The 54,921-nt window shown below is 67.7% G+C and carries 55 protein-coding genes (1 of these 55 only partly in view); 24 read left to right on the plus strand and 31 right to left on the minus strand.

Annotated elements, in window-relative coordinates; translation table 11 throughout:
• The 9 genes from ACUTR7_RS27540 to ACUTR7_RS27580 all read right to left on the minus strand — a co-directional run.
• Window positions 1-84, minus strand: an 84-nt coding sequence (locus tag ACUTR7_RS27540; protein ID WP_445610305.1) for a GTP-binding protein, incomplete at its 3' end; no start/stop codon positions are given.
• Between the two features lie 174 nt (window positions 85-258).
• Entirely contained in the window at window positions 259-2,367 is a 2,109-nt protein-coding gene (fusA, locus tag ACUTR7_RS27545) for an elongation factor G (RefSeq protein ID WP_013800248.1), read from the minus strand.
• 148 nt (window positions 2,368-2,515) lie between these two features.
• Window positions 2,516-2,989 carry a 30S ribosomal protein S7 gene (gene rpsG, locus ACUTR7_RS27550; protein WP_012202326.1) on the minus strand — a complete coding sequence of 158 codons (474 nt, stop codon included), beginning with the start codon at window positions 2,987-2,989 and terminating at the stop codon, window positions 2,516-2,518.
• A 160-nt stretch (window positions 2,990-3,149) separates the two neighbouring features.
• The gene (gene rpsL / locus ACUTR7_RS27555) at window positions 3,150-3,527 is read right to left on the minus strand and encodes a 30S ribosomal protein S12 (protein ID WP_012202325.1); all 378 of its coding nucleotides are present in this window, start codon (window positions 3,525-3,527) and stop codon (window positions 3,150-3,152) included.
• 157 nt (window positions 3,528-3,684) lie between these two features.
• Window positions 3,685-4,854, minus strand: coding sequence for a D-alanyl-D-alanine carboxypeptidase family protein (locus ACUTR7_RS27560; protein ID WP_013800247.1), 1,170 nt, complete (start codon window positions 4,852-4,854; stop codon window positions 3,685-3,687).
• 92 nt (window positions 4,855-4,946) lie between these two features.
• Window positions 4,947-5,582 (minus strand): alpha/beta hydrolase, encoded by a 636-nt coding sequence (locus tag ACUTR7_RS27565; protein WP_012202323.1) that lies wholly within the window; start codon window positions 5,580-5,582, stop codon window positions 4,947-4,949.
• A gap of 80 nt (window positions 5,583-5,662) precedes the next feature.
• On the minus strand, window positions 5,663-6,037 hold the full coding sequence (locus ACUTR7_RS27570) for a (2Fe-2S) ferredoxin domain-containing protein (protein WP_319076803.1): 375 nt from the start codon (window positions 6,035-6,037) through the stop codon (window positions 5,663-5,665).
• Window positions 6,038-6,047: 10 nt separating this feature from the next.
• Window positions 6,048-7,181, minus strand: coding sequence for a VanZ family protein (locus ACUTR7_RS27575; protein WP_065346893.1), 1,134 nt, complete (start codon window positions 7,179-7,181; stop codon window positions 6,048-6,050).
• Window positions 7,182-7,212: 31 nt separating this feature from the next.
• A complete protein-coding gene (locus ACUTR7_RS27580) occupies window positions 7,213-7,641 on the minus strand; it encodes a CopD family protein (protein WP_013800243.1) in 429 nt (142 codons plus the stop codon).
• Between the two features lie 123 nt (window positions 7,642-7,764).
• On the opposite strand from ACUTR7_RS27580, the gene hemB reads away from it, so the two are divergent.
• On the plus strand, window positions 7,765-8,772 hold the full coding sequence (gene hemB, locus ACUTR7_RS27585; RefSeq protein ID WP_013800242.1) for a porphobilinogen synthase: 1,008 nt from the start codon (window positions 7,765-7,767) through the stop codon (window positions 8,770-8,772).
• 4 nt (window positions 8,773-8,776) lie between these two features.
• On the plus strand, window positions 8,777-9,979 hold the full coding sequence (locus tag ACUTR7_RS27590) for a magnesium transporter CorA family protein (RefSeq protein WP_445610282.1): 1,203 nt from the start codon (window positions 8,777-8,779) through the stop codon (window positions 9,977-9,979).
• On the opposite strand, the gene ACUTR7_RS27595 is transcribed toward ACUTR7_RS27590, so the two are convergent.
• A complete protein-coding gene (locus ACUTR7_RS27595) occupies window positions 9,976-11,934 on the minus strand; it encodes an ATP-binding protein (RefSeq protein WP_445610283.1) in 1,959 nt (652 codons plus the stop codon). The two genes, ACUTR7_RS27590 and ACUTR7_RS27595, sit on opposite strands and share 4 nt — an antisense overlap.
• Before the next feature lie 19 nt (window positions 11,935-11,953).
• A complete protein-coding gene (locus ACUTR7_RS27600; RefSeq protein WP_445610284.1) occupies window positions 11,954-12,691 on the minus strand; it encodes a response regulator transcription factor in 738 nt (245 codons plus the stop codon).
• A gap of 228 nt (window positions 12,692-12,919) precedes the next feature.
• On the opposite strand from ACUTR7_RS27600, the gene ACUTR7_RS27605 reads away from it, so the two are divergent.
• From ACUTR7_RS27605 to ACUTR7_RS27615, 3 genes are all read left to right on the plus strand, one after another.
• Window positions 12,920-15,541 carry a choice-of-anchor Q domain-containing protein gene (locus ACUTR7_RS27605; protein WP_445610285.1) on the plus strand — a complete coding sequence of 874 codons (2,622 nt, stop codon included), beginning with the start codon at window positions 12,920-12,922 and terminating at the stop codon, window positions 15,539-15,541.
• Window positions 15,538-16,182 carry a molybdopterin-dependent oxidoreductase gene (locus ACUTR7_RS27610; protein WP_016453577.1) on the plus strand — a complete coding sequence of 215 codons (645 nt, stop codon included), beginning with the start codon at window positions 15,538-15,540 and terminating at the stop codon, window positions 16,180-16,182. The genes ACUTR7_RS27605 and ACUTR7_RS27610 overlap by 4 nt, the downstream gene beginning before the upstream one ends.
• A gap of 362 nt (window positions 16,183-16,544) precedes the next feature.
• Window positions 16,545-16,862 carry a hypothetical protein gene (locus ACUTR7_RS27615; protein WP_428148130.1) on the plus strand — a complete coding sequence of 106 codons (318 nt, stop codon included), beginning with the start codon at window positions 16,545-16,547 and terminating at the stop codon, window positions 16,860-16,862.
• A 33-nt stretch (window positions 16,863-16,895) separates the two neighbouring features.
• Here ACUTR7_RS27615 and ACUTR7_RS27620 read toward each other — a convergent pair whose 3' ends face one another.
• The 3 genes from ACUTR7_RS27620 to ACUTR7_RS27630 form a co-directional block, all read right to left on the minus strand.
• Window positions 16,896-17,264 carry a HepT-like ribonuclease domain-containing protein gene (locus ACUTR7_RS27620; RefSeq protein ID WP_445610286.1) on the minus strand — a complete coding sequence of 123 codons (369 nt, stop codon included), beginning with the start codon at window positions 17,262-17,264 and terminating at the stop codon, window positions 16,896-16,898.
• Entirely contained in the window at window positions 17,261-17,551 is a 291-nt protein-coding gene (locus ACUTR7_RS27625; protein ID WP_013800234.1) for a nucleotidyltransferase family protein, read from the minus strand. Before ACUTR7_RS27625 ends, ACUTR7_RS27620 begins: the two co-directional genes overlap by 4 nt.
• A 122-nt stretch (window positions 17,552-17,673) precedes the next feature.
• Window positions 17,674-18,366 carry a dienelactone hydrolase family protein gene (locus ACUTR7_RS27630; protein WP_199137079.1) on the minus strand — a complete coding sequence of 231 codons (693 nt, stop codon included), beginning with the start codon at window positions 18,364-18,366 and terminating at the stop codon, window positions 17,674-17,676.
• Between the two features lie 118 nt (window positions 18,367-18,484).
• On the opposite strand from ACUTR7_RS27630, the gene ACUTR7_RS27635 reads away from it, so the two are divergent.
• Window positions 18,485-19,237 carry an SDR family oxidoreductase gene (locus ACUTR7_RS27635; RefSeq protein ID WP_043825536.1) on the plus strand — a complete coding sequence of 251 codons (753 nt, stop codon included), beginning with the start codon at window positions 18,485-18,487 and terminating at the stop codon, window positions 19,235-19,237.
• Window positions 19,238-19,245: 8 nt separating this feature from the next.
• Window positions 19,246-19,893 (plus strand): MarC family protein, encoded by a 648-nt coding sequence (locus ACUTR7_RS27640; protein ID WP_012202311.1) that lies wholly within the window; start codon window positions 19,246-19,248, stop codon window positions 19,891-19,893.
• Window positions 19,894-19,946: 53 nt separating this feature from the next.
• Here ACUTR7_RS27640 and ACUTR7_RS27645 read toward each other — a convergent pair whose 3' ends face one another.
• The 7 genes from ACUTR7_RS27645 to ACUTR7_RS27675 all read right to left on the minus strand — a co-directional run bounded on the left by ACUTR7_RS27645 (window position 19,947) and on the right by ACUTR7_RS27675 (window position 26,094).
• Entirely contained in the window at window positions 19,947-20,447 is a 501-nt protein-coding gene (locus ACUTR7_RS27645) for a hemerythrin domain-containing protein (RefSeq protein ID WP_034365659.1), read from the minus strand.
• Between the two features lie 260 nt (window positions 20,448-20,707).
• A complete protein-coding gene (locus tag ACUTR7_RS27650) occupies window positions 20,708-21,295 on the minus strand; it encodes a hypothetical protein (RefSeq protein ID WP_013800231.1) in 588 nt (195 codons plus the stop codon).
• Window positions 21,296-21,439: 144 nt separating this feature from the next.
• A complete protein-coding gene (locus ACUTR7_RS27655; RefSeq protein WP_012202308.1) occupies window positions 21,440-21,658 on the minus strand; it encodes a CsbD family protein in 219 nt (72 codons plus the stop codon).
• 658 nt (window positions 21,659-22,316) lie between these two features.
• On the minus strand, window positions 22,317-22,985 hold the full coding sequence (locus tag ACUTR7_RS27660) for an ABC-type transport auxiliary lipoprotein family protein (protein WP_216294439.1): 669 nt from the start codon (window positions 22,983-22,985) through the stop codon (window positions 22,317-22,319).
• Between the two features lie 13 nt (window positions 22,986-22,998).
• Entirely contained in the window at window positions 22,999-23,961 is a 963-nt protein-coding gene (locus ACUTR7_RS27665) for an MlaD family protein (RefSeq protein WP_013800229.1), read from the minus strand.
• Window positions 23,962-24,160: 199 nt separating this feature from the next.
• Window positions 24,161-24,964 (minus strand): ABC transporter ATP-binding protein, encoded by an 804-nt coding sequence (locus ACUTR7_RS27670; protein WP_016448536.1) that lies wholly within the window; start codon window positions 24,962-24,964, stop codon window positions 24,161-24,163.
• Window positions 24,964-26,094: an MlaE family ABC transporter permease gene (locus ACUTR7_RS27675; RefSeq protein ID WP_192368705.1), complete on the minus strand. Its 1,131-nt coding sequence runs from the start codon at window positions 26,092-26,094 to the stop codon at window positions 24,964-24,966. The genes ACUTR7_RS27670 and ACUTR7_RS27675 overlap by 1 nt, the downstream gene beginning before the upstream one ends.
• Before the next feature lie 321 nt (window positions 26,095-26,415).
• Here ACUTR7_RS27675 and ACUTR7_RS27680 point away from each other — a divergent pair, with 321 nt between their 5' ends.
• From ACUTR7_RS27680 to ACUTR7_RS27700, 5 genes are all read left to right on the plus strand, one after another.
• On the plus strand, window positions 26,416-28,161 hold the full coding sequence (locus ACUTR7_RS27680; protein WP_216294565.1) for a GMC family oxidoreductase: 1,746 nt from the start codon (window positions 26,416-26,418) through the stop codon (window positions 28,159-28,161).
• 371 nt (window positions 28,162-28,532) lie between these two features.
• On the plus strand, window positions 28,533-29,291 hold the full coding sequence (locus tag ACUTR7_RS27685) for a sulfite exporter TauE/SafE family protein (RefSeq protein WP_013800226.1): 759 nt from the start codon (window positions 28,533-28,535) through the stop codon (window positions 29,289-29,291).
• 251 nt (window positions 29,292-29,542) lie between these two features.
• Window positions 29,543-30,313: an ABC transporter substrate-binding protein gene (locus ACUTR7_RS27690; protein ID WP_013800225.1), complete on the plus strand. Its 771-nt coding sequence runs from the start codon at window positions 29,543-29,545 to the stop codon at window positions 30,311-30,313.
• Between the two features lie 65 nt (window positions 30,314-30,378).
• The gene (locus tag ACUTR7_RS27695; protein ID WP_012202298.1) at window positions 30,379-31,161 is read left to right on the plus strand and encodes an amino acid ABC transporter permease; all 783 of its coding nucleotides are present in this window, start codon (window positions 30,379-30,381) and stop codon (window positions 31,159-31,161) included.
• Window positions 31,158-31,916, plus strand: coding sequence for an amino acid ABC transporter ATP-binding protein (locus tag ACUTR7_RS27700; protein ID WP_012202297.1), 759 nt, complete (start codon window positions 31,158-31,160; stop codon window positions 31,914-31,916). The genes ACUTR7_RS27695 and ACUTR7_RS27700 overlap by 4 nt, the downstream gene beginning before the upstream one ends.
• Before the next feature lie 68 nt (window positions 31,917-31,984).
• Here ACUTR7_RS27700 and mrdA read toward each other — a convergent pair whose 3' ends face one another.
• From mrdA to ACUTR7_RS27720, 4 genes are all read right to left on the minus strand, one after another.
• Window positions 31,985-34,030, minus strand: coding sequence for a penicillin-binding protein 2 (gene mrdA / locus ACUTR7_RS27705; RefSeq protein ID WP_197944500.1), 2,046 nt, complete (start codon window positions 34,028-34,030; stop codon window positions 31,985-31,987).
• Between the two features lie 13 nt (window positions 34,031-34,043).
• Window positions 34,044-34,562: a rod shape-determining protein MreD gene (gene mreD / locus ACUTR7_RS27710; protein ID WP_013800223.1), complete on the minus strand. Its 519-nt coding sequence runs from the start codon at window positions 34,560-34,562 to the stop codon at window positions 34,044-34,046.
• The gene (mreC, locus tag ACUTR7_RS27715) at window positions 34,559-35,632 is read right to left on the minus strand and encodes a rod shape-determining protein MreC (protein ID WP_043821860.1); all 1,074 of its coding nucleotides are present in this window, start codon (window positions 35,630-35,632) and stop codon (window positions 34,559-34,561) included. Before mreC ends, mreD begins: the two co-directional genes overlap by 4 nt.
• A gap of 184 nt (window positions 35,633-35,816) precedes the next feature.
• Window positions 35,817-36,860: a rod shape-determining protein gene (locus tag ACUTR7_RS27720; protein ID WP_012202293.1), complete on the minus strand. Its 1,044-nt coding sequence runs from the start codon at window positions 36,858-36,860 to the stop codon at window positions 35,817-35,819.
• Window positions 36,861-37,072: 212 nt separating this feature from the next.
• Here ACUTR7_RS27720 and gatC point away from each other — a divergent pair, with 212 nt between their 5' ends.
• From gatC to gatB, 3 genes are read left to right on the plus strand one after another with little or no spacing between them, the layout of a single operon-like run.
• Window positions 37,073-37,372: an Asp-tRNA(Asn)/Glu-tRNA(Gln) amidotransferase subunit GatC gene (gatC, locus tag ACUTR7_RS27725; protein ID WP_012202292.1), complete on the plus strand. Its 300-nt coding sequence runs from the start codon at window positions 37,073-37,075 to the stop codon at window positions 37,370-37,372.
• A 52-nt stretch (window positions 37,373-37,424) separates the two neighbouring features.
• A complete protein-coding gene (gene gatA, locus ACUTR7_RS27730; RefSeq protein ID WP_013800221.1) occupies window positions 37,425-38,921 on the plus strand; it encodes an Asp-tRNA(Asn)/Glu-tRNA(Gln) amidotransferase subunit GatA in 1,497 nt (498 codons plus the stop codon).
• 6 nt (window positions 38,922-38,927) lie between these two features.
• Entirely contained in the window at window positions 38,928-40,373 is a 1,446-nt protein-coding gene (gene gatB, locus ACUTR7_RS27735; RefSeq protein ID WP_445610287.1) for an Asp-tRNA(Asn)/Glu-tRNA(Gln) amidotransferase subunit GatB, read from the plus strand.
• A 44-nt stretch (window positions 40,374-40,417) separates the two neighbouring features.
• On the opposite strand, the gene ACUTR7_RS27740 is transcribed toward gatB, so the two are convergent.
• On the minus strand, window positions 40,418-41,389 hold the full coding sequence (locus ACUTR7_RS27740; protein WP_445610288.1) for a tripartite tricarboxylate transporter substrate binding protein: 972 nt from the start codon (window positions 41,387-41,389) through the stop codon (window positions 40,418-40,420).
• Between the two features lie 127 nt (window positions 41,390-41,516).
• Here ACUTR7_RS27740 and ACUTR7_RS27745 point away from each other — a divergent pair, with 127 nt between their 5' ends.
• Window positions 41,517-42,740 (plus strand): serine hydrolase domain-containing protein, encoded by a 1,224-nt coding sequence (locus ACUTR7_RS27745; RefSeq protein ID WP_445610289.1) that lies wholly within the window; start codon window positions 41,517-41,519, stop codon window positions 42,738-42,740.
• Between the two features lie 162 nt (window positions 42,741-42,902).
• Window positions 42,903-44,039 carry an HPP family protein gene (locus ACUTR7_RS27750; RefSeq protein WP_445610290.1) on the plus strand — a complete coding sequence of 379 codons (1,137 nt, stop codon included), beginning with the start codon at window positions 42,903-42,905 and terminating at the stop codon, window positions 44,037-44,039.
• A 64-nt stretch (window positions 44,040-44,103) separates the two neighbouring features.
• Here the strand turns inward: ACUTR7_RS27750 and serA are convergent, their stop codons facing one another.
• Window positions 44,104-45,333 carry a phosphoglycerate dehydrogenase gene (gene serA, locus ACUTR7_RS27755; protein ID WP_012202286.1) on the minus strand — a complete coding sequence of 410 codons (1,230 nt, stop codon included), beginning with the start codon at window positions 45,331-45,333 and terminating at the stop codon, window positions 44,104-44,106.
• Window positions 45,334-45,691: 358 nt separating this feature from the next.
• Between serA and ACUTR7_RS27760 the strand changes: the two genes are divergently transcribed.
• From ACUTR7_RS27760 to ACUTR7_RS27775, 4 genes are all read left to right on the plus strand, one after another.
• On the plus strand, window positions 45,692-46,669 hold the full coding sequence (locus ACUTR7_RS27760) for a hypothetical protein (RefSeq protein WP_445610291.1): 978 nt from the start codon (window positions 45,692-45,694) through the stop codon (window positions 46,667-46,669).
• 49 nt (window positions 46,670-46,718) lie between these two features.
• Window positions 46,719-47,282 carry a nitroreductase family protein gene (locus tag ACUTR7_RS27765; protein ID WP_047218857.1) on the plus strand — a complete coding sequence of 188 codons (564 nt, stop codon included), beginning with the start codon at window positions 46,719-46,721 and terminating at the stop codon, window positions 47,280-47,282.
• 122 nt (window positions 47,283-47,404) lie between these two features.
• Window positions 47,405-47,641, plus strand: coding sequence for a hypothetical protein (locus ACUTR7_RS27770; RefSeq protein WP_016448557.1), 237 nt, complete (start codon window positions 47,405-47,407; stop codon window positions 47,639-47,641).
• Between the two features lie 76 nt (window positions 47,642-47,717).
• A complete protein-coding gene (locus ACUTR7_RS27775) occupies window positions 47,718-48,071 on the plus strand; it encodes a hypothetical protein (protein WP_016448558.1) in 354 nt (117 codons plus the stop codon).
• 30 nt (window positions 48,072-48,101) lie between these two features.
• Here ACUTR7_RS27775 and ACUTR7_RS27780 read toward each other — a convergent pair whose 3' ends face one another.
• From ACUTR7_RS27780 to pyrE, 3 genes are all read right to left on the minus strand, one after another.
• On the minus strand, window positions 48,102-50,711 hold the full coding sequence (locus ACUTR7_RS27780) for a membrane-bound PQQ-dependent dehydrogenase, glucose/quinate/shikimate family (protein ID WP_445610292.1): 2,610 nt from the start codon (window positions 50,709-50,711) through the stop codon (window positions 48,102-48,104).
• A 211-nt stretch (window positions 50,712-50,922) separates the two neighbouring features.
• Complete coding sequence (locus ACUTR7_RS27785) at window positions 50,923-51,591, minus strand: DUF4124 domain-containing protein (RefSeq protein WP_097204544.1); 669 nt, start codon at window positions 51,589-51,591, stop codon at window positions 50,923-50,925.
• 7 nt (window positions 51,592-51,598) lie between these two features.
• Entirely contained in the window at window positions 51,599-52,300 is a 702-nt protein-coding gene (pyrE, locus tag ACUTR7_RS27790; RefSeq protein WP_013800211.1) for an orotate phosphoribosyltransferase, read from the minus strand.
• Window positions 52,301-52,310: 10 nt separating this feature from the next.
• Between pyrE and ACUTR7_RS27795 the strand changes: the two genes are divergently transcribed.
• The 3 genes from ACUTR7_RS27795 to ACUTR7_RS27805 all read left to right on the plus strand — a co-directional run bounded on the left by ACUTR7_RS27795 (window position 52,311) and on the right by ACUTR7_RS27805 (window position 53,784).
• Window positions 52,311-53,114, plus strand: coding sequence for an exodeoxyribonuclease III (locus ACUTR7_RS27795; protein ID WP_445610293.1), 804 nt, complete (start codon window positions 52,311-52,313; stop codon window positions 53,112-53,114).
• A 92-nt stretch (window positions 53,115-53,206) separates the two neighbouring features.
• Complete coding sequence (locus tag ACUTR7_RS27800) at window positions 53,207-53,455, plus strand: type II toxin-antitoxin system CcdA family antitoxin (protein WP_043791083.1); 249 nt, start codon at window positions 53,207-53,209, stop codon at window positions 53,453-53,455.
• Window positions 53,455-53,784: a CcdB family protein gene (locus ACUTR7_RS27805; protein ID WP_043791081.1), complete on the plus strand. Its 330-nt coding sequence runs from the start codon at window positions 53,455-53,457 to the stop codon at window positions 53,782-53,784. Before ACUTR7_RS27800 ends, ACUTR7_RS27805 begins: the two co-directional genes overlap by 1 nt.
• 70 nt (window positions 53,785-53,854) lie before the next feature.
• Here the strand turns inward: ACUTR7_RS27805 and ACUTR7_RS27810 are convergent, their stop codons facing one another.
• Window positions 53,855-54,921: the 3' portion of an NAD(P)(+) transhydrogenase (Re/Si-specific) subunit beta gene (locus tag ACUTR7_RS27810; RefSeq protein WP_012202277.1), read on the minus strand. Its footprint extends 358 nt past the window's final position; 1,067 of the gene's 1,425 nt are visible here — the last part of the coding sequence; its start codon lies off the right edge, out of view — the gene reads right to left on this strand; its stop codon occupies window positions 53,855-53,857.

A 54,921-nucleotide genomic window follows, 5' to 3' on the forward strand; every position in this document is an offset into this window, starting at 1 on the left:
CAGGGTCGTCTTGCCGTGGTCCACGTGACCGATGGTGCCAACGTTGACGTGCGGCTTGTTCCGCTGGAATTTTTCTTTTGCCATGATTTCTCCGAAAGAGCAAAACCTGTGTGATGTTTAAGGTCTGCACCCCATTGCTTGGTCGCCCCGCACAGGTGACAGGGCGGCATGGGATCGCAGACCGGCAAAAACCGCAGCACCCCGGCGCCAAAACGCCTGGGTGCTGCGATTCAAAAGCCTTCAATTATACAAAAAAGCTTACTTCGAGCGAGCAGCAACGATGGCTTCAGCCACGTTACGGGGAGCTTCAGAGTAGTGCTTGAACTCCATCGTGTACGTAGCGCGGCCTTGCGTCTGCGAGCGCAGCGACGTGGCGTAGCCGAACATTTCCGACAGAGGCACTTCAGCCTTGATGGACTTGCCGCCGCCGGCCATGTCGTCCATGCCCTGCACCATGCCGCGACGCGAGGACAGATCGCCCATCACGGTACCGGCGTAGTCTTCGGGCGTCTCGACTTCCACAGCCATCATGGGCTCCAGGATGACGGGGCTGGCCTTGCGGGCAGCTTCCTTGAAACCGAAGATGGCGGCCATCTTGAACGCCATTTCGTTCGAGTCCACATCGTGGTACGAACCGAAGGTCAGCGTGACCTTCACGTCCACGACGGGGTAGCCAGCCAGCACGCCGGAAGTCAGCGCTTCGATCACGCCCTTCTCGACTGCGGGGATGTATTCGCGAGGAACCACACCGCCCTTGATGGCGTCGACGAACTCGAAGCCCTTGCCGGGTTCCTGGGGTTCGACCGTGAACACCACGTGGCCGTACTGACCCTTACCACCGGACTGGCGAACGAACTTGCCGTCCACGTCCACGACCTTCTGGCGAATGGTTTCGCGGTAGGCAACCTGGGGCTTGCCCACGTTGGCTTCCACGTTGAATTCGCGCTTCATGCGGTCAACGATGATTTCCAGGTGCAGCTCGCCCATGCCGGCGATGATGGTTTGGCCCGATTCTTCGTCGGTACGCACGCGGAACGACGGATCTTCGGCAGCCAGGCGGGACAGGGCGATGCCCATCTTTTCCTGGTCGGCCTTGGACTTGGGCTCCACGGCCTGTGCAATCACGGGCTCGGGGAAGACCATGCGTTCCAGCACGATGGGGGCGTCCACGGAGCACAGCGTTTCGCCGGTCGTCACGTCCTTCAGGCCCACGCAGGCAGCGATGTCGCCGGCGCGGATTTCTTCGACTTCCACGCGCTCGTTGGCCATCATCTGCACGATACGGCCGATGCGTTCCTTCTTGCCCTTGACCGAGTTGAACACGGTATCGCCCTTGGTCAGGACGCCCGAGTACACGCGCACGAAGGTCAGCTGACCGACGAACGGGTCGGTCATCAGCTTGAAGGCCAGTGCCGCAAACTTTTCACCGTCGTCGGCCTTGCGGCTGAGCTTGGTTTCTTCGTTTTCGGGATCGGTACCGGTGACGTCAGGGATGTCCACAGGCGCCGGCAGGTAGTCGATCACGGCGTCCAGCATGCGCTGCACACCCTTGTTCTTGAAAGCGGTACCGCACAGCATGGGCTGGATTTCGGTAGCCAGCGTACGAGCGCGCAGGCCGGCCTTCACGTCTTCTTCGGACAGAGTACCTTCTTCCAGGTACTTGTTCATCAGCTCTTCGCTGGCTTCAGCGGCAGCTTCCACGAGGTTCTCACGCCACTTGTTGGCGGTCTCCACCAGCTCGGCGGGGATCTCGTGGTATTCGAACTTCATGCCTTGCGAGGCTTCGTCCCAGATGATGGCCTTCATCTTGACGAGGTCGACCACGCCCTTGAAGTTGTCTTCGGCGCCGATCGGGATCACGACGGGCACGGGGTTGGCCTTCAGGCGCAGCTTCATCTGGTCAACGACCTTGAAGAAGTTGGCACCGGTACGGTCCATCTTGTTCACGAAGGCCAGACGGGGCACCTTGTACTTGTTGGCTTGGCGCCACACGGTTTCCGACTGGGGCTGCACGCCGCCCACGGCGCAGTACACCATGCAGGCGCCGTCCAGCACGCGCATGGAACGCTCCACCTCAATGGTGAAGTCCACGTGGCCGGGGGTGTCGATGATGTTGAAACGGTGCTCGGGGTAGGACAGGTCCATGCCCTTCCAGAAGCAGGTCACTGCAGCGGAAGTGATGGTGATGCCGCGCTCTTGCTCTTGCTCCATCCAGTCGGTCGTAGCAGCGCCGTCGTGCACTTCGCCCAGCTTGTGGGTCACACCGGTATAGAACAGGATACGTTCCGTGGTGGTGGTTTTGCCTGCGTCAATGTGGGCGGAGATACCGATGTTGCGGTAGCGCTCGATGGGGGTCTTGCGAGCCATGATGGATCCTTGATCGTATGGAGGGAGTCTCTGCCCGTTCCAGCCTCATGGTGCAGACGGACAGCAGTCTTATCTGGGGATGCTCCTAATCGAGACAAGGCCGCAGGCAAAAATGCATGCGGCCTGTCTGATCGGGAGCGAAGTGCTCTTAGAAGCGGAAGTGGCTGAATGCCTTGTTGGCTTCGGCCATGCGGTGAACTTCGTCACGGCGCTTCATGGCGCCGCCACGGCCTTCGGTGGCCTCGAGCAGTTCGTTGGCCAGGCGCTGGGCCATGGACTTCTCGCCGCGCTTGCGGGCGGCTTCCTTCAGCCAACGCATGGACAGGGCCAGGCGACGCACGGGGCGCACTTCGACGGGCACTTGGTAGTTGGCACCGCCAACACGGCGGGACTTCACTTCGACCATGGGCTTGACGTTGTTGATGGCAACAACGAAGGCTTCCAGCGGGTCTTTGTCAGGGTGCTTCTTTTGAATCAGGTCCAGGGCACCGTAGATGATGCGTTCTGCGACCGCCTTCTTGCCGCCTTCCATGATCACGTTCATGAACTTGGACAGCTCGACATTGCCGAACTTGGGATCCGGCAGGATTTCACGTTTGGGGACTTCGCGACGACGTGGCATTTTTTACCTCTATCTTGCTTCAGTTGGCATCTTTTCAGACACCGCGAGAGTCAACAGGACTCCCACTTACTCGACCCGCGCAAAACACTTGCGTTTGGGGTCACTACGCTGAATCTCGCGCCACGCGGGATACAGCACCTTCCTCGAAAAAACGCAGGGCTTACTTGGCCTTGGGCTTCTTCGCGCCGTACTTGGAACGGGATTGCTTGCGGTCCTTGACGCCTTGCAGGTCAAGGGAGCCACGCACGATGTGGTAACGCACACCGGGCAAGTCCTTCACACGGCCGCCGCGCACCAGAACAACGCTGTGCTCTTGCAGGTTGTGGCCTTCACCACCGATGTAGGAGATGACCTCGAAGCCGTTGGTCAGGCGCACCTTGGCAACCTTACGCAGAGCGGAGTTAGGCTTCTTAGGCGTCGTGGTGTACACACGGGTGCACACGCCGCGGCGCTGAGGGCAGTTTTCCATAGCAGGGCTCTTGGATTTGACAACTTCGACCGTGCGGCCCTGACGCACGAGTTGGTTAATGGTTGGCATTAATAAACGTCCCTAAACGTGAATTGCTTGCGAAAAGCGAAAACGTGAATCCCTTCGGAAATTCCGAAAAGCCCTCGACTGTACCAGCTTGCGGGAGATCGCACAACTGCACCCCCTCCAAGCCAGTATGCGAGGGCCTGCGCGACAGGCGCGGGGCTTACTTGATCCAGAGGCGGATCGCATCCCAGGCACGGCCGAAGAAGCCTGCCTGCTCCACGCCTTCCAGCGCCACCAGCGGCACTTCGGCCACGGTGTCGGCACCCATCTTGACCTTGAGCGTGCCCATGGCCTGGCCCTTGGTGAACGGGGCGATCAGCGGGTCCTGGCGCACGACTTCGGTGCTCAGCTTGCCGCCGCTGCCGGCCGGCACGGTGACCACGATGGGCGTGGTGCGGCCGATCTTGACGGTGTTCGCCTTGCCCTTCCAGACTTCGGGCGTGGCCACGGCCTGCTCGGCATCGAACAGCTTGACCGAATCGAAGGCTGCATAGCCCCAGTTCAGCAGCTTCTGGCTTTCATTGGCACGCGCGTTCTCGCTGGCCGCGCCCAGCACGATGGAGATCAGGCGGCGGCTGCCCACGTTGGGCAGGTCGCGCTTGGCGGTGGCCACCAGGCAGTAGCCGGCGGCGGCCGTGTGGCCGGTCTTGAGGCCATCGACGGTCGGGTCGCGGAACAGCAGCGAGTTGCGGTTGGTGCCGTTGGAGGCCGGCGTGCCAGGATAGAAGTACTTCTTGGTCGAGTAGTAGTGCATGTACTCGGGGAAGTCCTGCATCAGGCGCTGGGCGAGGATGGACAGGTCGCGCGCCGTGGTCAGGTGACCGGGCTCGGTCAGGCCTTCGGGGTTCTTGTAGCTGGTGTTCTTCATGCCCAGCGCCTTGGCCTGCTCGTTCATGAGCCGCACGAAGTTCTCGGCCGAGCCGCCCACGCCTTCGGCCAGGGCCATGGTGGCGTCGTTGCCGGACTGCACGATCATGCCCTTGACCAGGTCATCGACCGGCACCTGCATCTTGGGGTCGATGAACATGCGCGAGCCGGGCATCTTCCAGGCGCGCTCGCTCACGGGCAGGCGCTGCTCCAGCGTGATCTTCTTGGCGCGCAGCGCGTCGAAGACCAGGTAGCCGGTCATCAGCTTGGTCAGCGAGGCCTGCTCGATGGGCGCATCGATGTCCTTGGCGCCCAGCACCTGGTTGGCGGTGACATCGACCAGCAGATAGTTGCGCGCTGCGATTTCGGGCGGCTGGGGCGGGGTGATCTGCGCCAGCGCCAGGGCCGGCGCCATGGCGGCCGCCAGTGCCAGGACTCGCAGCGTGGAGGAAAGTGGCTTCATGAGGAAAACTCTCGCTAAAGGGCAGGGAATGCAGGAAAGGCGAAAACATGCCCGCCCGATGGGGCAGGCCTGTTGAGCAGCGGCGCGGGCCGCTAGGGGAGTGAGCGCAAATGGCGGACCACGAGGCTTTTGAGCAGCGGCAATTGTCCGTGAAAGAAATGACCGCCCCCGGGCACGACGGTAACAGGCAGTATCTGCGGGCGCGCCCAGTCCATGACGGCAGACAGAGGCACCGTGTCATCGGCTTCGCCATGCACCACCAGGGTCCGGTCATGGGCTTCGGGCGGGACAGGCGCCACGGTGAAACGGCTGGCCGCCGTTCCCACCAGCACCGCCTTTTCCACCCGGCCCTCGTTCCAGAGCCCCGCCAGCACATGGCTGGTGACGAAGGCTCCGAAGGAGAAGCCGGCCAGCGCGATCGGTCCTTCGGGGGCGACCTGGCGGACCACGGACAGCATGTCCTGGGCCTCGCCGACGCCTGCGTCGTGCTCGCCGGCACTGGCGCCCACGCCGCGGAAGTTGAATCGCACGGCCGTGTAGCCGCACTGCACGAAGGCACGCGCCAGGGTCTGCACCACCTTGTTGTCCATGGTGCCGCCGAACAGCGGATGGGGGTGGGCGATGATGGCCACGCCGCGCGGCGGTGCATCGGCGGCCGGCGCATCGCGCAGGGCCTCCACGGCCCCGGCAAGGCCGGTCAAGGTCAAACGTTCGGTCTGCGCATTCACAATCGCTATCCTAGTAGTAGCAGCCAATCCAAGCTGACAAAGCACTGATGCCCGGAAAGGCCCAAAGTTCCAGCCGGTGCTCAGCGACCCACGTCGGGCGGCAGCAGCAGGCGCTCAACGGGCTGGCCGTTCTTGAGGTGGGACTCGACGATCTCGTCGATGTCGGACTCGTCCACGAAGGTGTACCAAGTGCCTTCGGGGTAGACCACGGCCACGGGACCGCCCGCGCAGCGGTCCAGGCAACCGGCCTTGTTCACGCGCACCTGGCCCTTGCCGGCCAGGCCCAGCTGCTTGACCTGCTTCTTGCAGTGGTCAAAGCCCGCCTTGGCGCCGTGCAGCGCACAGCAGTCCTCGCCGTTGGGCCTCTCGTTGAGGCAAAAGAAGATGTGGCGCGCATAGTAGTTGCCTGCGCCTTGCTGGCCGTTGTCGGCCCCGGGACGTGGGTGTTCGCTCATGGAGCGGATTCTAGGCCTGCGGCACTGCAGGCGCCGGGGGCGGCGGCGGTGCCGCATCGCGGCGCGCCAGCCTGAGCAGCACATAGACCAGGGTCGCATAGGGCCACAGCCAGCCCAGCCACTGGCCCAGCCCGTAGAAGCGGATGAAGCGGCCCTGCTCCCAGGCCTGCAGCGTTTCCGAGAAATAGGCGCTGGTGGGCGCCTGGTTCAGGATGCTCAATTGCAGCACCAGCACCAGCAGCAAGAGGGCCGCACACGCCCGGCGCGGCAGCGGCATGGCCACCATGGCCAGGCCCAGGCCACCCCACACGCCCATGCGCACCGGCAGGTCCACCCACTCCCAGGCATGGGCCGGCCCCCAGCTCAGCGCAGCCGACAGTGCCGAGACACCGATGCCGATCACCACCGCAGAGCCCGCCAGCATGGCGCGCCGGCCCATGTGGCGCATCACGCAGTAGGCCAGCAGACAGGGCACCCACAGGCCCAGCATCACGCACAGCATCTCGGTGACAGGCGACAGCGGCGTCAGCGCGGACTCGCGCAGCGGCAGCCACATGAGGAAGGGCGTGCCTTCGAGCAGATCCAGCAGCCCCTGCTCCAGCCGCTCCAGCACCTGGCCGAGGCCAAAGGGCACGGCGGCGGGAAAGAGCAGCGCCCAGGGCCACAGCGCCAGCAGCACCATGGCGCCGCCGCCGTCCTCGCCCAGCCAGTGGGTGCGAAAGGCGCTCCAGCGCGCCAGAGCGCCCAGCCGCTCCAGCAGCAGCGCCACCAGCGCCCCCAGCAGGGTGCCGCCCGCATTGAGCACCAGGTCCAGGTTGGAGGGAACGCGCCGCGGCAGGTAGATCTGCAGGAACTCCATGCCCAGCGACAGCAGCGTGCCGGCCAGCGCTGCCAGCGGCACGGCCGCGCGCGGGCTGCCGCTGCGCACCAGGGCCAGCGCCAGGAAAAAGCCCAGCGGCGCGTAGCCGACGATATTGATGTTGATGTCGAACCAGGTCCAGTACGGCGGCGGGATCTTTGCCGTCAGGAAGACCAGCGGATCAATACCCTGGGCACGCCAGCCATCGAAAGGAAACAGGCTGGCGAAAACGATGAGCACCGCATAGACCAGTGCCAGCGGCCAGGCCGAAGTCTTTTGCACCACGCCCTGCCTCCCTCTTCGTTGGATCGGTTTCTCAGAAAGGTTTGACGACCACCAGGATGACGATGGCCACCAGCAGCAGCACCGGCACCTCGTTGAAGAAGCGGAACCAGCGGTGGCTGTGCTGGTCCCGGTTGTCGATCAGCTTGCGCAGCAGGCGCGCGCAGGCGTGGTGGTAGCCGATGACCAGCAGCACGCCGGCGAGCTTGGCATGCATCCAGCCGTTGCCCGGCCCCTTGCCGATGCCGTAGCCCAGGTACAGCCACAGGCCCAGGCCCAGTGCAGGCACGGCCAGCAGCGTGGTGAAGCGCAGCAGCTTGCGTGCCATCAGCAGCAGGCGCTCGCGCTCGGCCACCGAGCCGGGCGTGACCATGGCCACGTTGACGAAGATGCGAGGCAGATAGAACAGGCCCGCGAACCAGCTTGCCACGAAAACGATATGAAAGGCTTTGACCCACAGCATGCGGGCAGTGTACGTGCGTACAGGGGTGCGCCAGGCTGCGCAGGCGCAAAAGCCGAGTCCCGCGTGCCGGCGTCGTCGCAAGGGTTGCGGGGCCTGCGGCGGGAATGGGGCACAATTTTCGGCATGCATCTGTCCAGCCCCACCCCCTTCCCGCACAACCGCCCTCGCCGCCTGCGCCGCGACGCCTTCACGCGCAATCTGGTGCGCGAGAACGTGCTCACGGCCCATGACTTCATCTACCCCGTGTTCGTGCACGAAGGCACGAACCAGCGCGAGGCCGTGCCCTCCATGCCCGGCGTGGACCGCCTGAGCCTGGACCTGCTGCTGCCCGTGGCCGAGCAGTGCGTGCAGCTGGAGATCCCGTTCCTGGCGCTGTTTCCCGCCATCGAGACCTCGCTGAAGACACCCGACGGCAAGGAGGCACTCAACCCCGACGGCCTGATCCCGCGCGTGGTGCGGGCGCTCAAGAAGGAATTCCCGCAACTGGGCGTGATGACCGACGTGGCCCTGGACCCCTACACCAGCCACGGCCAGGACGGCATCCTGGATGAGTCCGGCTACATCATCAACGACGAGACCGTGCAGGTCCTGGTGGGCCAGGCCCTGAACCATGCCGAGGCCGGCGTGGACATGGTGGCGCCCAGCGACATGATGGACGGCCGCATCGGCGCCATCCGCGAGGCGCTGGAGGCCCACGGCCACATCCACACCCGCATCATGGCCTACAGCGCCAAGTACGCCAGCGCCTTCTACGGCCCGTTCCGCGACGCCGTGGGCACGCGCGGCGCGCTGGGCAAGGCCGACAAGAACGTCTACCAGATGGACCCCGCCAACACCGACGAGGCCCTGCGCGAAGTCGCCCAGGACCTGGCCGAAGGCGCCGACATGGTCATGGTCAAGCCCGGCATGCCGTACCTGGACGTGGTGCGCCGCGTCAAGGACGAGTTCGGCGTGCCCACCTTCGCCTACCAGGTCAGCGGCGAGTACGCCATGCTCAAGGCCGCCGCCGCCAACGGCTGGCTGGACCATGACCAGGTGATGATGGAATCGCTGCTGGCCTTCAAGCGCGCGGGTGCCGACGGCATCCTGACCTACTTCGCCATCGACGCCGCGCGCAAGCTGCGCGGCTGAGCGCATGCAGCCGGTGATGCCGCCCGCGGGAGCCGCTCCCGCCGCCAGGAACATGCGCATCTTCCACCTGCAGCCGGGCGGCGCCACCGAGCTGGCCGCCCTGCCCGACCAGGCGCCCGCGCAGGGATTCGTCTGGATCTCCTGCACCCGCGCCACCTTGCAGGAGCGGCTGGCCGAGGTGCAGCGCACGCTGCAGCTGCTGTCGGGCCAGCAGCTGGTGGACCTGCATGTCTCGGACCTGCTCAACGCCCAGCTGCCCTCGCGCTACGACTACACCTCGCAGTACGACCTGCTGGTCTTTCGCCGCCTGGCCAGCGGGCAGGCACGTGCCGCCCCGCAGGCCGGCACGGCCTCTTCGCCTGCGGCGCAGGCGCTGCCCCCCTCACCTCCCGTGCGCCGCACAGGTCCGCCCGTGCTGCGCAACATCGACACCAGCCCCGTGGGCTTTGCCATGTTCGACCAGGTGCTGCTGTCCGTGCACCCCGACGACTGCACCGTGCGCGACGCCTATGCCGCGCGGCTGCTGGCCGCCGTGCCCAATGACCCCCGCGAGGGACGGCTGAACCCCACCTCCGGCACGCGGCTGCCTGCCAGCCCGCCCGACCTCATGCTGCGCGTGGTCAACCTCATCGTGGACGGCTTCCTGGACCTGCGCCGCGAACTGTCGCGCCAGCTGGACCACTGGCAGACCGAGCTGCTGCGCCCGCGCACGCGCTTTGCCAACTGGAGCGCGCTATTGGACGCACGGCTGGCCCTGCACGAGCTGGACGAAGTCTGCGAAGACCAGCGCGCCGCCGTGCAGGACTGGACGGACGCGCTGGAGACCTGGGCGCCGCCTGAAGATGCGGCGGCGCTGCGCGAGCTGGACCTGCTCAAGGTGCGCAGCCGCGACGTGCTGGAACACATAGAGCGCGTGGTCCACCACGTGCGGCGGCTGGAGCAAAGCACCGAGACCGTGGTGCAGATGCATTTTTCGGTGCAGAGCAACCGCACCAACGACATCATGCGCACGCTCACCGCGCTGACGGCCGTCTTCCTGCCGCTGAACCTGATTGCCGGCATCTTCGGCATGAATTTCGAATTCATCCCCCTGGTGCACAAGCAGGACGGCTTCTGGTGGGCCATGGGCTCGATGACGACGATTGCCGTGGGCCTGACCGTGTTCTTCTGGCGCAAGCGCTACATGGCGCGCACGGCGCAGGACTAGGGCCCCGCCCGCTCCAGCGGCATCCACAGCGTGAAGCGATTGCCGCCGGCCAGCGGCGCCCAGTCCAGCCGCGCCTGCAGCGCCAGCGCGCGCGTGCGCATGTTCGCCAGTCCCTTGCGGCCCTCGGTGGGTGCCTGGGCGCGGTCGAAGGGGTGGCCGTCGTCCTCCACCAGCACCTGCACGCCGGCCCGGCCGTCCAGCGGGGCCTGGGCCGTGCGCACCGTGATCTCGCGCGCGCCGCTGTGCTTGATGATGTTGGTCAGCACCTCCTGCAGGATGCGCAGCACATGCAGGGCGGCCTGCGCGTCCAGCCAGGGCAGCGCGGGCAGGTCGCTCACCTCCCAGTGCAGCCGCAGCCCCGCCCCCTCCAGGCGCGGCCCCAGCCGATAGCGCAGCCCGGCCAGCAGCGCCAGCAGGTCGCAGTCCAGCGGCTCCAGCGAGTCGATGGACAGCTTCAGGTCATCGATGCACTCCTGCAGCAGCTGCACCAGGTCCACCGTGCCGGCCTGGTTGAACTCCACCACGCGCAGCGCGCTCATCAGCGAAGAGCCCACGCCGTCGTGCATCTCGCGCATCAGGCGCTGGCGTTCCTGCATCAGCGTCTGCTCGCGCTCCACGGCCAGCAGGCGTTCATGGGCCTGGGCCAGCTCGGCCTCCTGGGCCTTGAGCCGTTCCGCCAGATGCAGGTTGGCGTTCTCTGCCACGGCCAGCGCGCCGTTGTAGCGCCGGTAGGCCACCAGCAGGAACAGCGTGAACAGCCCCAGGTACACATAGGGCGTGAGGTAGATGCTCTCTATGCTGATCAGGTAGCTCTGCAGCGCCAGGTCATGGAAGCCGATGGGAAACGACAGCAGCATCCACACCGCCAGCATGGTGCTGCCGCCATCGCGCATGCGCCAGGCGCCCGCCACGGCCATGCACAGCACCAGGATCTCCGGCGGCACCATCAGCAGCCGCAGCAGCGGCAGGATGGTCTCGTGCGCCGGCCCCCACAGCGGCACCGCCACCAGCAGCACCGTGCCCACATAGCCCTGCAGCACCCGGGCCAGCCATGGCCGGCGCCTGCGCTGCATCAGGCACAGGAAATGGAAGGCCGCCACCGTGGCGCCCATGAGGCCGGCCAGCGTCAGCCAGGAGAACCAGCCGTCCGACAGGGCCAGCCCCTCGCCGTCCACCATGAACTGCAGCGAGCCCAGCAACTGGCACAGCGACATCAGGAAGAACAGCAGGAACACCACATCCCCGCGCCGCCGCTGCAGCGTCCACAGCGCCAGCGCGAACAGGCCCAGCACCAGGTAGGAGCCCGCCGTGTAGACCACCAGATCGGCCTGGAGCAGGCTGCGCAGCCGCCAGGACAGGCGCAGCGACTCGGTCGGCCCCGCCCACAGGCTGGACAGCGCCCCGCCCACGCCCTGCTGGCTGGCCATGCGCACATGCACCTGCAGCGGCCTGCCCGGCTGCGCCAGCCCGCCCAGGTCCAGCCACACCGGCCGGTTGAAACTGTTCCATACCCGGCTGCCGCGCGTCTGCCAGGCCAGCTTCCCGTCCACATACACCGCCACCGTGCCCACCGTCTGCCAGCGCGGGATGTACAGGCGCGCGCCCTGCGGCGTAGGCACCAGGGCTTCAGGCGGCACCACGGCGCGGAACCAGCGCACCTCGGGCGGCGCCGCTGCCAGGTCGCCGCTGCCCGACACGGCCCTGTCGCCCCCATAGGGCAGGTCCACATCGCTCCACGGCGTCGATGCATCCAGCACCGCGTCGTCGGCCGACGCAAGCGCCGCAGGCGGCGCCCAGTGCGGGCTATCCGACCGCCACAGCTGCGCCTGGCGCAGTTGCACCGCTTCGCCTGCGGCGGGGCCACGCAGCCCGAACGCCCCCGCCAGCAGCATCGCCAGCGCCACCAGTCCCGCCGAAACCAGCAGGACCCTCCCCCGCAGCAGCGGCTGCGTCATCTGCCCACCCTGGCGGCGCTCATTGCCGCCCCTCGGCCAGCCAGCCGCGCTGCAAGGCCACATGCATCATCTGCGTGCGGCTGGACACCTGCAGCTTGCCGTAGATGCGCCGCACGAAGGTGCGCACCGTATGGCGCGACACGCCCAGCTGGCGCGCCACCTCGTCCAGCGTATGGCCGCGCGCCACCAGGCGCAGCACCTCCAGCTCGCGCGCAGACAGCGCCTGCGCGGCGGCCTGCGGCTCCACAGGCCGTTCCAGCCCGGCCACCGCCCCGGCCCGCTGCTGGCGCAGCAGCAGCTTGCGCGCCACCATGGGATTGATGGGGCTGCCGCCCGCGTGCAGGCTGCGCACTTCCTCCAGCACCGCGTCGGCGGCCAGGTCCTTGAGCAGATAGCCCATGGCGCCGGCCTCGATGGCGGCCAGCACATGCTGCTCGTCGCCAAAGATGGTGCTGACCATCACCGCCGCCCCCGGATGGCGGGTGCGCACGGCAGCAATCACCTCCAGGCCGCTGCCGTCGGGCAGGCCCAGGTCCACCAGCATCACGTCCATGGCACCGGCCCCATCGGCCCGGCCGAGCTGGTGCAGGGCCTCCGCGCGGCTGGCTGCCGCCCAGCACAGGACCATGTCCTTCGCGGCATTGATCACACCCACCAGGGCGTGGCGGCAGGCGGCGTCGTCCTCCACCACGGCCACGCGGATGACTGTGGTGCCACCCGTCGCGGCGGCAGAGGAAGGGTCTGTGGGCGTGTCCATGGAGGTGGAGTGCGTGGCGAGGGCCGCATGTTCACATGGAACAAGACCGCTGTCATGTCGCCCGGATAGGTGACATGGGCGGCATGGGTGACACGGGCGGCATGGCGCCCCCGCCCCCTCTCATCGGCCATGTAGCCCGAACGGGGGACATACAGAAAGCCGGACACCCCATAGATTTGCCCTCTTCAGCACATCACCGAGATGCTGTGCCTACCGAGGGGGTCCGCCATGTCCATCATCCATCCGTCTGCTGCAGCCGACGTACCACCCATACCCACGCCGAGCCCCTGGGGCCGGACATTGCCGGGCCTGGCGGGCGGGTTGGCACTGGCCCTTGCCGGCGCCGCGGCCCAGGCCGCCACACTCACCGTCACCACCGCCGGCGAGATTGCAGACACCGAGCCGCTGTCTCGTGCGCAATGCTCGCCTGCCGCAGGCGACCGCAACTGCGACACCCTGCGCGACGCCATCAACCATGCCGCCGATGGCGACACCATCGTCTTCGGCGCGGCCCTGGATGGGCAGACCATCTCGCTGACCCGCTTTACCAACTGCCTGGACACCGGGCAGGCCGCCGGCGCCACCTGCCTGCCGCTGGCCAGCTGGCCCGGCTACGTCTCGCAGTTCGGCCCCAGCGCCTTCTTCATCAGCGGCAAGCGCATCACCATCGATGCCACCGCCAATGGCTTGACGCCCCAGGGCGTGAGCGTGCAGCGCCTCGGTACCGCACCCGGTTTCCGGCTGTTCGACATCGATGCGCAGGGTGGACTGGTCCTGCGCGGCCTGACCCTGGCCGGGGGGCAGGCCACAGGCGGCTCCAGCCGCTTTGGCGGCGGCGCGCTGGGTGCGGGCGGTGCCATCTTCAATCGGGGCCAGCTCACCATCGAACGCAGCACGCTCACGCGCAATCACGCACAAGGGGGGCAAGGAGGCAGGCTTTCCTTGAACTCCTTTGCAGGTGCCGGCGTGGGCGAGGATGCGACTTTTTCCCCGGGGGGAGGGCCGAACGCTGGCGGCCCGGACGATGGCGGCCTGGGCGGTGGCAGTGGCAGCGCCAGCGGCAAGAACGGCGGCTTCGGTGGTGGCGGCGGCGGCTCCGGCGGTGGCGGATTTGGCGGTGGCGGTGGCCGTCGTGGCAGCGGTGGCGGCTTCGGCGCCGGCAACGGTGGGGGCGGCGCCTTCGACGCTGGCGGTGGCGCAGGCGGCATGGGAGGGGCTGTTTTCAACAACGCAGGCACCTTGACGCTGAACCAGGTCACCCTGGCTGGCAACGGTGCACACGGCGGGCTGGGCAACAGCAGCGGCGGCGGCGCCGGCCTGGGTGGCGCCGTTTTCAACTACAACGGCGTGCTCACCATCCGTTTCTCCACCCTGGCCGGCAATACCGTGCAGGCCAATGGCGACGACAACCCTGCCGCGCAAGGCGGCGCCATCTACAGCCTGGGCGATTCCCAGGCCGCCTGCAGTGCGGGTGGCAACACCAGTTGCACCCGCAGCGGTGCCTCGCTGGAGATGCAGGCCAGCATTGCCCAGGGCAGCGTGTTCGAGCCGGCCACCAAACAGCCCGCTGGCAGGGACGTGGTGCTGGACCTGCGCAATGGCGGCACCAGCGATGCCAGCGGCAGCAACAATCTGCTGGGCCTGGCGCAGGCCCTGAACAATGCCGACATCAGCGCCCTGGCCTTCACCACGGGCAACCCGCAGCTCAGCCCCCTGGCCAGCCACGGCGGCCCCACCCAGACCATGTTGAACAGCACCGGCAGCCCGGCACTGGACGGGGTGGCCTGCACGGCCGCACCCGGCACGGACCAGCGCGGCGTGGTCCGCCCCCAAGGTGCGCGGTGCGACATCGGTGCCGTGGAGGCGAACGTCTTCCAGGCAGCATTGACCGTTCTGGCCAGCGGCGCGGGCGGCGTATCTGCGCAGCCCTCCCCGCCTGCGGCCACGGGCGCCGTACAGGACTGCGGCCACCCAGGCGGCCTGTGCCAGGCCGGCTATGGCTACTTCGAAGGCGCACCCACCCTGGTGACCCTGGCCGCCACGCCCGACGCTGGCCACGCCTTTGCCGCCTGGGGTGATGCCTGCAGCGGCAGCACGTCCACCTGCAGCGTCACCATCGATGCCGCCAGGAGCGTGCAGGCCAGCTTCACGGCCTTCAGCGTCACGGCAAGCCTGCCCTCCGGCACCTACGGCACGGCCTACAGCCAGCCGCTGGCGCCCGTGCCTGGCGGCGGCGTGGGGCCGTTCAGCTACAGCGTGAGCGGTTTGCCCGCTGGCTTCAGCCAAGCCGCCGGCACCCTCTCGGCTCCAGCCACGCAGGCGGCAGGCAGCTACAGCTTCACGCTGACCGCCACCGATGCCAACGGCGCCACCACCGAACCCGCAGCCGTGACCGTGGTGATCGGCCCGGCAGCCACCAGCGCCCACCTGTCGGCCTCCCCCGCTGCGCCAGGCCCTGGCCAGAGCGTGACTTTCAGCGCCCAGGTCACGCTGCCTGCCGGCGCCAGCGGCACCGTGGATTTCTTGAACGGAACGCAGGTGCTGTGCGCCAGCGTTCCGGTGACCGGCGGGCAGGCCAGCTGCAGCGTGCCCCGGCTGCCACCGGGCACGGCCACGGTGCAGGCGCGCTATGTGCCCGGTGATGGAAACACCACCGGCTCGGACAGCAATACCGTGACCGTCACGGCGGCCCCCGCGCCATCTGCGGTGCCCGTTCCCGGGCTGGGCGCCGGGGGGCTTGCGCTGCTGGGCCTGCTGACCGCAGCGGGCGCGGCGTTGTCGCGCAGGATGGGCACTTCACGGAAAATCGGCGCTGGCACATCGCCACGCACCCCCAGGAGTTCCCCATGACCGCATCCGCAAGCCGAAGCCCGCTTTCACGCCGCAGCCTGCTGGCCGCCAGCGCAGCCACCGGCCTGGCCCTGTGCGAAAGCGCCCTGGCCGCCCCCGCCGCCCCCGGGAAAAGCACCGAAGCCGCCGTGCTCACCATCAGCGGCCCCGGCGTGCGCGGCAACCGGGGGCCGCTGGACCCGGTGGCCGACCTGCTGCTGAAAAACCATGGCCTGGCCTTCGACTCGGCCTGGACCACAGGGGCTGGTGCGCTGGAGCGCCTGCCCACGGTGGAGATCACGCCCCATATCGAATACGACGGCCAGCCCCACCGGCTGCGCGGCCCGCTGCTGGCCACCGTGCTGCAGGCGGCCGGAGTGGACAGCGCCGCCGCTGCGGCCAAGGGCCAATGGATCACCCTGCAGGCCATCGACGGCTACCGCGCCCAGCTGCCGCTGGCCCAGGCCCTGCAATGGCGCATGCTGCTGGCCACGCACATGGACGGCCGGCGCCTGGGCCTGGGCGGCCTGGGCCCGCAATGGGCCATGTATGACGCCGACCGCATTGCGGAGCTGGCCGGCAAGCCCCTGAAGGAACGCTTTGCGCAGGCGCCCTGGGGGCTGTACCACATGGGGCTGCACGCGCAGCAGCCGCAGGGCTGACCCCAAGGCTGCGCATGGTTCCGTTTCGGCGGGGCTGTGCAGGACCTCCGCAAGGGGGTGCCGGCTCCTTTGCCCGGCCCGCCAACCTGCACAGCCCTGCCACCCGTTGGCGGCGGCAAGCTCAGCATAGCGTTGACCACATTGCAACCCGGGCTGTGGCGCGCATTTGGAGTACCATTTCGCGATCCCCTCGGGGGATACGGGCTTGGCGGCCCGGAACAACGTAGGCGCAGCAGCCGCACGCCTTTTGATGAGGCAGTGGCTTTTCATCTTCCCGGTGCTGCGCCGGGCACGGTTCCGTTTTTGGCGGGGCTGTGCGGGACCTCCGCTAGGGGGTGCCAGTTCATGCCAAAGGAGCCGCCATGTCTGACCTCGATGCACTCAGCGGAGCACACGCCTCCCCGCCTTTCTTCTCTTCCCCGCAAGTGCCGAGGGAAGAGACCAGCCTGTACTACCCCATTTCCGAATACGAGGTCTATCGCCTCAAGGACTGCATGCACCAGATGGGCCTGGTGATCGACCTGTGCTGCATGGCCGGCCCCGACCAACAACTGAACGACCTGGGCGGGCTGATGAGCTTCCTGACCGCGCAGCAGCGCGCGCTGCGGGGCACGCTGCAGACCGTGCAGGCGCGCAAGGCGACGCCGGGGCCGGCATGTGATCCCGACCCAGGGGGGTGATCAGGCCAGTTGCGGACACTCGCGCAGCACCGGTCAACCCGGCCTGGCGCCGTCCGCATCCCGGCGAATGGATGGCCATTGCCTGAGCAATTCAGGCAAGGCCGTCTGCACGGTGTCCCACACCAGATCGAGGTTGATGTCGAAATAGCCATGGGCGATGCGGTTGCGCATGCCGCGCATGTTGCGCCATGGCACTTGCCCGTGTGTTTGGGCGAACTCGGCATAGCCATCCATGACCTTCGTGACAGCCTCGCCGATGATGACGAGGCTCATGATGACGGCCTGCTGGGTGCGCTTGTCCTCCAGGAAAGCCTCCTTGGCCAAGCCCTCCACGAAGCTACAGGCATCCGTTGCGGCCTGCTGTATGTGATCGAGGTAATCGGGAAGGCGATGCCCGTTCATATCGGCTGCGCCTCCGCAAGCACCTGGGCACGGAACTTCAGCGGCAGGTCTCCGGGCGTCAGCAGATCAACGCGAAGGCCGAGCAGCGATTCCAGCTCGTCCTGCAGGCCGCCCAGGTCGAACAGCGTCGCGCCCGGCAATGCATCGACCAGCAGGTCGAGGTCGCTGCCGTCCCGGTCGGTGCCATGCAGCACGGAGCCGAAGACGCGCGGGTTCGCAGTGCGGAAACGGCTGGCCATTTCACGCACTGCGCTGCGATTCATGTCGAGCACCACGGACGGTCGCATGAACATCCTTTCCTGTTGAGACTTCTGGAAAGCCTATTGCATCAGGCACCGGGTTTCAAGCAGCACTCCCGGAAATCCCGATGCCTGGATTTTCCATGCCGGGCCACGCCCGGCATGGCAGATCAGGCCAGATGCTGGTCGAAGAAGGCCAGCGTGCGGTCGCGCGCCTGCAGGGCGCTGGCCTCGTCGTAGGCGCTGCGCTGGTCGCAGTTGAAGCCGTGGTCGGCGTCGTACAGGTGCACCTGCACATGCTTTTGCGCCTGAGCAAAGGCCTGCACGGCGTCCACGGGAATGTGCGTATCGCGCCGGCCGAAGTGGGCAATCACGGGGCACAGCGGCTCGCGGCCCATCTCCAGCGGCGTGGTCATGCCGCCGCCGTAGTAGCAGGCCGCAGCCGACAGGCTGGGCAGGTTGCAGGCCGCGCGCCAGGCCCACAGGCCGCCCCAGCAAAAGCCCACGATGCCCACCTTGCCGCCGGGCACCAGCGTGGCAGCATGGGCGATGGCGGCCTCGATCTCGGGCAGCACGCCGGGCTGGGGCAGCGCCTCGGCGGCGGATTTCAGCGCCATGCCCTTGGCACGGTCGGCGTCGCCATAGCCCAGGTCCACACCGGCCTCGACACGCGTGAATAGTGACGGCGCCACGGCCATATAGCCGCGGGCAGCCAGGCGGTCGGCCACGGCGCGGATATGGGCGTTGACGCCGAAGATCTCCTGCAGCACCACGACGGCACCGCGCGCGGGCACATCGGGCCGCGCCACCCAGGCCGGCGAAGCCGTGCCATCCAACGAAGTCAACTGCACAAAACTGCCCATGTCCGCGTTCCTTTCTGTCTGAGAACCTGTTGTGATTTCCCGGTGGGCGGACGCGCCCCGCAATGCTGTAATGGCGGCGGGCCGGCCCGTGCGGCAATTCTTTCACAGGAGACATTCGATGGAACGAAAAGTCGTGCTCATTACCGGTGGCAGCCGCGGCATAGGCGCCGCAACGGCACGCATGGCTGCGCACCGGGGCTGGGACGTGGTGATCAGCTACCAGCAACAGCGCGATGCGGCCGAGGCCGTGGTGGCCGACGTGCAGACAGCCGGCACCCGCGCGCTGGCCGTGCAGGCGGATGTGGGCGACGAAGCCGAGGTGCTGGCCCTGTTCGGTGCGGCGGATGCGCAGTTCGGCCGGCTGGATGCCCTGGTCAACAACGCCGGTGTGGTGGATCGCGCGCAGACCGTGGCCGAGATGAGCGTGCAGCGGCTGGAGCGCATGTTCCGCGTCAATACCATCGGCAGCTTCATCTGCGCGCGCGAAGCCGTGCGGCGCATGAGCACCCGCCATGGCGGAAGGGGAGGCGCCATCGTGAACGTCTCCAGCATCGCTTCGCGGCTGGGTGCACCGGGCCAGTACGTCGACTATGCGGCCGCCAAGGGCGCGTTGGACGTGATGACGCTGGGCCTGGCCAAGGAAGTCGCCGCCCAGGGCATACGCGTGAACGCCGTGCGGCCCGGCTTGATAGAGACCGACATCCACGCCAGCGGCGGACAACCCGACCGCGTCGAGCGCCTGGCGCCCAACGTGCCCATGCAGCGCGGCGGCAGGGCCGAGGAGGTGGCCGACGCCATCCTCTGGCTGATGTCGGATGGCTCGCACTACACCACGGGCAGCCTGGTCGATATTTCGGGCGGCAACCTCTAAGGCTCTCCATGGACCTCAAACCGCTGATCACGCTGGTGGCCATCATCAACCCGCTGGCCATCGTCCCCTTCTTCATCCACTACACCGAGGGATTCAGCGCCCAGCAGCGCCAGCAGACCATTCGCACGGCGGCGCTGGCCTCGTTCTGCGTGATCGCGGCCTGCGCCATCATCGGGCTGCAGGTGCTGGACTTCTTCAACATCTCGCTGCAGAGCTTTCAGGTGGGCGGTGGCCTGCTGCTGCTGATCAGCGCCATGAACATGCTCAACGCCCGCCCGGCCGAGGAACGGCCCAACGCGCCCACGCTGGTCGCTGGCGCGGAAAAGGCTGCCATGGGCAACAGCATTGCCGTGGTGCCGCTGACGATTCCGCTGCTGACGGGGCCGGCCTCCATGTCCACCGTGGTGATCTACGCCGACCAGGCACGCACCATCTGGCAGCACCTGGCCCTGGTGGGCTATGGCGTGGTGGTGGCGCTGGTGGTGATGGTCTGCTTTTCGCTGGCCGACCCGATCGCCCGCGTGCTGGGCAAGACCGGCATCAATGTGATGACGCGGCTCATGGGCCTGATCCTCGCGGCCCTGGCCGTGGAGGTGATGGCGGGCGGGCTGGTGAAGATCTTCCCCATCCTGGCATCGCCCGCGATCGTGCCCTGATCGGGCTGGCTGACTGGTGGCCTTACTGCCGGTTCAGATCGGTTCAGGCCGGATCAGGCCGGCACGGCCCGCGCGCGGTCGGCGCTTCCGTCGCAGGCACCGCCGCAGCCCGTGATGGGCTGCTCGGGCAAGGCCTCAGGGTGCGCCAGGGAGCCCGTGGCGGGATCGAAGCCCGCACTGCGCAGATGCAGGGCCAGCGCCGCATCCATGGTCTGCGCATGGTGCACGAACCAGGCCGCCAGCTCGCCCGCCATGCTGCGGATCACGGCCAGATCACCGGCCGCCGCCTTGGCCGCCCCCTCGCGCATCACCTGCAGCACCACCTTGTGCTGCAGGCTGTGGCAGTTGGTGCTGGTGAAGCGCGTGGACTGCATCCAGCGGTCTTCCTGGTCGAAATGCACCTGCGTATGCGCGATCAACTCATCCCAGCGCGCGCACAGCTGCGCATCATCGGCCGCCTCCACCTCGGCCAGCAGCAGGACGAACTCCTGATGCACCTCGTCCATGGCCGGCAACTCCAATGCCAGCGCTCCGCTCCATTCCAGCACGGCCATATGCTTCTCCTGCCTTCATCGTGAAAGCCTGCAGCTTAGGAACAGCACCGCCCAACCCGTTTGACCCACATCAGCCAACCCGAAAACAGCAAAGCCCCGCGAGCGGGGCTTGGTCAAGGCGGATAAAACTGGCGCGGCCAAAAGGCCAGGGGCACCGAGCAAGAGCCGCCTCGCGGCGAAGGTGCCGTCCCCCTCCCTCGCGTAGCGAGTAGAGAGGCGCCGTGCAACGGGGGAAGCGGCGTCAGCCGCTCAGGGGGAGCTTACTGTCCAAACTTCCGCTTGGCATCAGCCACGCAGGTGTCCTTGGCAGCGCCACTCATAGTGTCGCAACGGGCCTTGGCAGCCTTGTAGTCGGCTTCGCGGGTTTCCTCGGCAGCGTCCTTGCGGGTTTCTGCCACGTTGGCAGCCTTGGCTGCGGAGTTGGACGCGGGCTCGGCCTGGGCCTTGTTCACCTTGGCGGCTTCCACGGCGTGCACGTGGGCGGCCTTGGCATCCTTCACGCAGACATCCTTGGCGTCGCCCTTGAGGTCATCGCACTTTTCCTTGGCGATGTCGTAGTCCGCATCAGCCTTGGCCTTGAGTGCCTTTTCGCTGTTCTTGGGCGAAGGATTGCGGCGCGATTCCAGTTCGGCCTTGGCCACGTTTTCCTGGCCCTTGGCCTGCTTCTCGCAGACGTCCTTGGCGTTGTCCTTGAGCGGCTTGCACTGTTCCTTGGCAGCCTTGTAGTCAGCCTCGATCTGGTTCTTGGCGGCCGTGTGCTCCGCATTGGTCATGGCCATGGCGCCGGAGGCCATCAGGCCCAGGGCGACAGCGGAAAGCATATGGCGAAAGCGTTGCGGTGTTTGCATGATGGAACTCCTTGTATTTGTACTGAAGCGGCCCTTGTTGCCTGCGGCGGCGGGCCATTGGTGCGTGCCCTCAGGCACGCTGGCTGTCGAGGAGCGGATGGCGGCGCCGGCCAGGGCGTCCAGCCCATCCGCAGTCCACCCTCGTCAGTCTTCGAAGCGGAAGTCGGGGTTGCGCTTTTGCCAGTCGGTCAGCTGCTTTTCGGCAGCGTCGCGGGCCAGGCCCTGGCGCTCCTGCAGCTTGCCCAGGAATTGCTCGCGCTTGCCGGCGATCACATCCAGATCGTCATCGGTGAGCTTGCCCCATTGCTCACGGATCTTGCCGGTGAATTGCTTCCAGTTGCCCTTGATGCGGTCTTCATTCATGGCTTGGTCCTTTCAGTGATGTTGAAGTAGCGCTGTGCAATCAGGCCTTGTTTTTTCAAAGCCGCGATCTGCATCAGCGACGGTTCCACTGTAAAAAACCTGGGGGCTGCGCGTCGTAGTCTGGACCTAGTGTTGACGGTCGTCCCAGGGGCAGCCGAGACGGTGGGATCGGGACTACAGCCCCTGACGGACGCGCGGGAAGCGCTGGGTCAGGCGCGGCCCGCCCCTGCCCTGAGTACCCGGCCTTTTCCCCGTATGTCAGCGCCTGCGTCGTGGCGGTTGTGGGGTTGCAGTCCTGCCGAAGGACAGGACTGCTTCGTCAACTGACTCGCCGTGATTGTTTGAACGTAGCTCGCAGAGCGAAGTGAGTTTCACGGCGAACCCCGCAACCGCCACGGCGCAGGTTGCCCCGCAGCGAAGCGAAGGGGTCGCGGACATTCGGGTCGCCTTCTTTGATCTGACCTTTCTTGGCGAATCAAGAAAGGGCAGTCGGCTGCCGGGCCGAGACCTGGCCTCGAAAAGCAACCACCCGGCAGGGGCGGAAAAAGCCCCACTTGCTTGCAGAGCCAATTGCCGAGAACAAAAAAACGGCCAGCGGATGCAATGCACCCACCAGCCGTTCTCAAGAGAATGGATGGGCTGGAAATCCAGCAGCCGCTCAGTGCCCCTGCTGCCCCAGCCACGCATCGATCTGCGCAATGGCCGCATCAGTGGCCTTGGCCAGGGCCTGGGCGCCGCCAGCGGCATCGCCCGAAGCTGCAGGACTGCGCACCTCGAACAGCTTCTGGCCCAGCAGGCGGTCCACGGCACCGCTTTGCTCGACCAGGGTGGCGCGCAGGCGCACGACGCCGGCACTGGAGCCGGGCGCGTCGAAGACCTGGCTGAACTCTTCGATGTCCACGCGCAGCAGCGTGGGCACGGCGCCCTGCAGGCGCGGCTGGGCCACGCTTTCGCTGCTGGCAAGCACGGGGCGCTGCACGCCCAGCTGGCTGCGCAGGCGCTGCTGCAGCAGCAGGGCCGGAGGCTGGCTCCAGCGTGCCAGCTGGTAGGGGCGCAGTTCCTGGCCGTTGGCATAGGCCAGGCGGTAGAACATGGCGGTGCTGCCGTCGGACAGGGCGGGAGCCTCCACATCGGCCAAAGCCAGCGGCGTGCGTGCCTGCGGTGCTGCGGATGTGGCGGCCTGTGCGGGCGCGGACAGCGGCGCCAGGCCGAAGTCATAGCGCGCGGGCTGGGCGGGGGGCTGCGGCAGGGCCGAGCAGCCGGCCAGCAGGATCAGGGCGGCGGCCAGTCCAGCGCTGGCCACGGCGGTCTTGCGAGATGGGGACATGCGGGTTCCTCGGTCAGGGCTGGGTGGCTGCGGACGGGGCGACGAAACCGGGCTCGCCCGGCCCCGGGCGGGCCTGGCCCGGCCCGTAGATCACGGCCTGCGGGTTGTCGCTGAAGCGGCTGGCCGCCGTGCCCATCTGGCGCGCGGCGCGCGAGACATCGTCGGCCGCGCGGTTGGCGTGCGGCACCGTGCTGCGGCCCAGCGAATCGGCCATGCGGGTCAGTGCGCGCGTGCTCTGGGCGATCTGCTCCAGCGGCCCGTCCTGCGCGTTCACGCGGCGCACGGTCTGCTGCAGTTCGGAGGCCACGGCAGAGGCGCCGTTGCTGGCCTTCTCCAGCGACTGCAGGGTGTTGTGGGCATCGGCGGCGAGTTGCGGCACCTGGGTGGACAGCGTGCGGTCCAGGTTCTGCGTGAGCTGCTGCACGCCTGCGGCAGCGGCCGCAATGTTCTCCAGCGCCTGGCTCACGCGCTTTTGGTTGTCGGTGTCCAGCATGTCGCTGAGGCGGCGCGAGATCTCATCGGCGCGCTCCAGCAGCACTTGCCCCTGGTCGGCCAGCATGCTCAGCGGCGACGAGCGCAGCGGCAGGCGCGGCAGCCCGCTGGGGCCCGGGGGCAGCTGGGGCTGCGGCTGGTCCGCATCATCGAGCTGCACATGGGCCAGGCCCGTGACGCCCTGGTAGCCCAGCACGGCGAACGTGGTGGGCGTGATGGGCGTGTTCACACCGATGGCGATGCGGATCAGCACATTGCCATTGGTCTGCGGATCGAACCCGATCCGCGTGACCTTGCCCACCGCCACGCCCTTGTAGCGCACGGCCGCCTGGGCCTGCAGCCCGCTGATGCCGTCCTTGGTGGACAGCTCGTACTCGTTGTACTGCCGCGTATCCCGCGTCAGCCAGATCGCCAGCCCCGCCAGCAGGGCCGCCACAACCAGCACGAAAATGCCGGCCGCCATGGCATGTGATTTGTTTTCCATATCAATGGTCCATAACGTTAGCCCAGCAAACAAGGCATGGGGCCGCGGCCCCCAGTCAATCCACAACTCAGGGCGAGGCCTTCAAAACCGGCGCACCCCAAGGCAAGGAACACCGAGCAAGGGCCGCCCCGCCGCGAGGGTGTCGTCCCCCCCCGCAAAGCGAGAGGGGGGAAGGCGCGAAGCGACTCAGGGGGGCTTCTCATACCGTGCTCATCGCGCGCCTGCCGCGCTCCCCCTGGAAGAAATGCTCGATGAACGGATGCTTGAACTCGGCCACTTCGCGCGGCGGGCCGCTGACCAGCACCTTCTTCTCGGCCAGCACGGCCACGCGCGAGGACAGGGCGAACAGCGTGTCCAGGTCGTGCGTGACCATGATGACGGTCAGGCCCAGCTCGGCACGCAGCTCGCGCAGCAGTTCGCAGAATTCGTCGGAGCTGGTGGGGTCCAGGCCGGCCGTGGGCTCGTCCAGCAGCAGCAGGGGCGGGTCCATGATCAGCGCCCGCGCCAGCGCCACGCGCTTGATCATGCCGCCCGAGAGATCGGCCGGCATGCGCGAGGCATGCTCGGGCTTGAGGCCCACCATCTGCAGCTTGACCAGGGCCGCGTCGCGCACCAGTTCGTCGGGCAGCGTGCCCTGCTCGCGCAGCGCGAAGGCCACGTTGTCCAGCACGCTGAAGGCCGAGTACAGCGCCCCATGCTGGAACAGCATGCCCACGCGGCTGGCGGCGCCCTCGCGGCCCATTTCGCTGGCCGGGCGGCCCAGCACTTCGACACGGCCCTTGGTGGGCTCCAGCAGCCCCAGCATCTGGCGCAGCAGCACGGTCTTGCCCGTGCCCGAGCCGCCGACGATGGACAGCATCTCGCCGCGCTGCACATCCAGGTCCAGGTCCTGGTGCACGGCAAAGGCGTTCTCGCCTTCGCCGAACACGCTCCACAGCCCGGCGATGCGCACGATGGGCTCGTCGGCTGCGGGCGTGGAGGAGGTTTCGGTGTCCATGGCCATCAGATTCCGACATCTTTGAAAAGGATTGCGAAGATCGCATCCACCACGATGACCATGGTGATGGCCGTCACCACCGAGGCCGTCGTGCCCTTGCCCAGGCTCTGCGTATTGGGCTCCACGCGCAGGCCCCAGTGGCAGCCGATCAGGGCGATGAGGGCGCCGAAGACCACGGATTTGCCCATGGCGATCCAGAGGTTGCCGATCTTCACGGCGGCAGGCAGCGCCTCGGCAAAGTAGGCGCCCGTGACGCCCATGGTGAGGTCGGCCGCGAGCATGCCGCCGGCCAGCGCGGCCAGCGTGGTCCACAGCGAGACCAGGGGCATGGCGATGGCCAGCGCCAGCGCGCGCGGCAGCACCAGGCGAAAGCCGTGCGGTATGCCCATGACCTGCATGGCATCCAATTCCTCGGTCACGCGCATGACGCCGATCTGGGCGGTGATGGCCGAGCCCGTGCGGCCCGCCACCAAAATGGCCGCCAGCAGCGGACCCAGCTCGCGGATCAGCGAGATGCCCAGGATGTTGACGATGAAGGATTCAGCCCCGAACTGGCGCAGTTGCAGCGCCATCAGGTAGGCCAGCACCACGCCGATCAGAAAGCCCACCAGGGCCGTGATGGGCAGGGCCGTGGCGCCCATGGAGTAAAGATGGCCGGAGATGTCGCGCCAGGGGCCCCGGTGCGGAGCACGCGCAAAGCGCAGCAGGTCGATCAGCAACTGGCCGATGAGCCGCGTCATCTGCGCGAAATGGCCGCAGGCGTTGATCACCAGGCACCCCAGGCTGTCGATGCGCTCCAGCAGGTTCAGGCGCGGGGGCGGCGGCGCAGGCTCCTTGGAGAAACGGCCCACGCGTTCGAGCATGGCGCGCTGCGCATCGCTGGCCGCCAGGCGCGCGGGCAGGCGACGGCCCCAGTGGTTCCACAGCAGCTGTGCGCCCACGTGGTCCAGCCAGTCCAGCCCTTCGAGGTTCCAGCCCAGGTCATCGCCCTTGGCATCGGCCAGCTGCGCACGCAGCCTGCGCCATTGCGCCCGCCGGCCCAGCTCGGCCGCGCCCCAGGAGCCGGTCAGCAACGCCCACTGGCCGTCGTTGTCGCGGCGCAGGCTGCATTGGGGGGGATTGTTGAGGGCAGACAAGTGCGGAAAGTCCTTGGGGGTTGCGAAGGCGGGGCGCGCAGGCAGGGCCGGGCGGCATTGCAGCCAAGACCGCAGGATAACCGAGCGGCACGGGCCGCAGATTGCCTGGCGGCGCCGTGCGCACGACAGCTTTGCCCTACGCGTGCAATTTTTATCAAAAAACCAGCGCGACAGCCATGACTGCTGCATGCGATGCTGCGAAAAAAGGAGTCCAGCGCGCTTTCCCTCTCGACAGTGCGCATGCCGTCCGCACAATGGGCCGAAGCACCAACCCCGGCTCCCAAGGACGTTCCGGCCCGCAGCGGACGCCCGCCCATCTCCATGAGCAACACCACCTTCGACTACATCGTCATCGGCGCCGGCACGGCGGGCGCCCTCCTGGCCAATCGGCTTTCGCGCGATGGCCGCAGCCGCGTGCTGCTGATCGAGGCGGGCGCCAAGGATGACTACCACTGGATCCACATCCCCGTGGGCTACCTGTACTGCATCGGCAATCCGCGCACCGACTGGCTCTACCAGACCGAGCCCGACGCAGGGCTCAACGGCCGCAGCCTGCGCTATCCGCGCGGCAAGACACTGGGCGGCTGCTCCAGCATCAACGGCATGATCTACATGCGCGGCCAGGCCCGCGACTACGACGGCTGGGCCGAGCTGACCGGGGACAACGCCTGGCGCTGGGACCAGGTGCTGCCGGCCTTCCGCCAGCATGAAAGCCATTGGCGGCTCGATGCCGGCGGCAATGCCGATGCGGGCTTTCGTGCCCTGCACGGCGGCACGGGCACAGGCGGCAGCGCTGAATGGCGCGTGGAGCGGCAGCGCCTGCGCTGGGACATCCTGGACGCCTTTGCCGAAGCCGCGCAGCAGGCCGGCATTCCGGCCACCGAGGACTTCAACGGCGGCAGCAACGAGGGGGTGGGCTACTTCGAGGTCAACCAAAAGGGCGGCCTGCGCTGGAACACCGCCAAGGCCTTCCTGCGGCCCACCTGCTATGGCCGCCCCAACTTCGAGCTGTGGACCCATGCCCAGGTCAGCCAGCTGCTGTTTGAACAGCTGCCCGCCGGCGGCCTGCGCTGCAGCGGCGCCCAGGTCTGGACCGGCTCGGAAATGGTCAACGTGCAGGCAAGCCAGGAGGTGCTGCTGTGCGCGGGCGCCGTCAACTCCCCGCAGATCCTGCAGCTGTCGGGCATCGGCCCGGGCGCGCTGCTGCAGAACCACGGCATTGCCGTGCGCCACGACCTGCCCGGCGTGGGCGAGAACCTGCAGGACCATCTGCAGATCCGCTCGGTCTACAAGATCAAGGGCGCGCGCACGCTGAACACCATGGCCAATTCGCTGTGGGGCAAGGCCGGCATCGGCCTGGAATACCTGCTGCGCCGCAGCGGGCCGATGAGCATGGCGCCCTCCCAGCTGGGGGCCTTCACGCGCAGCAGCCCGCAGCAGGAGCACCCCAATATCCAGTACCACGTGCAGCCGCTGTCGCTGGACGCCTTCGGTGAGCCGCTGCACGGTTTTCCGGCCTTCACGGCCAGCGTCTGCAACCTCAATCCCACGAGCCGGGGCACGGTGCGCATCCACAGCGGGGACTTCCGCCAGGCGCCGGCCATTGCGCCGCACTACCTGTCCACACCCGAGGACCGGCAGGTGGCCGCCGACAGCCTGCGCGTGACGCGCCGCATCGTCGGCCAGAGCGCACTGGCGCGCTTCGCCCCCGAGGAATGGAAGCCCGGCGTGCAGTACCAGAGCGACGAGGATCTGGCGCGCCTGGCCGGCGACATCGCCACCACCATCTTCCACCCCGTGGGCACGACGAAGATGGGCCGCGCCGACGACCCCATGGCCGTGCTGGACAGCCGCCTGCGCGTGCGCGGCGTACAGGGGCTGCGCGTGATCGATGCAGGCGCCATGCCGCGCATCACCAGCGGCAACACCAACAGCCCGACGCTGATGATGGCGGAGAAGGCCGCCGGCTGGATTCTTGCGGACCGACAGGGACAGGCAGGGATAACGACAGCGACAGCGACAGCGACAGCGGCACCAGCCGCCGCAGCGGTGGCGATGGCCACCTGAGGGGCGCCAAGCCCGGGCGGACCAGGGTTGTTGTGGGCAGAAACAGATCGATGAGGAACGAATGGTCGCCCTGGCGTCAAAGCCGCGGCACCCGGTGTTCACGGCCCTTTGCTGGTGCAATCCCGCACTTTTGCGGTAACTGCGGGAAATCCCCGATGCACCACCCAGGTGCGACCATTAAAGTCCACCCACTCTCGCGGCACCACAGTGCTGCACAAGAGGGGCCGAGGAGACAACTCGTACACAACCAGATCAACATTCATAAATAGCATCTCAAGATGCATTTCCCAGAGCGCCGGCAAGTCCGGCGCTTTTTTTATGCCTGCGGCCAGCCTGCTGCGGCACCTGGGCGGTGCGACAATCGCCGCCCTATGGAATGGATCATCGTCTCGCTGGCCTCGATGCTGGCCGGCTTCGTGGACGCCATCGTGGGCGGCGGGGGCCTCATCTTGCTGCCCGCGCTGTTCGCCACCTTCCCCACCGCACCGCCCGCCACGCTGCTGGGCACCAACAAGAGCGCCTCGGTCTGGGGCACGGCCATGTCCACCTGGCAGTACGGCCGCAAGGTGCAGTTGCCCTGGCGCGCGATGATGCCGGCGGCCTGCGTGGGCATGGCGGGCTCCTTTGCGGGCGCCTGGGCCGTCACGCAGATCTCCCCCGATTTCCTGCGCCGGCTGCTGCCGCTGGTGCTGCTGGGCGTGCTGGTCTACACGCTGGCGCGCAAGGACATGGGCCGCCACCACACGCCGCACTATTCGGGCCGCGCCGAGACGCTGATCGCCTGCGCCATCGGCCTGGTGATTGGCTTCTACGACGGTTTCTTCGGCCCCGGCACGGGCAGCTTCTTCGTGTTCCTGTTCGTGCGGCTGATGGGCTATGACTTCCTGAACGCGTCGGCCTCGGCCAAGCTGCTGAACATGGCCACCAACCTGGCTGCGCTGGCGCTGTTCGCGCTCAAGGGCCATATCTGGTGGCACCTGGCCGTGCCCATGGCGGTGGCCAATGTGCTGGGCGCCATGCTGGGCACGCACATGGCCCTGCGCCATGGAACGGGCTTTGTGCGCGGCATTTTCATCGGCGTGGTGAGCCTGCTGATCCTCAAGACCGGCTACGACGCCTTCATCGCCTGAGCACGGGCCAGCGGCGTTCGCAACACCTGCCATCGGCGTTGGCGACGGCAACCTTCTATAATTGCCGACTTTTCGCCTTGAGCTGCGGCGGCTGGTGCATGTCGCACCCCTGCCAGCGGCCGTACCCGACCAGCCGACCAGCCGCAAAAAACCGGCCCCGCCGTCCATGGCCCATGCACTGATGCGTGCCTTGGCGCTTTCTTCATGCTGCGGCGCCGGGGTCAGGTCTTGAGCGACAGCCCAGGAGTTCCATGAAACGCTTTACCGTCATCGCCGCCGCCGCGCTGGCCCTGTGGACCGCCGCCGGCGTTCAGGCCCGCCCCTTCGACGCCATCCAGAAGGAAGGCACGCTGCGCCTGGCCACCGAGGGCTACTACGCGCCCTTCGCCCATTTCGAGGGCAAGCAGCTGACCGGCTTCGAAGTCGAGCTGGCCCAGATGATGGCCGCCAAGATGGGCGTGAAGTACGAGTGGAAGACCATCAGCTTCGACGCCCTGCTCACCGGCCTGCAGCAGGACCGCTGGGATCTGGTGATTTCCTCGCACGGCATCACGCCCGAGCGCGAGAAGGCCGTGACCTTCACCCAGCCCCACTACTGCTCTGGCGCCATCGTGATGTCGCTGGACCCGGCCATCCGCTCGGCCAAGGACCTGGCGGGCAAGACGGTGTCGGTGCAGACCGGCACCACCTATATGCAGTACATGGAGAAGAACCTGCCCGGCATCAAGCGCCTGGTCAACTTCCCCACCAACGAGGCCGCCCGCAATGCGCTGCTGTCCAAGCGCGTGGATGCCTGGGTGACCGAACGCTTCATTGCCAAGGAACTGCAGCAGAAGAACCCCAATGCCCAGCTCAAGCAGGGCGAGTTGCTGCTGGTCGAGCGCATTGCGGCCGCCGTGGCCAAGGACAACAAGTCGCTGGCCGATGCCTGGAACAAGGCCTTCAAGGAAGCCCTGGCCGACGGCAGCTACGCCAAGCTGTCGCAGAAATACTTCCACGAAGACATCCGCTGCCCTGACTGAGGCCCCGGGCAGATCTGCCCGACCGGCGCCCACTTGCAGGGCGCCTTTTTGTTTCTAGCCCACCTATGCTTACCGTCCTCTGGCCCGCCCACTGGAGCCGCTCGCAGCGCAGCAACGCCACCCTGGTCACGGCCCTGCTGCTGATGGTGCTCGTGGTTTCGCTGCTGGGGCAACTGCTGTCCCTGCTGCCCGAGCCCATAGGCTCCAATGCCGACACCTTCGCCGAAGGCGCGCGCACCACGCTGTACCTGACGCTGGTCAGCGGCGCCGCCGGCCTGGTGCTGGGCATCGCCGCCGCGCTGGCGCGCACCTCGCGCACGGCCGCCCTGCGCTGGGCCGCGGGCTTCTACGTCTGGGCGATCCGCGGCACGCCGCTGCTGGTGCAGATCCTGTTCATCTACTTCGCGCTGCCGGTGCTGATCCCGGGCCTGAACCTGCCCGACTTCGCAGCCGCCTGCATTGCACTGGCGCTGAACGTGGGCGCCTACAACGCCGAAGCCGTGCGCGCCGGCCTGCAGGCCGTGCCGCGCGGCCAGGCCGAGGCCGCACGCGCCCTGGGCCTGCCGCGCATCTGCGTCTTCATGGACGTGGTGTTCCCGCAGGCCTTCAAGATCTCGCTGCCGCCGCTGGTGAGCAACTTCGTGGCCCTGCTCAAGGATTCGTCGCTGGCGTACGCCATCGGCGTGGTGGAGCTGACCAATGTGGGCAACCGCATCCAGTCGGCCACCTTCCAGCCCGTGGAGACCCTGGTCACCGTGGGCGTGACCTACCTGGTGCTGACCACGCTGGTGACCCAGGTCACGGCTGCCGTGGAGTACCGCTTCGACGTGGAGGGCCGCCACAAATGAGCGCCGACAAGCTGGCACGGGGCATGCCCTACATCGTGGCCGAGAAGGTCACCAAGTCCTTCGGCAGCCACCAGGTGCTCAAGGGCGTTTCCACGCAGTTCTGCACGGGCGAGGTGACGGTGATCATCGGCGCCTCGGGCTCGGGCAAGTCCACGCTGCTGCGCGCCATCAACCGGCTGGAGCCGCACGACGGCGGGCGCATCACCATCGATGGCGTCGAAGTCACCGACAACGAAGCCACGCTGCAAAAGCAGCGCTGCGAAGTGGGCATGGTGTTCCAGCAGTTCAACCTGTTCGGCCACATGACGGTGCTGGACAACGTGACCCTGGCGCCGCGCCGCATCCACAAAACGCCGCGCGCCCAGGCCAATGCCAAGGCCATGGCCCTGCTGGAGCGCGTGGGCATGCAGGCCCATGCCCACAAGTACCCGTGGCAGTTGTCGGGCGGCCAACAGCAGCGCGTGGCCATTGCCCGCGCCCTGGCCATGGAGCCGCAGGTGATGCTGTTCGACGAGCCCACCAGCGCGCTGGACCCGGAGATGGTGCAGGAAGTGCTGGACGTGATGCGCGAGCTGGCACGCGGCGGCATGACCATGATCGTGGTCACCCACGAAATGGGCTTCGCCCGCGAGGTCGCCGACCGCGTGATGTTCTTCGACCAGGGCTGCATCGCCCACGAGGCGCCACCGGCCGAGTTCTTCGGCAACCCGGCCAGCGAGCGGATCGCGGCGTTCATCGGGCGCATGGGGCATTGAGGCCTGGGCCTGCGCACGCAGGCTGCTCAAGAAAACACAGAGCCGGCAATGCCGGCTCTTTTGCTTTCTCAATCCTCCAGTTCGCCAGCAGACGGCGGCGGCAGCGCGGCAGCGCGGTTGGATGCCACGGGCGCCGATGCCTCGGGCGGCTCGTAGCGCGGCAGGCCGGGCAGGTTCACGGTTTCTGCGTCCAGCGTGATTTCGGAGACGCGGCGCGGGGCGCCTATGGGCACGCCGGCCTGGCCCTTGCGCATGGCGGCCATGTCCTCCAGGCTGGGGTAGCGGCCCAGCAGCCAGTAGTCGAACACGCGGCGTGCCAGCGGCGCGGCAGCGGCGGCGCCGAAGCCTGCGTTCTCCACGATGACGGCGACGGCAATGGTGGGGTTGTCGGCCGGCGCATAGGCGATGTACAGCGAGTGGTCGCGCTGGAACTCGGACAGGCGCGAGGCGTTGTACTTCTCGTTCTGGCGCACGCCCACGGCCTGGGCCGTGCCGGTCTTGCCGGTGGAGGTGTAGGGCGCGTTGCCGAAGATGCCGCGCGAGGTGCCCTCCACCGTCACGGCGGCCACGGCGGCGCGCACGGCTTCCACGTTCTCGGGCTTGTAGCCCATGCTGGTGCCGGGGTCCTTGTTGATGGCCGAGAACTGCTGCGTCACGGCATCGACACGGCCCACGGCCAGGTGGGGCCGGTGCTTGACGCCCTTGGCCGCCAGCGTGGACATGGCGTTGGCCAGCTGCAGGATGGTGAAGTTGTTGTAGCCCTGGCCGATGCCCAGCGAGATGGTCTCGCCCGCGTACCACTTCTTCTGCTCGGGCCGCTTGTAGGTGTTGCGCTTCCACTCGGTGCTGGGCAGCACGCCGCGCGCCTCGCCGCGCACGTCGATGCCGGTGATCTGGCCGAAGCCCAGCGGCTTCATGTAGTCGTGGATCATGTCCACGCCCATGTCGTTGGCCAGCATGTAGTAGTACACGTTGGACGACTTGATGATGGAGCGGCGCAGATTGGTCGGCCCGTTGGGGTGGCCCGAGCGGAAGGTGTGGCCACCGAAGGTCCAGCTGCCGTTGTCCATGATGGTGGTGTCGGGGCGGCGCTTGCCCGACTCCAGCGCGGCAATCGCCATGAAGGGCTTGTAGGTGGAGCCCGGTGGATAGGTGCCCCGCAGCGCGCGGTTGAGCAGCGGGCGGTTGATGGATTCGTTGAGCGCGGACCAGCTTTCCTGGTCGATGCCATCGACGAAGAGATTCAGGTCGAAGGTCGGGCGGCTGACCATGGCCAGCAGCTCGCCGCTGCGCGGATCGATGGCCACCAGGGCGCCACGGCGGTCGCCGTACAGCTCCTCCACCATGCGCTGCAGCTTGATGTCCAGCGACAGCACCAGGCTGTCGCCGGGCGTGGCGGGGCGGCTGCCGAGCTTGCGCACGGCATGGCCACCGGCCGAGGTTTCCATCTCTTCCCAGCCGGTCTGGCCGTGCAGGTCGGTTTCGTAGCTCTGCTCCACGCCCAGCTTGCCGATGACGTCGGTGCCCCGGTAGTTGGCGGCGTCGTCGGAGTCTTCCAGCGCCTCTTTCTCGCGCTGGTTGATGCGGCCGATGTAGCCGATGACGTGGCTGGCCGTGTCCTGCATGGGGTAGGTGCGGAACAGCCGCGCCTTGATGTCCACGCCCGGGAAGCGGTAGCGCTGCGCGGCGAAGCGCGCGACCTCGTCATCGGTCAGGCGCGTGCGGATGGGCAGGGAGTCGAAGCTGCGGGAATCATCCACCAGGCGCTTGAACTTGCGCCGGTCGCGCGGCGTGATCTCGACGATCTCAGCCAGGCCGTCGATGGTCTCTTCAAGGTTGCCCGCGCGCGAGGGCATGATCTCCAGCGTATAGGCCGAGTAGTTGGTGGCCAGCACCACGCCGTTGCGGTCCAGGATCTGGCCCCGGTTGGGCACGATGGGCACCACGGCCGTGCGATTGCTTTCGGCGCGCTCGGCCAGCTCCTCATGGCGCTGCACCTGCAGCACCAGCAGCCGCGCCACCACCAGCCCGAAGGCCAGCAGCACCACCACGCTCATCACCCATGCGCGCAGCCTGAATCGCTGCAGCTCGGCTTCTGTATTGCGGATTTCCATCACGCGTCAAGCCTCACAGGGGACGGTTCTCGTCACTGTCCGGCGGGCGGCGCTGCGGCGCCAGCAGCAGGCCGCTGACCAGGGGCCACAGCAGGGCCTCGATCAAGGGAGCCACCACCACCAGCGGGCCGGGCACGATGCCGCCGGCCACCATGCGCAGCAGCACCTGCAGGCCGTGCACGACGGCGAACAGGGGCAGCAGGTGCAGCGCCTGCACGGGCGTGGAGAACCAGGACAGGCGCCGGCCCATGGCGCCGGCCGCGAACACCAGCAGCGCATAGGCCAGCGCATGCTGGCCCAGCAGGGAGGAGCGGTCCACATCCATGCACAGGCCCAGCAAAAAGGCCACGCCCATGCCCACGCGCTGGGGCTGGTTCAGCGCCCAGAAGGCCAGCAGCACCATCAGCAGGTCGGGCTGCCAGGCCTGGCGGCCCAGCGGCAGCATGTTGAGTGCCAGCGCCGCCAGCAGGCTGACGACGATGAACAGGGGGTTGACCGGCAGCAGCAGCTGCTGGCCGCGCGGCATGATCATGCAGGCTCCTTCCTGGCGGAGGCGGGTGCGGCGGGAGCAGCGGGTGCGGCAGGCGTGGCCGGTGCATCTGTCTTGCCGGCCTTGCCGCCGTCCTTGGAGGCTTCCTTGCCCTTGCCGTCCTTGGCCTTGTCTTTTTCCTTGCCCTTGTCTTTTTCCTTGCCCTTGCCGGCGCGCAGGGGTTCTGCGGCGCCTTCCGCCTCGGGATGGGTGGCGCGGTCCAGCGGCTTGAGCACCACCACGTGGCGCACGCCCTGCACGCGGCCCACGGGCTCGCAGTAGATGCGCGAGAAGGCCGAGTCGGCGCGGCGCTCCACCGAGACAACCTTGGCCACGGGCAGGCCCGGCGGGTACAGGCCATCGACGCCGCTGGTGGTCAGCAGGTCGCCTTCCTGGACATCGGCATTGCTGGGCATGAAGCGCAGCTCGATGCCGCCGGTGCGCAGCGGCGACGGATCGCCATAGGCCACGCTGCGCGCGCCGGTGCGCGGGTTGAAGACGGGAATGGCCTGGTCGCGGTCGATGAGCAGTGTGACCTCGGCACGCAGCGGATACACGCGCGTGACCTGGCCGACCACGCCCTTTTCATCGAGCACGGGCGAGCCCTGGTCGATGCCATCCACCTGGCCGCGGTCGATGACCACGCGGCGCGTATAGAGGTCGGGGCTGTCGTAGACCACCTCGGCAGCGGTGCCGGGCGTGGTGAGGCGATCGCGCAGCTGCAGCAGCTCGCGCAGGTGGTCGTTTTCCTGGATCAGCTCGTCGGCCAGCGATGCACGCTGGGCCATGGCCACCAGTTCCTTGCGCGCGGCCTGTTCGCGGGCCTGGGCATCGTCCAGCGAGCCCAGGTAGCGGCTGGCGTCGTGCACGGCCTGCACCGGTTTGAGCATCACCCATTGCACGGGGTACAGCACGGTGGCCACGGCCACGCGCACGGGATCGGTGATCCTGAAACGCGCATCAGCCACCATCAGAAACAGCGCCAGGGCGCTGTACAGGGCCAGTTGCGAGACCCGCGAGGGCCGCCGCTTGAACAGCGAGGGCGCCGAGTGGTCCAGGGTATTGGGGTTCATGCGGCCCTCCCGCGTGGCAGGGCCTGCCCTGCCGCACTTGCTGCAGCCTGGAAAGCACGGGCCGGTCCCGGTGCGAAGGAAGGCAGGGCAAGCATGCAGGTCACCACGGAAGGGGGAGAAAAGTCGTTGCAGTCAGACGGCTGCGGCCCCGGGCCCGCGACAACGGGCCCCGGCCTGCGCCGCATCAGTCGCTGGTGAAGATGCTGCCCTGGCGGTCCATGGTCTCCAGCGCCATGCCGCAGCCGCGCACCACGCAGGTCAGCGGCTCTTCGGCCACCAGCACGGGCAGGCCGGTTTCTTCGGCCAGCAGGCGGTCCAGGTCACGCAGCAGCGCGCCGCCGCCGGTGAGCATCATGCCGCGCTCAGCAATGTCGGCGCCCAGCTCGGGCGGTGTCTGCTCCAGCGCGTTCTTGACGGCGCTGACGATCTGGTTGAGCGGATCGGTCAGGGCTTCCAGCACCTCGTTGGACGAGATGGTGAAGCTGCGCGGCACGCCTTCGGAGAGGTTGCGGCCCTTGACTTCCATTTCCTTGACTTCGGAGCCGGGGAAGGCCGAGCCGATGTTCTTCTTGATGGACTCGGCCGTGGGCTCGCCGATCAGCATGCCGTAGTTGCGGCGGATGTAGCTGATGATGGCTTCGTCGAACTTGTCGCCGCCCACGCGCACGGAGCCCTTGTAGACCATGCCGCCCAGCGAGATCACGCCGACTTCGGTGGTGCCGCCACCGATGTCCACCACCATGGAGCCCGAAGCCTCGGACACCGGCAGGCCGGCGCCGATGCCGGCGGCCATGGGTTCCTCGATCAGGTAGACGGAGGTGGCGCCTGCCGCCTCGGCCGCGTCCTTGATGGCGCGGCGCTCGACCTGGGTGGAGCCGCAGGGCACGCAGATGATGATGCGCGGGCTGGGCGTGAGCACCGAGCGCGGATGCACCATCTTGATGAACTGCTTGATCATCTGTTCCGTGATGACGAAGTCGGCAATCACGCCGTCCTTCATCGGGCGGATGGCCTCGATGTTGCCGGGCACCTTGCCCAGCATGGCCTTGGCCTCGCGGCCCACCGCCTGGATCACCTTCTTGCCGTGCGGCCCGCCTTCGTGGCGGATGGCGACAACGGAGGGTTCGTCCAGAACAATGCCCTTGTCGCGGGCGAAAATCAGGGTGTTGGCTGTGCCAAGATCAATGGCAAGGTCGGTGGAGAAATACCGACGGAAAGCTCCGAACATTACGAGAGTCCTCTCAGGCACGGCATGCTCGTCGGCCTGCCATCGCCGGGATGAAAGTTAGGGAGTCTGGATGGGGTTGGCTTTTCGCACAATGACCGGCTCGGAGAGGGTATTGCGGCAAAGCCGAGATAATACCGTATCCCCTGTGAATAACTTCTACTGCCGGGGCTTGAAATACGGGTTTACATCCCGTTGCCCCCTTCAAAAATCCTATGGCACTGAACGCACAAGACATCGCACGCATCGCGAACCTGGCACGACTTGAGCTCTCCTCCACCGAGAGTGAGCGCATGCTAGGCCAGCTCAATGATTTTTTCGGCATCGTGGAGAAGATGCAGGCTGTGGATACTTCAGGCGTCAGCCCGCTGTCACATCCGGTCGCCGCCATCCAGGACATTGCCCTGCGTCTTCGCGAGGACATTGCCAGCGAGCCCGACCAGCGCGACGCCAACCAGCGCAGCGCACCGGCCGTCGAGCGCGGCCTGTTCCTGGTCCCCAAGGTGATCGAGTAAGCGCCGCGCGCCCTCGTCACCGGCATCCGTCCCCGTTTTCCGCACCCCATACATGACCCAGCAAACCACTGATCTGCACACGCTCGGCGTGTCGGCCCTGTCGGCCCTGCTGCGCGAGCGCAAGCTCGGCGCCGTCGAAGCCGCCCAGCATTTCCTGGCCCGCGCCCAGGCGCACCAGAACCTGGGCGCCTTCGTCAGCATCGACGAAGAGGCCACCCTGGCCCAGGCCCGCGCTGCCGACGCCCTGATTGCCCAGGGCAAGGGCGGCCGCCTGGCTGGCGTGCCCATTGCGCACAAGGACATCTTCGTCACGCGCGACTTCCCGACCACGGCCTCCAGCAAGATGCTGGCCGGCTACCGCTCGCCCTTCGACGCCACCGTGGTGACGCGCCTAGCCGAGGCCGGCGCCGTGACGCTGGGCAAGCTCAACTGCGATGAATTCGCCATGGGCTCGGCCAACGAGAACTCGGCCATCGCGCCCGTGGGCTTCGACGCCCCCGCGCCCGTGCGCAACCCCTGGAACACGGACCGCGTGCCCGGCGGCTCCTCGGGCGGCTCGGCCGTGGCCGTGGCCGCCGGCCTGGCGCCCGCCGTCACCGGCACCGATACGGGCGGCTCCATCCGCCAGCCCGCATCGTTTTGCGGCATCACGGGCATCAAGCCCACCTATGGCCGCGCCAGCCGCTACGGCATGATCGCCTTCGCCTCCAGCCTGGACCAGGCCGGTCCCATGGGCAAGAGCGCCGAGGACTGCGCCCTGCTGCTGTCCGAGATGTGCGGCCCCGACCTGGACCGCGACTCCACCAGCCTGGACGTGCCCGCCGAGGACTTCACGGCCCGCCTGAACGACGGCATCGAAGGCCTGCGCATCGGCATCCCCGCCGAGTTCTTCGGCGAAGGCCTGTCGGCCGACGTGCGCGCCGCCGTGGATGGCGCGCTCAAGGAATACGAGAAGCTGGGCGCCCGCCTGGTGCCCATCTCGCTGCCGCGCACCGAGCTGTCGATTCCCGTGTACTACATCCTGGCCCCGGCCGAGGCATCGTCCAACCTGTCGCGCTTCGACGGCGTGAAGTTCGGCCACCGCGCCAAGGACTACACGGACCTGGTGGACATGTACAAGAAGACCCGCGCCGAAGGCTTTGGCGACGAGGTCAAGCGCCGCATCATGATCGGCGCCTATGTGCTGTCCGAGGGCTACTACGACGCCTACTACCTGCAGGCGCAGAAGATCCGCCGCATGATCGCCGACGACTTCCAGGCCGCCTTCCAGCAGTGCGACGTGATCGCCGGCCCCGCCGCGCCCACCGTGGCCTGGCAGCTGGGCGGAAAGAGCGACCCGCTGGCCAACTACCTGGCCGACATCTTCACGCTGCCTGCGTCGCTGGCCGGCCTGCCCGGCATGAGCGTGCCCGCAGGCTTTGGCGAGGCCGGCATGCCCGTGGGCCTGCAGCTGATCGGCAACTACTTCAAGGAAGGCCAGTTGCTCAACGCCGCCCACCGCTTCCAGCAGGCCACCGACTTCCACCTTCAAGCTCCGAAGGGCATCTGATACCCCATGACCGCGAAACTCATCCAGGGCTATGAAGTCGTCATCGGCTTCGAGACCCACGCCCAGCTGGCCACCCAGTCCAAGATCTTCAGCCGCGCCAGCACCGCCTTCGGCGCCGAGCCCAACACCCAGGCCTGCGCCGTGGACATGGCGCTGCCCGGCACGCTGCCGGTGATGAACAAAAAGGCCGTCGAGTGCGCCATCCGGCTCGGCCTGGCGCTGGGCTCGCACATTGCGCCGCGCAGCATCTTCGCGCGCAAGAACTACTTCTACCCCGACCTGCCCAAGGGCTACCAGATCTCGCAGTTCGAGATTCCCGTGGTCCAGGGCGGCGAGGTGTCCTTCTTCCTCGGCGACGAGAAGAAGACCATCCGCCTGGTGCGCGCCCACCTGGAGGAAGATGCCGGCAAGTCGCTGCACGAGGACTTCGTCGGCCAGTCGGGCATCGATCTGAACCGCGCCGGCACGCCGCTGCTGGAGATCGTGACCGAGCCCGACATCCGCAGCACGGAAGAAGCCGTGGCCTACGCCAAGACGCTGCACCAGATCGTGACCTGGATCGGCATCTGCGACGGCAACATGCAGGAAGGGAGCTTTCGCTGCGACGCCAACGTCTCCGTGCGCAAGCCCGGCCAGCCGCTGGGCACGCGCCGCGAGATCAAGAACCTCAACAGCTTCAAGAACATGCAGCTGGCCATCGACTACGAGATCCGCTGGCAGATCGAGGAAATCGAGGACGGCCGCCGCATCCAGCAGGCCACCGTGCTGTTCGCCCCCGACACGGGCGAGACGCGCTCCATGCGCACCAAGGAAGACGCGGCCGACTACCGCTACTTCCCCGACCCGGACCTGCCGCCGCTGGTGGTCGCGCCCGAATGGGTGGAACAGGTCAGGGCCGACATGCCCGAGCTGCCGCGCGCCATGGCCGCGCGCTTTGTCGAGCAGTACGCCCTGCCTGAGTACGACGCCACCACGCTGACGCAAAGCCAGGCCATGGCCGCCTACTTCGAGGACACGGCCCGGGCCTGCAATGCGCCCAAGCTGGCCAGCAACTGGATCATGGGCGAGATCTCGCGCCGCCTGAACACCGAGGAAATCGGCATGGAGGCCGCCAAGGTCTCCAGCGCCCAGCTGGCCGCGCTGATCCAGCGCATCGGCGACGGCACCATCTCCAACAACGCCGCCAAGCAGGTCTTCGAGGCGCTGTGGAGCGGTGAAGGCAGCGATGTCGATGCCATCATCGAGGCCAAGGGCCTCAAGCAGATGAACGACACGGGCGCCATGGAGAAGATCATCGACGAGGTGATCGCCGCCAACCCGGCCAACGTGGAGCAGTACCGTGCAGGCAAGGACAAGGCCTTCAACGCCCTGGTCGGCCAGGTCATGAAGGCTTCCAGGGGCAAGGCCAACCCGGCGCAGGTCAACGAGCTGCTCAAGGCCAAGCTGGCCTGACCGGCCGCAGCGGGCGCCCCCCCGCGCTCCGGGGGGCGCCTGCCTCAATCCACCGAGGCGCCCGACTGCCGCACGGCCTGGCCCCACTGCGTGATCTCCGAGGCCACGAAGGCATCCATCTCCCGGGGCGTGGTGGGTGCGGCTTCCGAGCCACGGTCGCTGATGAACTTGCGCATCTCGGGGCTGCGCAGGATGGCCACGGCCTCTCGGTTGAGCCGGTCGATCACTTCCTGCGGCGTGCCCCTGGGCGCCATCAGGCCCAGCCAGCCCACGGCCTCGAAGCCCCGGAACTCGGGCAGGCCCGATTCGGCAATGGCCGGCACCTCGGGCAGCTGGCTGGAGCGGGCGCTGGAGGTCACACCCAGCGGCACCGCCTTGCCCGCCTGGATATTGGGCAGGGCGGCCGTCACCGAATCCACCATCAGCGGCACCTGGCCGCCCACGAAATCCGCCTGCGCGGGGCCGCTGCCCTTGTAGGGGATGTGCTCTATCTGTATCTTGGCGCGCGCCTTGACCATCTCGGCGCTCAGGTGCTGGGTGCCGCCGATGCCGGCGCTGGCGTAGTTCCAGCGGCCCGGCTCGGCACGCGCCTTGTCCACCAAATCTTTCATGGATTGGATGCCAGCACCCGGGTGCGCCAGGAACACCAGCGGCACCTTGGCGATCAGCGTGATGCCCACCAGGTCGGTGCGCGGGTCGAAATTCACCTTCTTGTACAGCGTCTGGTTCACGGCCATGGCACTGCCGGCCACGAGCAGCGTGTAGCCGTCGGCCGGGCTGCGCACCACCTGCTCGCTGCCGATGTTGCTGCCGGCCCCGGCCTTGTTCTCCACCACCAGCGGCTGGCCCAGCTTCTGGGCGAGCTTTTCCGCCAGCGCGCGCGCAAAGATGTCCGTGGCCTGCCCGGGCGGGAAGGGAACGACCAGGCGGATGGGCTTGTCGGGATAGGCGGCGCTGGCCGGCATGGCAAGGGCGACGGCCGCGCAGGCTGCTGCGGCCAGAATGATCTGCTTCATGGTGTCGTTGTCTCCTGCGGGCCAGTTTAGCGGCGGCATGCCCGCTGCACCCGCACGCCGCTGTCCCGCAGCCAACAGCGCACCAGGCCATCTGCCGGAACAATCGACGCACACCACAGGAGACTCCATGACCGCCAGCACCGACCGCCTGCACATCCCCGGCCTGCCCTGGGCCGACTCCCCTGAAGCCGTAGGCCTGGGCGGCGCGCGCCTGGCGCGCCTGTCGGCCCGGCTGCAGCGCGGCGTGGACACCGGCGAGATCCCGGGCGCCGTGGCCCTGGTGGCACGGCGCGGCAAGCTGGCCTACCTGGAGAGCTTCGGCCTGCTGGACCCCGAGGCCGGCACGGCCATGCGGCCCGATGCCATCTTCCGCATCGCCTCCATGAGCAAGCCCATCACCTCGCTGGCCATCATGATGCTGGCCGAGCAGGGTCGGCTGTCCATCATCGAGCCTGTGGAGCAGTACCTGCCCGAGCTGGCCGCGCTGCGCGTGGGCCTGGAGCGCGCGCCGCTGGCACGCTCCATCACGCTGCAGGACCTGCTGCGCCACACCTCCGGCATTCCCTATGGATTCGCCGGCACCGAGCACCCCGTCAAGAAGATGTACCTGGATGCGGGCCTGTTCAGCGGCAAGTTCACTAATGCGCAGTTCATCACCAGGCTCGCGCAGCTGCCGCTGGTGGCCCAGCCCGGCGAGACCTGGGAATACGGCATGTCCACCGATGTGCTGGGCCGCGTGGTCGAGGTGGTCAGCGGCCAGACGCTGGCCGCCTTCGTGCGCGAGCACATCACCGGGCCGCTGGGCATGGCCGACACGGGCTTTCATGCGCCCGACAGCGAGATCGCACGCGCCGCGCGGCCCCAGCCCGAAGGGCCGCAGAAACAGATGCCGCCCATCCCCCCGGTCACGCGTGCCATGCTGTTCGAGTCGGGCGGCGGTGGCATGGTCTCGACCATGGCCGACTACGCGCGGCTGTGCCTGTTCTGGCGCAACGGCGGCACGCTGGACGGCGTGCGCCTGGTCTCGCGCAAGACCGTGGAGCTGATGACCTCCAACCACCTGCCCGCCAGCGTGCGCATGGGGCCGGACATGGCGTATTTCGGCGCCCAGCTGCCCTCGCCCGAGGTGGGCCAGGGCTTCGGCCTGGGCTTTGCGGTGCGCACGGCGCCGGGCCTCAACCCGCTGCCGGGCAGCGTGGGCGACTTTTCATGGAGCGGCATCTACGGCACCTTCTTCTGGATCGATCCGCAGGAGGACCTGTTCGCCATCCTCATGATGCAGTCCATGGCCCAGCGCATTCCCTACCGCTGGGTGATGCGCGAGGGCGTGTACCAGTCCGTGGTGGACTGAGCCGGCAGGCGCGCTGCACCGAAAGGGTGCAAAGCCCATGCTGCCAGCAAGAGCGGCGTCCCTTCCTAAAATGACGCGCTTTTGCAGCCCTCCCCGGGGCCGCGCAGGCAAAGACAACAAGACAACAAAGCCATGGGCTGGAACAGAAAAGCATGGGGGCCGGTGGTGCCACGCCCCGCGCCTGCGGACATGTGGCGCGTGGCCATGGGCTCCATCGTGGGCATGGGGCTGGCCACGGCCCTGGTCTGGCTGGCGCATGCGGGCACCTGGGATCTTCCCCTGCGCCTGTTCGCGCCGCTGGGCGCCACGGCCGTGCTGTTGTTCGCCGTGCCCACCAGCCCGCTGGCCCAGCCCTGGTCCTGCGTGGTGGGCAATACGGTGTCGGCGCTCTGGGCCCTGTTCGTGCTGCAGTGGAGCCCTCCCCAGCTGGCCCCTGCGCTGGCCGTGGGTGGCGCCATAGGCTGCATGCTGCTGACGCGCTCGCTGCATCCGCCGGGTGGCGCCATGGCCCTGCTGACGGTGCTCAATGCCAAGGCCTCGCTGGCCGCCGGCTGGATGCTGCCCTTCGTGCCCGTGGGCGCGCTGACGCTGGCGCTGGTCCTGGCGGCCACGGCGCTCCACCGCGCCACGGGCCGGCGCTATCCCCACCATGCCGACACGGCGCCCAAGGCCTCGCCCGCCGATTCGGCCCATCGCCATGCCTCGCGCCTGGGCCTGTCCCATGCCGATCTGGAGGCGCTGCTGCTGCGCTTCGGCCAGGAAAACAACCTGGAAGCCGACGACCTGGCCGAGCTGCTGGCCGCCGCCGAGGAAACCGCCATCGAGCACCGCCTGGGCGGCGTGCGCTGCGCCCAGCTGATGACGCGCGATCCCTTGAGCTGCTCCATGGACGACGACGTGCACGCCGTGGCCGCACGCTTTCGCGCGCACCCGGCCAAGAGCCTGCCGGTGCTGGACGCCGATGGCGGCCTGGCCGGCACGGTCTCCCGTGCCGAGCTGTACGAGTGGCTGTGGATGAGCCCCGTGCGCCCGGCCGAATCTGCGGCAAAACCTTCTTTGTTGAACTGGCTGGGCCAGCGCCTGCCCGGCAAGAGCCGGGCCGTGCCCCGCCTGTCGGAGCTGCCCCAGCTGGTTCATGCGCCTGAACTCAGCGTGGACGAGGACACGCCCGTGGGCCAGTTGCTGGACGCCCTGGCCCGGCACAGCGTGCCCTGCATTCCCGTGATGCGCGAAGGCCGGCTGACCGGCCTGATCACGCGCACGGACCTGATGCGGCTGCTGCTGCAGCCGGGCAGATAGGGCGAGCCGGCAATGCGCCAGTTTCAGGAAGTGCGCCCAAGCGCAGCATCCTGAAACCTGACCATCAGAACAGCACGCGGCAGCGGATGGTGCCGGGAACCTGGGTCAGTTTCTCGACCGCCAGGCCCGAGGACTGGGCTGCCAGGTCGATCACCACATAGCCCACCTTCTCGTCGGTGCGCAGGTACTGGCCGGCAATGTTGATGCCGTTCTCGGCAAACACCTGGTTGATGGCCGACAGCACGCCGGGCTGGTTGTGGTGCACGTGCAGGATGCGGTTCTGGCCGGGGTGGGCGGGCAGGGCCACTTCGGGGAAGTTCACCGCCGAGGTGGTGGTGCCGTTGTCGCTGTACTTGACCAGCTTCTCGGCCACTTCCAGGCCGATGTTGGCCTGGGCCTCCATGGTGGAGCCGCCCACGTGCGGGGTCAGGATGACGTTGTCCAGGCCGCGCAGGGGCGAGACGAATTCATCCTTGTTGCTGCGCGGCTCGGTGGGGAACACGTCGATGGCGGCGCCCAGCAGCTTGCCGGCCTTCAGGGCCTCGGCCAGCGGCTCGATTTCCACCACGGTGCCGCGCGAGGCATTGATCAGGATGGCGCCGGGCTTCATGGCCGCGATTTCCTTGGCGCCGATCATCCACTGGGTGGAGGGCAGCTCGGGCACGTGCAGGGTGACGATGTCGCTGCCGGCCAGCAGATCGGCCAGCGATGCGGCCTGACGCGCATTGCCCAGCGGCAGCTTGGTGGACACGTCATGGAAGAGCACCTGCATGCCCACCGACTCGGCCATCACCGACAGCTGGGTGCCGATGGAGCCGTAGCCCACGATGCCCAGCGTCTTGCCGCGGATTTCGTAGGAGTTCTCGGCGCTCTTGAGCCAGCCGCCGCGGTGGGCGGAGGCGTTCTTGGCGGGCACGCCGCGCAGCAGCAGGATGGCTTCGGCCAGCACCAGCTCGGCCACCGAGCGCGTGTTGGAGTAAGGCGCGTTGAAGACCACCACGCCACGCTCGCGCGCCGCGTCCAGGTCCACCTGGTTGGTGCCGATGCAAAAGCAGCCCACGGCCACGAGCTTTTGCGCGGCGGCGAACACGTCGGCCGTCAGCTGCGTGCGCGAACGGATGCCGACGAAGTGCACGTCGGCGATCTTGCGCTTGAGCTCCTCGCCTTCCAGCGCGCCCGTCACGGTCTCCACATTGGTGTAGCCCGCGTTGCGCAGCACTTCGAGTGCGGAAGGATGGATGCCTTCGAGCAGCAGGAACTTGATCTTCGATTTATCCAGCGACGTTTTGGTCATGGGCGAGCCCTCTCTAGTCAGTCAGAAATCAAAGCGAGCATTACAGCGGATTCGGGAAGCCGCTACAGCCGGTAGGCCCAAAGCCAGCGTGCCCGCAAGCGGGAGAACCATGCGCCCTGCGGCCATGAACATCCCGCCATCCGGCAGACACCCATTGCAGGACGGCGCATGCCACGGGAGCACATGCACACTTCGAGTTTGGCGCGAAATGTAAAACATTGAGAACCGGTGCGCGCGTGCGCGGCAGCCTTCCTAGAATTCGCGCGTCTGCGTCCGGTGCTTTCAAATCAATAGCAACAGAACAGGCCTGCAGGCGGGCCGGACGCGCCCTTGTTTTACGAACCAACCGAGGAATCCGATGATTACAAACATGCTGCGCAGGATCGAGGACCTGCTGGTGCAGGTGGTGCGCGTGGTGCTGCTGGTGTTCTCCCTGCTCGTGCTGGTGGGCATGGCACTGTGGACCTGGGAGAGCTTCAGGCCCGGCAAGGCCGAGGCGCCCCAGGCCGTGGCCCAGGAATTGAACTGGAAGGACGCCAGGCCCGACCTGCAGTTCGTCGTGGACGAAACCAGCCGCGACCTGGGCGCGGGCGGCGGCGAACCCGCCATGGAAAAGCGCCTGGCCGATCCGGCGCTGCGCCCCGCCTTCCAGAAGGCCGACGCCCTGGTGCGCGCCTTCGTGAACAAGGATCCTGCGCGGCGCGAGCGCACCGAGCGGGACCACCAGGCACGGGGCCTGGCACCGCTGCACCCGCTGCTGCAAGGCGACGCCCTGCCGTCCGAGGCCGATGTGCAGCGCCGCATTCAGGAGCGCGGCCAGCGCGAAGGCGATGCCGGGGCCGTGGATGCGGCGGCCGATGCAGCGGCTGCCGACGCAGCGGCTTCCGCAGCCGCCTCCGCCGACGAGGAAGACAGCTGGATGGTCGATCCCGTGGATACCGCCGCCGCCATCCACGAGCGTGCCCAGGCCGCCGAGCTGGAACACGGCAAGGGCGCCTATGCGGCCTATGTGCAGGGCCTGCCCGCCGCGCTGGAGCAGGTCTTCGGCAATGCCGCGCTGGAGCCGCGGCTGCAGGCGCAGACGGCCCAGCAGATCCTGTCCACGGTGCTGCTGAACTACACGCTGTCACTGGACAATGCGGCGCGCGCGCTGCGCGGCGAGGACAGCCACGGCAGCAGCTCCTGGAAGGAACGCTTCGGCGCCGTGGAGACGGCCTTCTGGAGCATGCTGATGTCATTCCTCGTGCTGGTGGTGATGGTGCTGGTCTTCATCCGCATGGAGCGCCACCTGCGCGTGATCAGCCAGCAGCATGGCCAGGCACCGCGCCAGCCCTGAGGCCTTGCGCTATCGTTGCCGCTTTCCTTTCTGCTTGCCGCCTATCCGCATGACACGCAACACCACCACCCCCATCCATCCGCAGTTCCTGGGCCGCATGTCGCCGCGCGCCTTCAGGCCCGAGGCACTGAGCCAGGCCCAGGTCGAGCAGCTGGCCGACGCCGCGCGCTGGGCGCCTTCGGCCAGCAACAAGCAGCCCTGGCACTTTGCCTATGCGCTGCGCGGCGATGCGAACTGGCAGGCCTTCAGCACCATTCCCAACGAGTTCAACCGCCGCTGGTGCCTGGAGGCGGGCGCGCTGATCGTGCTGATGTCCGACCGCCAGGCCTCGCCCGGCAAGCACAGCTTCGACGCGGGCTGCGCCTGGGGCTACCTGGCGCTGGAAGCCCACGCCATGGGCCTGGCCACGCACGCCATGGGCGGCTTCTCGGCCGACGCCGCACGCGAGGTGCTGCGCCTGCCCGAGCACCTGGAGCCCGAGGTGGTGATCGCCGTGGGCTGGCGCGGCGATGCGGCCACCCTGCCCGACGATCTGCGCGAGCGCGAGGTGCCCACGCCGCGCAAGCCGCTGGCCGAAGTGCTGAGCGCCGGCCCCGTGGCCACGGGCGGCTGACGGCGGGTTCCAAGTCCTACGCCGCTTTGCGGGGATGCCCCGGATGGCCGCTCCAGGCCCCGGGGCTACACTGGTCCACAGGCCTGCGGCGCAGCAGGCGTCCATGACCCCAAGGAGTTGCCATGACACCATCCTCCAGCCCCAACCTCGACAAGCTGCGCAACATCGTCCAGAAGTTCGGCGCCAGCTCCTTCACCACGGACCAGGTGGCCAGCGAATACGACGACGCCCCGGCCACGGCGGAAAGCATCGAGCAGTTCGACGCCCTGCTGCAGCGCCATGCAGCCGTGCTGGGCATCCATTCCGTCCCCGGCAGCGGCGGCCAGGGCCACGGCGCCACCGTCTGGCAACCGGCCTGAGCACCGAAACCACGCAGGGCACTGCGCCGCTACACTCGCTGCGGCCGGCACTTTGCCGGCGCGCGGTTTCCTTTTGATGTCCTCACTCTCCCCCCATACCTGGCTGCAGCTGTCCGTGGCAGCCAGTGCCTTGCTGGTGCTCGCCTCCATCGGCTGGGTCTGGCACGGCACGCGCGCCCTGCCCGCGGATTCGCGCGATGGCCGCAGCGCCCGGCGCATGGCGGCCCTGTTCGCCCTGGGCGCCCTGGCCTGGCTGGCCTACGGCCTGTACACGGGCTATGCCGCGCTGTGGAAGGCAGACGCGCTGATGCTGTTCGCCCAGCAAGGCGCGCTGCTGCGCCTGCCGCTGCTGATCGGCGGACTGGCCTGGGTGGCCGCGCTGCTGGTCACGCGCGTGCTGCGCATGCTGGGCCGGGCCGGATCGGCATGAGCCGGCGCAGACCCCCACGGCGCTGAGCGCTCAGGGCGCCGCCACCTCCTTGGGCAGCACATAGGCACGCACGCTGTCGCCAGCCTTGGTGCCGGTCGAACCATGGCCACCCGCCACCACCACCAGGTACTGGCGCTGGTCCGTGCCCAGGTAGGTCATGGGCGTGGCCTGGCCGCCAGCAGGCAGGCGGTCCTGCCAGAGCTGGCGGCCGCTGTCCACGTCGTAGGCGCGTACATAGTTGTCCAGAGCCCCCGAGTAGAAGGCCACGCCGCCCGCGGTCACCACCGGGCCGCCAATGCCGGGCACGCCCATGCGAAAGCCCAGCGGCAGCGGGCTCAGGTCGCGCGGCGTGCCGTTGCGGCGCTGCCAGACGATCTGGCCCGTGCGCAGGTCGGCACCCGCCACAAAGCCCCAGGGCGGCGCCTGGCAGGGAATGCCCAGCGGCGAGACAAAGGGCTTGAGCCGCACCGCAAACGGTGCGCCGAAATTTTCGTTGAGCGCGGGCAAGCCGTCCTTGGGCGGGCCGCCATCCTGCACCAGCAGCGAGGTATCGTCCGCACGCGGCACCAGGGTGGAGACGAAGGCCAGCCGCGTGGGCGTGGCAAACACCACCTGCCGGCGCGGATCCACGGCCACGCCACCCCAGTTGAAGACGCCGAAATTGCCCGGATAGATCAGCGAGCCCTGCTCCGAGGGCGGCGTGAAGCGCCCCTCGTAGCGCAGCCGGTGGAAGGCCAGCCGGCACCACAGCTGCTCGAAGGGCGTGGCACCCCACATGTCGCGTTCGGTCAGGGCCGGGGGATTGAAGCTCAGCTGCGAATGCGGCTGCGTGGGCGCCGTGCGGTCGCCGCGTGCCGCGCCCTGCGGCGCAGCCACCTCGGTAACGGGCAGCAGCGGCTGGCCCGTGCGCCGGTCCAGCACGAACAGCTCGCCCTGCTTGGTGGGCTGCACCAGGGCGGGCACGCTGTGGCCGCCGATCTCCAGGTCGATCAGGCTGGGCTGCGAGGGTACGTCGTAGTCCCAGAGATCGTGGTGCACGGTCTGGAACACCCAGCGCACGGCGCCCGTGGCGATGTCCAGCGCCACCACGGAGGACGAATACCGCTCGGCCTCGGCGCTGCGTCTCCCGCCCCATTGGTCGGGCGGCGCATTGCCCATGGGCACGAAGACGAGGCCCAGCGTCTCGTCCACGCTGGAGATGGACCAGCTGTTGGGCGAGCTGGGCACATAGGTCTGCCCTTCGGGCAGCGGCGTGCTGGTCGCTGGCCGCCCCGGGTCCCAGGCCCACAGCAGCGCACCCGAGCGGATGTCGAACGCACGGATCACCCCCGAAGGCTCGCGCGTGGAATGGTTGTCCAGCACCGTGCCGCCCACGATGATGCGGTCGCGCGCCACCACCACCGGCGAGGTCGAGTAGTACGAGCCCGGCTTGCGCTCGGGCATGCCCTGCCAGAGGTCGATCTGGCCCTGGCCGCCCGCCACGTTGCCGCAGGTCTGGCCGTCGGCGGGATTGAGGGCGACCACCTTGCCGTCGGCCGTGGCCATGAAAAGCTTGGCGGTACAGCGGCCATCATCGGAGGAAGGGGCCGGGGAGGCCGGGGAGACCGAGGAAGCCGGATCAGCCTGTACCGCCTGTGCGCCGGCCTTCCTTGCAGCCGGCGCCACCGCCGAATGCGTCTGCCCCGCCGCCGCATCGAACTGCGCGGCCGCCTGCGCCGACTGGTAGGACAGGCCCCGGCAGGTCAGGTGCTGCAGCGCCAGCCCCTTGGGCATGGGCAGGTCGCGCCGCCACAGCTGCTTGCCCGTGGTGGCATCGAGCGCAATCACCGACTGGTGGGGCGTGCACAGGAACAGGCGCTCGCCGATCTTCAGCGGCGTGACCTCGAACGTGGTTTCTTCGGGATCGCCGGGCTTGCCGCGCACATCGCCCGTGCGGAACTCCCAGGCCAATTGCAGCAGCCGCACGTTGTGCGGGCCGATCTGGCGCAGCGGCGAATAGCGCTGGCCCGCTCCGGTGCGGCCGTAGGCATGCCATTCACCATCGGGCACGGCATCGGTGGCATCGCCCTGCAGCACCGGCGGGCTGCGCAGGCCGCCGGCATCGGAGGCCACCATGGACATGTTCTGCACGGCCGTGACCTGGCCGTCAGCAGGCAGGTCCGACGCAGCGGCGGCCGCCCCCGCAAACTGGCCCTGGGTTTCATGGGCATCGCGCTGACGGCCGAAGGACAGGCCGGCAAGAATGGCCGTGCCCAGCACCACCAGCGCCAGCGCCGCATGGGCCGGGGCCAGGCCCCGGTTCTGGCCCATGTCGGGCTCATGGCGCAGCGCACGCACCGACCAGGGCAGCACCAGCAGCAGGCCCATCAACCAGGGCAGCCCCAGGCGCCCCGCCAGCGGCCACCAGTCCAGCCCTATCTCCCAGACCGCCCACAGCGCGGTGCCCAGCAGCCACAGCGCAAACAGCCACAGCGCCATGGCCGAACGGCGCGCCACGCCCAGGCCCACGGCCAACAGCAGCACACCTGCCACCACGTAGTAGCCGCTGCCCCCGGCCCACAGCAGCTGCGCGCCTCCCCAGGCCAGCCAGGCACCGGCGGCCCACAGCCACAGCACCGTCAACCATCGCCATGCCGTCATGCATGCTCCCTTCTCGCGGCGGCCCGGCACCTGTGGCTGCAGCGCACACCAGCAGCCAGGCCCTGAGGGCCCGGGAAAATCCGTGGCCGGGAATGTAGTGACAGCCTAGACCGCCGCAATGGCAGCGCTTGCAGGACGAATCCGATTCACGCGCGCCGGGCGTGCGGCAGGCCGTTCGCGCCAGACGGGAAAGACAGGGGGCAAGGGCCGTTCAGCGGCCCGTGGGAGCCGCAGCGGCGGCGGCCGCGCTCCACAGCGCACGCAGCGGCACGAGCTCGGCATCGAAGCGCTGGTTGATGCGGCTTTTTTCCTGCTCCTGCTGCTGGATGAAGCGCTGCTGCTCTTCCTGACTGCTGCGGTTTTCATCGAGCTGGCGGCGCAGGGAGGCGGGGGCCTTGGACGGGTCCTTGCGGTAGAACTCCATCTCGCCATCGATCTTGACGCGCTGGGCCTGCAGCTCCTGTATGCGCTGGCGCGCCAGGTTGGCGACCTGGTCGGTCTGCGACAGGGCCTCGGCGCGTTCGGCGTCGTGCGCGGCCTGGTTGGGATAGCGCGCAATCAGCGCGCGCTCGCGCGAGCGCTCCTCGCGCACACGGCGCTGTTCGGCCTGCTCGCGGCGGCGCTGGGCATCGAGTTCGGCGCGCTCGTTGTCGGTCAGCGTGGGGCCGACGCGGCGCAGCTCCACACCGGAGCTGCCCAGCACACGCTGGTCGCGGTCCACGCATTCGGCAATCGGGCGGTCTGCCGTCAGGCGCCGGCCCTTGGCGTCGGTGCATGCATAGATGCCGGCCGGCACGCCGGCATCCAGGGCGCAGGCAGGGCCAACCGTGGCACCAGCCAGGGCGCACCACAGGAACCGTGCATGCAACGCCTTGTTCATCAAACCCTTATTCCTTGTCGTTGACTCCGTAACGCTGGCGGTAGGCCAGCACGCGCTCATGGTGGCCGCTGCCTTCGCTGCCGCCCTGAATCTCAAGATAAAGCAATAAGTCTGCCAACTTTGCAATAGTGCAGACCTGCATGCCCAGCTGGTTGCGCACGTACTGCACGGCGCTGTGGGGCACGTCCTGGCCATTCTCGGTGGCCATTTCCTGGCGGTCCAGCGCGATCGCCACGGCATGCGGCGTGGCGCCTGCGGCGCGGATGATTGCGATGGACTCGCGCGCGGCCGTGCCGGCGCTCATCACGTCGTCCACGATCAGCACGCGGCCCTTGAGGGGCGCGCCCACCAGGGTCCCGCCCTCGCCGTGGTCCTTGGCTTCCTTGCGGTTGTACGCAAAGGGCTTGTTCAGGCCCATGCGGGCCAGCTCCACGGCCACGGTGGCGGCCAGCGGGATGCCCTTGTAGGCGGGGCCGAAGATCATGTCGAACTCGATGCCGCTGGCTGCGATGGCTTTTGCATAGAATTCGGCGAGACGGCCCATCTTGCCGCCGTCATCGAACAGGCCGGCATTGAAGAAGTACGGGCTCATGCGCCCGGCCTTGGTCTTGAACTCGCCGAAACGCAGCACCCCTGCGTCAACGGCGAATTGCACAAATTCCTGCGCCAGACGGCCTGTGTCATCGGCCTGCAGATTACTCACCACCATGGATTCATCCTTGTTCAAATTGACCAGCCTCAACCTCAACGGCATCCGCTCGGCCTCGACCAAGGGCGTCGAAGCCTGGATCGAGGCCACTGCGCCGGATTGTATTTGCGTGCAGGAAATCAAGGCCCAGGCCGCCGACATGACCGGACGCTTCGAGCTGCTGGCCGGCCTGCGCGGCTACTTCCACTACGCCGAGAAGAAGGGCTACTCGGGCGTGGGCGTCTACAGCCGCCACGAGCCCAGCGATGTCGTGGTCGGCTTCGGCTCGCACGAATTCGACGCCGAGGGCCGCTACGTGGAGGCGCGCTTCGACACGCCCGCGCGCAAGCTGTCCATCATCAGCGCCTACTTTCCCAGCGGCAGCTCGGGCGAACTGCGCCAGACGGCCAAGTTCCGCTTCCTGGCCGAAATGCACGATCACCTGATGCGCATGAAGGGCGAGCGCGAGTTCATCCTGTGCGGCGACATCAACATCGCCCACCAGCAGATCGACCTCAAGAACTGGCGCAGCAACCAGAAAAACAGCGGTTTCACGCCCGAAGAGCGCGAGTGGATGACAAAGTTGTTACACAAAACTGATCCCACGGGCGGTCTTGTGGACGTTTATCGCCTGCTCCAGCCCGACACCACGGACGCCTGCTACACATGGTGGAGCAACCGCGGCCAGGCCTATGCCAACAACGTGGGATGGCGCCTGGACTACCACCTGGCCACCCCGGCCACCGCCGCACTGGCGCGCACCGAGCACATCTACAAGGATGTGAAGTTCTCGGACCATGCGCCGGTGACCATCGGCTATGACATGAAGGTGTGAGACGTTCAAGCAGGGCCTTGGGTCGCGGCGGTTTGACTCGTCGCGCTCTCATACAGACACTTTGCGCATGATCTTTATCTGAGGGTTCCGAGATGAAATCCATTGCTGTCTCCAGCGCCAAGCGGCCAATCCATCTCACGATCAATGCAGATCTGGTGACGCAGGCCAAGGCCTATACCGACAATCTCTCGGCCACCATGGAATCCCTGCTGGCCGAATACGTTGCCAGGCAGGAGGGCGCACAGCGTGAGCGCCAACGGCTTGCCGACGCCTGCGCCAGCGACTGGAACGCGGTCAACATCGCGGTGGGTTCGTTCGCAGACGAGCACTCGACGCTCTAGTGGCGCAATTCGACGTTCATCGCAACAAGGGAGCCTTGCGCGACTCGATTCCCTACGTCGTCGTGGTCCAGTCCTCGCTGTTTGACCGCTACCGCCGTCGCGTCGTGGTTCCACTGGTTCGGCAGAATCTGCTGCCGCGCGGCACTCCAACCGTGGGTGCGAGGATGAATCCTGTGTTTGTCATTGAAGGCGTGCCGGTCGTCCTGCATGCCCTGGACATGGTTTCAGTCGCCCTGGATCAATTGGGTGAAGTGGTGGCCTCACTGGAGCATGAAGGCCAAGCCATCGCCGATGCGCTGGACGAATTGTTGACCCGGTCCGGGGGCTGACCCAAGATCGTTTTCAAGGAGGCCAGGGCTTGGGCCCTGCCCTCCTCGGACTTCAGCCCGGGCGCACGCCTCACTCCAGCGCCTTGCCCATGTCCTCCACCACCTTCTTGGCGTCGCCGAAGACCATCATGGTCTTGTCCATGTAGAACAGCTCGTTGTCCAGGCCCGCATAGCCGGCCGCCATGGAGCGCTTGTTCACGATCACCGTCTTGGCCTTGTAGGCCTCCAGGATGGGCATGCCGTAGATGGGGCTGCCCTTGACGTGCGCGGCGGGGTTCACCACGTCGTTGGCGCCCAGGATGATGGCCACGTCGGCCTGGCCGAACTCGCTGTTGATGTCCTCCATCTCGAAGACCTGGTCGTAGGGGACCTCGGCCTCGGCCAGCAGCACGTTCATGTGGCCGGGCATGCGGCCCGCCACCGGGTGGATGGCGTACTTCACCGTCACGCCCCGTTCGGTGAGCTTGTCGGCCAGCTCCTTGACCGCGTGCTGGGCACGCGCCACGGCCAGGCCGTAGCCGGGCACGATGACCACGGTCTCGGCATTGCCCAGGACGAAGGCGGCATCGTCGGCGCTGCCGCTTTTCACGTTGCGCTGCTGCTGGGAGCCTGCCGCCGCGCTGGTGGCCTCGCCGCCGAAGCCGCCCAGGATCACGCTGAAGAATGAGCGGTTCATGGCCTTGCACATGATGTAGCTCAGGATGGCGCCCGAGCTGCCCACCAGCGAACCCGCAATGATCAGCATGCTGTTGTTCAGCGAGAAGCCTATGCCCGCCGCCGCCCAGCCCGAGTAGCTGTTGAGCATGGACACGACCACCGGCATGTCCGCGCCGCCGATGGGAATGATCAGCAGCACGCCCAGCAGCAGGCCCAGGGCGATGACCAGCACGATGTCCATCCAGCTTTGGCTGTGCCAGAAGCCGAAGACGAAGAAGGCCGCTGCCAGCCCCAGCACGGCGTTGAGCGCATGCTGGCCCTTGAACTGCACGGGCGCGCCCTGGAACAGGCGGAACTTGTACTTGCCGCTGAGCTTGCCGAAGGCGATCACCGAGCCCGTGAAGGTCACGGCGCCGATGAAGGCGCCCAGCGCCAGCTCCACGCGGTTGCCGCCCGGGATGGCGCCGCCCTTGGCCGTGA

The organism is Delftia sp. NA_296.1, assembly GCF_052692095.1.

Bases quoted from the DNA above. Each gene is read 5' to 3' on its own strand.
- rpsL (WP_012202325.1), bottom strand. From the start codon at position 3,527: ATGCCAACCATTAACCAACTCGTGCGTCAGGGCCGCACGGTCGAAGTT.
- gatA (WP_013800221.1), top strand. From the start codon at position 37,425: ATGACCCAGCAAACCACTGATCTGCACACGCTCGGCGTGTCGGCCCTG.
- ACUTR7_RS27560 (WP_013800247.1), bottom strand. From the start codon at position 4,854: ATGAAGCCACTTTCCTCCACGCTGCGAGTCCTGGCACTGGCGGCCGCC.
- ACUTR7_RS27590 (WP_445610282.1), top strand. From the start codon at position 8,777: ATGCAGCCGGTGATGCCGCCCGCGGGAGCCGCTCCCGCCGCCAGGAAC.
- ACUTR7_RS27745 (WP_445610289.1), top strand. From the start codon at position 41,517: ATGACCGCCAGCACCGACCGCCTGCACATCCCCGGCCTGCCCTGGGCC.
- hemB (WP_013800242.1), top strand. From the start codon at position 7,765: ATGCATCTGTCCAGCCCCACCCCCTTCCCGCACAACCGCCCTCGCCGC.
- mrdA (WP_197944500.1), bottom strand. From the start codon at position 34,030: ATGGAAATCCGCAATACAGAAGCCGAGCTGCAGCGATTCAGGCTGCGC.
- ACUTR7_RS27655 (WP_012202308.1), bottom strand. From the start codon at position 21,658: ATGAATGAAGACCGCATCAAGGGCAACTGGAAGCAATTCACCGGCAAG.
- gatC (WP_012202292.1), top strand. From the start codon at position 37,073: ATGGCACTGAACGCACAAGACATCGCACGCATCGCGAACCTGGCACGA.
- ACUTR7_RS27670 (WP_016448536.1), bottom strand. From the start codon at position 24,964: ATGGCCATGGACACCGAAACCTCCTCCACGCCCGCAGCCGACGAGCCC.
- ACUTR7_RS27600 (WP_445610284.1), bottom strand. From the start codon at position 12,691: ATGGACACGCCCACAGACCCTTCCTCTGCCGCCGCGACGGGTGGCACC.
- ACUTR7_RS27780 (WP_445610292.1), bottom strand. From the start codon at position 50,711: ATGACGGCATGGCGATGGTTGACGGTGCTGTGGCTGTGGGCCGCCGGT.
- ACUTR7_RS27625 (WP_013800234.1), bottom strand. From the start codon at position 17,551: ATGCGACCGTCCGTGGTGCTCGACATGAATCGCAGCGCAGTGCGTGAA.
- ACUTR7_RS27610 (WP_016453577.1), top strand. From the start codon at position 15,538: ATGACCGCATCCGCAAGCCGAAGCCCGCTTTCACGCCGCAGCCTGCTG.
- pyrE (WP_013800211.1), bottom strand. From the start codon at position 52,300: ATGGTGGTGAGTAATCTGCAGGCCGATGACACAGGCCGTCTGGCGCAG.
- ACUTR7_RS27785 (WP_097204544.1), bottom strand. From the start codon at position 51,591: ATGAACAAGGCGTTGCATGCACGGTTCCTGTGGTGCGCCCTGGCTGGT.
- ACUTR7_RS27760 (WP_445610291.1), top strand. From the start codon at position 45,692: ATGATTACAAACATGCTGCGCAGGATCGAGGACCTGCTGGTGCAGGTG.
- rpsG (WP_012202326.1), bottom strand. From the start codon at position 2,989: ATGCCACGTCGTCGCGAAGTCCCCAAACGTGAAATCCTGCCGGATCCC.
- ACUTR7_RS27800 (WP_043791083.1), top strand. From the start codon at position 53,207: ATGAAATCCATTGCTGTCTCCAGCGCCAAGCGGCCAATCCATCTCACG.
- ACUTR7_RS27685 (WP_013800226.1), top strand. From the start codon at position 28,533: ATGGAATGGATCATCGTCTCGCTGGCCTCGATGCTGGCCGGCTTCGTG.
- mreC (WP_043821860.1), bottom strand. From the start codon at position 35,632: ATGAACCCCAATACCCTGGACCACTCGGCGCCCTCGCTGTTCAAGCGG.
- ACUTR7_RS27770 (WP_016448557.1), top strand. From the start codon at position 47,405: ATGACACCATCCTCCAGCCCCAACCTCGACAAGCTGCGCAACATCGTC.
- ACUTR7_RS27645 (WP_034365659.1), bottom strand. From the start codon at position 20,447: ATGGCCGTGCTGGAATGGAGCGGAGCGCTGGCATTGGAGTTGCCGGCC.
- ACUTR7_RS27615 (WP_428148130.1), top strand. From the start codon at position 16,545: ATGTCTGACCTCGATGCACTCAGCGGAGCACACGCCTCCCCGCCTTTC.
- ACUTR7_RS27630 (WP_199137079.1), bottom strand. From the start codon at position 18,366: ATGGGCAGTTTTGTGCAGTTGACTTCGTTGGATGGCACGGCTTCGCCG.
- ACUTR7_RS27620 (WP_445610286.1), bottom strand. From the start codon at position 17,264: ATGAACGGGCATCGCCTTCCCGATTACCTCGATCACATACAGCAGGCC.
- ACUTR7_RS27690 (WP_013800225.1), top strand. From the start codon at position 29,543: ATGAAACGCTTTACCGTCATCGCCGCCGCCGCGCTGGCCCTGTGGACC.
- ACUTR7_RS27605 (WP_445610285.1), top strand. From the start codon at position 12,920: ATGTCCATCATCCATCCGTCTGCTGCAGCCGACGTACCACCCATACCC.
- fusA (WP_013800248.1), bottom strand. From the start codon at position 2,367: ATGGCTCGCAAGACCCCCATCGAGCGCTACCGCAACATCGGTATCTCC.
- ACUTR7_RS27650 (WP_013800231.1), bottom strand. From the start codon at position 21,295: ATGCAAACACCGCAACGCTTTCGCCATATGCTTTCCGCTGTCGCCCTG.
- ACUTR7_RS27635 (WP_043825536.1), top strand. From the start codon at position 18,485: ATGGAACGAAAAGTCGTGCTCATTACCGGTGGCAGCCGCGGCATAGGC.
- ACUTR7_RS27665 (WP_013800229.1), bottom strand. From the start codon at position 23,961: ATGGAAAACAAATCACATGCCATGGCGGCCGGCATTTTCGTGCTGGTT.
- ACUTR7_RS27720 (WP_012202293.1), bottom strand. From the start codon at position 36,860: ATGTTCGGAGCTTTCCGTCGGTATTTCTCCACCGACCTTGCCATTGAT.
- ACUTR7_RS27775 (WP_016448558.1), top strand. From the start codon at position 47,718: ATGTCCTCACTCTCCCCCCATACCTGGCTGCAGCTGTCCGTGGCAGCC.
- ACUTR7_RS27680 (WP_216294565.1), top strand. From the start codon at position 26,416: ATGAGCAACACCACCTTCGACTACATCGTCATCGGCGCCGGCACGGCG.
- ACUTR7_RS27570 (WP_319076803.1), bottom strand. From the start codon at position 6,037: ATGAGCGAACACCCACGTCCCGGGGCCGACAACGGCCAGCAAGGCGCA.
- ACUTR7_RS27640 (WP_012202311.1), top strand. From the start codon at position 19,246: ATGGACCTCAAACCGCTGATCACGCTGGTGGCCATCATCAACCCGCTG.
- serA (WP_012202286.1), bottom strand. From the start codon at position 45,333: ATGACCAAAACGTCGCTGGATAAATCGAAGATCAAGTTCCTGCTGCTC.
- ACUTR7_RS27595 (WP_445610283.1), bottom strand. From the start codon at position 11,934: ATGACGCAGCCGCTGCTGCGGGGGAGGGTCCTGCTGGTTTCGGCGGGA.
- ACUTR7_RS27765 (WP_047218857.1), top strand. From the start codon at position 46,719: ATGACACGCAACACCACCACCCCCATCCATCCGCAGTTCCTGGGCCGC.
- ACUTR7_RS27580 (WP_013800243.1), bottom strand. From the start codon at position 7,641: ATGCTGTGGGTCAAAGCCTTTCATATCGTTTTCGTGGCAAGCTGGTTC.
- ACUTR7_RS27740 (WP_445610288.1), bottom strand. From the start codon at position 41,389: ATGAAGCAGATCATTCTGGCCGCAGCAGCCTGCGCGGCCGTCGCCCTT.
- gatB (WP_445610287.1), top strand. From the start codon at position 38,928: ATGACCGCGAAACTCATCCAGGGCTATGAAGTCGTCATCGGCTTCGAG.
- ACUTR7_RS27700 (WP_012202297.1), top strand. From the start codon at position 31,158: ATGAGCGCCGACAAGCTGGCACGGGGCATGCCCTACATCGTGGCCGAG.
- ACUTR7_RS27660 (WP_216294439.1), bottom strand. From the start codon at position 22,985: ATGTCCCCATCTCGCAAGACCGCCGTGGCCAGCGCTGGACTGGCCGCC.
- ACUTR7_RS27695 (WP_012202298.1), top strand. From the start codon at position 30,379: ATGCTTACCGTCCTCTGGCCCGCCCACTGGAGCCGCTCGCAGCGCAGC.
- mreD (WP_013800223.1), bottom strand. From the start codon at position 34,562: ATGATCATGCCGCGCGGCCAGCAGCTGCTGCTGCCGGTCAACCCCCTG.